Below are 57,671 nucleotides of genomic sequence, written 5' to 3'. Positions count from 1 at the left end.
CGCATTTTGCCAATACCGGTTAACTTGTTCGAAGGCTTCTGCGCTCATTAGCGAGCCATCTTGGAGAATATTGTCGATACGCCATGTCAGTACTTCACGACGATATGGAGATTGCTTGGGTACTTTGTCCTGTCCAAGTACGGTACGTGCGGTATTCCACATAAAGCGTACTGGTAAAGGGTAATCAATATTCATTGCCACGCCGTGTTCTGTGGCAAGCTGCATGCTGACCCAGTGCTGCATTCCCGGGCTTTCAACCAAGATGGTTTCTGGCGTAAATACGCCCATGGGCTGCTGACGTAAAAGCGTGGTGAGAAGAAAACTTAAGTGTTCTAATTTATTAGAGGGATATAGCGCAAGCAATCGAAAAATCCTTTGTAGAACGTGCTTTTAGATACTGTGCAAAGACTGTACAGGTATCGTCGACCTTATAATTTAGTGTATCGCATTGGGCTCAGTAGTTAAGTTATTTCTCCAAAATTTAGATAAGCAAATGTCTTATGATAATAAAACAAATACTGGGGGCATGGCGAAATCAATGCCCGGAGAGTTCTAAGCAAAGTGATAGAGGGATCTGGCGCAGTAAATGAGTACAAAGAAGCGTGTGTGGGCGATTTTCAGACAAAAAAAACCCACACAGACCTCAGGACACGAAAAATCTGTATGGGTAAGGTTTACGGTCTACTCAGTAACAACGTGAATAAGCGTTGCCTGGCACTCATTCACGTTAGCGCTACTGAGCAGCACTGTTAACGATTTATGTTTTGCAGGTTGAATGCCAACTTTTTAAACCTGAAATATCAATAACTTAAACAAAAATAGAAAACATGACCAACAAGTCATAGTTTTACCGTGGTGCAAGTGCACCACGAGCAAGCAGACATTAAAGAAAGCGCTTTACTCTCGCTGCCGTAAATTTAGCAGTTTCTCCCGAAGCGTCATTCAAGTACAATTTCGCCTTTACGAAACGCAACACAATTTCACGGTCAGGAGCAACAATGTTAACCGCGCAACAACTCGCCACTATGCTTTCTCTTCAGGATAAAATGAACGCCAAAGTAAACCCAGACTGGCTAAATGCTGGTTACGGATACTTGCGTGCAGCAATGGTAGAGTCAGTTGAAGCAATTGAACATCACGGCTGGAAATGGTGGAAAGCACAGCAAAAAGACTTGCCACAGCTTCAAATGGAATTGGTGGATATCTGGCACTTTGCACTAAGTGCCTGCATTATTGAATATAAAGGCGATATCGCTGAATCTGCAAAAAGTATTGCTTCTGAATTAGCAAGTGGCAAAACGCTAGTAACCTTCGATGGAAAGGACTACGACGCGTCAAATCTGTCGCTTCTTGATAATTTAGAGCTCATGACGGGCCTTTGCGCCGCCAAACGCTTTAGCGTGCCACTATTCATGTTCATCGTAAGCCAGTGTGAAATGTCAGCTGACGAACTTTATCGTCAGTACGTAGGTAAAAATGTGCTCAATTTTTTCCGCCAAGATAACGGCTATAAAGAAGGCACTTACATAAAGGTGTGGGAAGGTCGTGAAGACAACGAGCACCTGGTAGAAGTAATGGATGCCCTAGATTTAACGAAGCCAGAGTTTAGCGACTTAGTGTATGAAGGGTTACGCTCTCGCTACCCTTCTTAAAGCGACCAATGCGTTTCGTTTAACGCGATGTAGCGTCGCTGTAGTGCTTATAGCCCAACACAGTTTCAACGCTTATTGCGTCTCCTTCCGATAACAAAAAGCTCTGCCATGGACAGAGCTTTTTTAATTATTGCCAAAGCAAAAGACTCAACGACGATTTTACGCGTCAACCCAAACTAATTTGTCGCTATAGCTACCTTGGATAATATCAACAAAGCGGTCTTCTAAAACATGACGCTTTACTTTGAGCGTCGGAGTCAGCAAGTCGTTTTCGATGCTCCATTCGTTTTTCATAATGACAACGCGATCCATAACCTGATGGCTTTCCAGTTTTGCGTTGATGGCTTCGAATGTTTTCTTAAGGCTTGCTTCAATGCCCGCTTTGTCTTTTTTCTGCGCTTCTTCACTAAGCACTAGCAAAGCCACAGGTTGAGGCAAATTAGTCCCCGTTACACACACTTGCTCAACGATAGGGTTTTCCATGAATTTTGCTTCAATCGGCGCTGGCGTAACATACTTACCCTTCGCGGTTTTAAAGATGTCTTTTAAACGACCAGTAATTTTAACGTAGCCATCAGCATCAATGACCCCTTTATCGCCAGTGCGCAGATAACCATCCTCAGTAAAGACTTCAGCCGTTTTTTGTGGTTCCAAGTAGTATTCCAGCATATTGCACGGCGACTTAACTTGAATCTCACCTTCTTCTGACGTGCGGATGTCTACACCGTCGTATGGCTTGCCGATACAGCCGATTTTATCATGACGGAAAGGTACACTGCCGGTGCCATAAGCACTGTTCTCAGTCATTCCCCATCCCTCAGAAATGTAGATACCAATTTTCGCGAACCATTCAATGACTGCTGGAGCAAGTGGCGCCGAACCGCTTGCCCACAAACGTGCGTTATTAATGCCCAAGCCATCGCGAATTTTCTTCGCAACAATTTTGTTCAAAATTGGAATTTTAAGCAGCGTATCCAGTTTCTTCTGCGGCATTTTCGCTAACACGCCCATCTGGAACTTTGTCCATAAACGCGGTACCGAAATAAATAGCGTTGGCTGACAGTGACCTACATCCCGTTGGAAGGTAGTTAAATCTTCTACAAAGTGAATTTTGCCACCACTGTAGTAGCTTGAAAGCTCGACCAGTACACGCTCTGTAATATGCGCAAGTGGTAAGTAGCTCATTGTGCGATCGTTTTGGTTAATACCCAACTGATCGAGCGAGCGACGCGCTGCCCAACAAGCCGTATTGTAACTGTGCACCACCCCTTTAGGCTGACCGGTACTGCCAGACGTATAAATGATTGTCATCAAATCATCCATATCAGGTACAGGCGAGTCTGTTATGGGCGCGATATCCATAAACGCTTTCCACTGTTGCTTAGTAGCAATGTTTGGATAAGGAAAGGCAACCGTTAAATATTCTGAAGGAATAGAGGCAACTTGTTCCGCAGTATTATCTAGTTTTCCAACGAACAATAGCTGTACGTCAGCATGTTTCAATACATACTGGACTGTGTCTGGACCGGCTGTTGAGAAAATAGGTACCGACACGTGACCTGCCATCATAATGCCCAGATCAGCGATAAACCACTCAGCACAGTTTTTTGAAAAGATACCTATACGGCTGCCTTGCGGGAAATCGAATTCACGTAAACGTGCTGCCACTTTTCTGGCTTGTTCGGCGACTTGCTTCCATGTGTAGTCGTGGTATTCACCGTTAATAGGCTGCGTAAGAAATACGTCGTTCCCACGGCTCTGTTCCCAGTGGTACAACATACTTAATGGCGATGTTATTACTTCCGTGGTATTTGCGTTTGCTGTCATGTCTAGCGGCATAAGTCACTCATATGTTGTTATAATGTAGCTCATTTTTACAATGATTTCACAGACTTCTAATAAGCCCTATTTTTTATTGAAAAACAAGCTTTTTAAACAAGCGTTTACATTCTATGCGACGAATAACAAGGCTTTAGAGGCTAAATTTAGTTTTCTTATAGATTTGGCTTTTGAATCTTTATGGTCTTATCTGTTAGAAAAACGCGGTAAATATCGACGTTTTACCACGCTTTAAATAACAGCGGTGCAACTTCCTCGGCGGTACAAGGCTTGGCGTAGAAATAGCCCTGGTGGAAATAACACGCTTTTCCGATCAATTCTTCTGCTTGCGCTTTTGTTTCAACGCCTTCCGCAACACAACTCATATTCAAGTTATTCGCTAACGTAATGGTTGTTGTTACCAGCGCTTCGTTTGCATTACCCGGCGCCATTTCGTTAACGAAGCTCTTGTCGATTTTTAATACCGACAACGGATAACGCTTTAAATAGCTTAAAGACGAGTAACCTGTACCAAAATCGTCAAGGGCTAATACAAAACCTTCTTTCACAAACCGATTAATCTGTCTTAAGGCATTGTCACTGTCATCCATCAATACGCCTTCGGTAATCTCGAATCGAAACGCTTCTTTGGGTAGATTGAACTCATCAAGCAGGGTTAGCACACCGGTTAAGTCGAATTCGGTTTTGAAGTGAAGTGCAGATAGATTAATAGAGACAAACCCCGTGAAGCCTTGGCTGTACCAGGACGATAAGTCCTCTGCCGCTCTTCGCATTGCCTGTCGTGTAACTTCTATTATGTACTTCAATTCTTCAAGTACCGGAATGAACTGATCGGGGAAAAGAGGCTCGTTATCCAGTTTTCCTCGCAGCAGTAACTCAACCCCAATAGTGGTATTAGTTCTGGCATCTATAATTGGCTGGTAGTGATTGAAGAAGCAGTCATCTGAATAGGCACGTTTTACTTTATTTTCAAGCTGTAAACGCGTTTTGGCACGTTCATTCATGTCTGTCGTAAAGTAGGTAAAGCCGCTTAATGCGTCCTTCTTCGCCGTATACATGGCCACATCAGCCTGCTTGATAAGCTCAGCAGGCTCAGAGGCGTCTTCTGGATAAAACGCCACGCCAATACTGCAAGAAACACGAAGCACTTCCTCTGCTAACGATATAGGCGTTTCTACTGACTCAATGATTTGGGCCACGAATGAGCTCAAGTCGTCATTGGCATTAACTTCCTCAATAACAATAACGAATTCATCGCCACCTAATCGCGCAACGGTGCCCGACTCAGCCACAAGGTTTCGCATTCGGTTGGCTACAATGCGCAGCAGTTTGTCACCGTAGTCATGCCCAAGTGAGTCGTTAATACCTTTAAATCTATCCAAGTCAACAAACATCACCGCCACACGATGCTCATGATGACGGGCAAGCCCTATAGCATGCTCCAGTCTGTCTAGCAGCAATGTTCTGTTGACCAAGCCTGTTAAGCCATCGTAGGTCGCGATTTTCAGAAGTTTGCGCTCAGCATTTTTTTGTTCTGTGATGTCGGAAATAACAATCAGGTAATGCTCTGCAGTATTACTTTCGCCACTTACCGCTGTTATATCAATAAGCACGTCGTAGCGCTTGCCATCAGCACCATCGATCACGGCCTCGTCTTTCCAAAAATCCCCTCCCTGCATTTCCGGTAATTTGCCAGAAAGGTGTCTATTCAACGTTGGGTAACGCAAATAAAGTCGTGCCAACTGCTTGGGTAACGGCTCTTTATTATTAAAGCCGAACACGTGTTCAAAAGCTGGGTTCGCGGCAACTAAACGCTTTTCTTTATCAAAAATTAAAACCCAGTCTCGAGTTTGTCTAAAAGCGTCACTGAATAGCGTTACCTGCTGCTGAGCTTTTTGTAGTCTAAACAGTTGGCGTTGACGAGAGAGTAAATATGCTACGAATAAACTTACGATGAGCGCTGCGTAAATAGTATATGCAAGCGGTGAACGCAGAGGCGCATGTGGCATATAAAGCGTAATTTCAGCCGGTAGCACGTTATAGTCGAAACTACCTGGCGTGGGGGCAACAGAAAAAACGTAGTCACCCGGTTCTATGTTGGTAAAGGTTATTTTTGCATCGTCAGTCACGCCTTCTGTAACGACGCGATCACCGTTCAACAGCTTGTAGTAGTACTTTACTTTTCCTATGCCTGACATCGCTAACGACGAAAAATGGATTGTTAAGCCATAATCTTCGTAATCGAGATCGAAATGATGTCCACTTAGGTTTTTAAGCGGCTGATTAAGCACCCTATTATCTACGGCAACTTCCGTTATAGCAGTTTGCTTACTGAGCAAACTTCTTCCAACTTCCAAGCTTTCCAATTGCGATGCAGAGAAAACCACAGCGCCGCTCGTCGAACCGTAAGCCAGTCGACCGTCCTTAAGCTTAAGCGAAGCCCCCTGGTTAAACTCAGAAACACTTAGCTCTCGTCCGTAGATAAAGTTCTTGATTTGGCCGGTAGACGGATCGTAATTGTGTAACCCTTTGTGCGAACTAAACCAGATATTGCCTGCTTCGTCTTTTTGCAGCCCGTAAACAATGTTTGATAATAAAATATTCGATTCATTTAGGTTGTACAACGGCTCAAACGTGTCTGCGTCTATACCAACCAACCCTACGCCACTGTATGCAAGCCACAGCACACCCATATCGTCGATAACCCACGACGATATAGAGCGATCTCGGCCACGCTGTAGTTCTGAGAATCGATAGACCAATTCATGCTGAAACGTCTCTGGGTCGATTAACCACAAACCACCTTCGGTAGCAAAAAATAATCGATCATTGTGGTAATGAGACTGCCCCAAAAAACCCAATGAAAAATTTATGTCAAAAACACGAGGGTCCAGCTCTAAAGAGGAAATTTCTTTTTCGTCCACGTCATACTTTACAAAACCTTCGTTGCCAATAAAGTACAAATCCCCTTTATCTGAAAGCATCATTCCCGTGCCATACGCATCAAATATGGTGTCATCGCCACCTTTTAATACCTCTGGCCGGTTAGCCTCCCCTGTTTCCATATCAAACAACCGTATTCCGTTGTAAGTATTGAGAAACAATTCGCCACTTTGCGTTGGTACAATTTTGTCTACGGCTCCTTCACCGATAATCGCTCTTTCACTTTTTGAATACAGATACTTCTCAGACTTTTTTGTCGTGAAATCATAGTGATTAAGCCCATTTTCTGTACCTATCCAAATTTTATTAGGCTCAGTTTCGGCAAACGACCACACCACATGGCTAGTCAAAACGCTAGCCTCACCTGCTCGTTCATTCTGGATAGCAAAAATATCCGCATTTTTCACACCGAAATACAGTGCACCAGCATAGACTGAACTTAACCAGAGGTTGTCAGATTCATCTTTGGCAATGGCGATAATTTTTTTGTTTGAAATTTCGGTGAAACCGTTATGCGGTTCTAAGATGTGTTCGTATTCCCAACCACCTGCTTTTTTACTCAGCTGATATAGCCCTTTATTAGTGCCCATCCAAAAAGCGTCGTCTTTGTACTGAACCAACGTCCACACGTTTCTGTCAGATAGAACCTGTGTAAAGACATGTTCTTTTTCGCCCTGTACCTGCTTGAGAAAGTCTTGTTTCTGAGCAACAAATACGCCCGAAACCGTTGAAATCCACACCCTGTCCTTATCGTCTAAAAGTAGAAACTTTGCATTGGCGTTATCGAGGTTTTCAGGAATATCACCCAGGTAATCAAGTCGACGTAAAGACTGTTCTAAATTGTTGATATTTTTGACGTACACCCCCGATGTAGTGGCTACCAGTAAGGTGTCTTCAACGGTGATTGCCGCCCGGATGCTTTGGCTGTTACCCAACAGCGGCTCAGGGAGCTTTGCTATTCGCTCAAGGGTTTTAGTTTGCGTGTTAAATTTATGCACTTCTTCTGCCAGTGCAATGATAAGGTGCGTATCATCTTGCCAATGAAAGGTTTCCGCATGTTGCACAAAACCTTCAAAGTCGTGGTAGTACGTTGGCTCTAATTGCACCACATCTTGAGTGGCCAAATCGAGATAATAAACCCCTCTGCCGTACACACTAAACCACAACGCTTCAGTACCTTGAAGGGCAAGTCGATAAATGGATGAGTCGATAAGAGAATTGTCTGGACCTGCTATTCGTTTAGTTCTAACTCCATCCCAACGAACCAAACCACCTTCTGTGGCTATCCACACAAAGCCATCTTCGTTTATAACAATGTCGTTGACGATATCTTGCGGAAGGCCATTTTTGGTCGATAAAGACTGAAAGACGGGATTAGACAGTCGCGGCGAGGCCACCGCTTGCAGGCTTACAACTAAAAACAGCAGTAAAAAATAGTTGAAATATCTCATCAAAAATGGGGCGCACGTTTTAAATTTTTATTATAAGCCCAAGTGTAACAGAATGTTTTAAACTTGGGCAGCTTCTAAAATGAGGTTTTAAAAAACGTGAAGGACACATCTATCGCATTGATAATTAAAAATTAATTTTTCTAAAGCGTACAATATGAACAAAAGCAAAAGGCGCGTCCGACTAAATACACTTAGGGCTATTTCAATATTTTTATTTTACGCTTGCTGTACAGGAATGCGACCAACTCGAACAACCTGTCTGCGAATGCTTGGCTGTGGCGCTAGCCTGTACAAATCACCGTTCTGCCCTACATAGGTCTTTTTAATACCGCACGCTTTAGCAATATTTGCATGTGCTTGAAGGTGTTGATGCTCCCCGTGAACCGGAATAGCAATGTTCGGTTTAACCCAATGATACATGAGCTTTAATTCTTCTTCACAGGGGTGACCGCTGGCATGAATTGGCAGCGTGCTATCTTCACTGTGAATAACCGTTACTCCCTTTGCCTGCAGCGCTTTACTTAATCGGTCTACACTCTCTTCATTTCCGGGAATAACTATCGAAGAAAATAGCACAGTATCCCCTTTGTCTAAGCTAAGGTAAGGGTGAGTGTCTTTTGCAAAACGCGCCAGTGCGGTATTTTTCTCGCCCTGGCTGCCTGTCGCTACGGCTAAAACTTCATGGGGGGGAAGATAACCTAAATGTTGGGGATCGGTCACCGGTAAATCGTCTGGCCAAATGCCCTGTTGCTTGGCAATGCCGTACATGTTCATTAACGAACGACCGTACAGCGCCATGTAGCGCTTAGTTTTCTTCGCGACTTTAGCCAGCGAAATTAGCCGTGCTATATTGCTACCAAAGCATCCTACCACCGCTCTCCCCTTTAACGGCGCGATAGTGCTTAATAGGCCGTCGTAACAATTTCTCTCTGAAATTGAAAAGCCAGGTTTTGTTGCATTGGTAGAGTCTCCAACCATGGCAAGAATATTCTCACTGCCTAGTCGCTTGTAAAGGCTAACGTCAAAAGGTAAACCTGTTATGGGGTTGGCATCAATTTTCCAGTCTGCTGTATGCAATACTGTGCCTACTGGTGTATTGATTTTTAGTGCGAAGGGTTCTGGAAGCGAATGAGTAATGGCTAGCCAGTTAACGCTAAAAGGCCCAATTTGCTTGGTATCGCCTGCATCGACTTCAATAATGGCAATACGGTTAGCCAATTTGCTCCTTGCAAGCTTTCGCCTTAACACTTCGGCGGTAAAAGACGTAGTATAAATTGGCTTTTGGAAACGTTCCCAAAGGTAAGGAATTGCGCCTACATGATCTTCATGGGCGTGGGTAATGACAATGCCAGCCAGTGCTTCTTTTTGTTTAGCAATAAATGAAGGGTTCGGAGCCACAACGCGATGCGTAGTGGCTTTGAACGTATTCTGGTTAGACGCTTGGCTGACGCCTTTGTAGGCAGGTACGAGAGGCTCATCAAAAGAAACCCCACAGTCAACCATTAACCATTGACCATCATGACCATACAAATTGAGGTTCATCCCAATTTCGCCCGTTCCGCCTAACGGAAGAAACCACAAATCATCAGCAGATGGGTGCAACAAAACGGCTATTACCTTCTCTCAGAGCATTGAATATTAGTTTGACGTTTAAATCTAGGAGCGCAGAGCCATCATTCGTGCAATTCAGCATTAAGTTGGTCTATCACTTCGGCCCACGCAGCGTCTTCAACAATGGCATCTTTCAAAAATGCAGACTGACTTTCATTCCAATAAGGCGCTTCATGAAGATGTTGGCTCTTATTCAGCCCTCGATGTGTTTCAAAAAATTCAGCAATTTCTTCGTCTGAACTTCCTAAACCGAGTTGGCTAAATAGACTATTCATTGTGGGTTGCTCAGTAAACATAACGCCTCCTTGGGTTATTAATTAAGGGCACAATAAACGCCAGATACGTTGTATCCAACTAACGTTTTTATGCCCATTTGCTCACTGGATAATTACCCTTTGTCTTCCCCTTGAGATCACATTTTAAAGGTAGTCAGCGAACTCTTCTGGCGTAATCACCTCTCCTTCTTCAGCAGGTACAGGACATACAATGACCATTAATTCATCTTGCGTCATGCCCGGCACCCACTTAGTCAAAAACTCTTCGGTGCTTAATTCCATCGCTTCACAGTGTGCCCAGTCTTCGGTTGCCCACAAGAGTGCTAACTCAGCATCAGGCCAAACCGGAACACCATCTTCTTCATCAGTAGTTAGCATTACACAGCCGTGCTCATCTTTAAGAATGAAGAGTTTCTCTTCCGCTTTAATTGTTGCAAGGCTTGCTTCTAGTCGTTGAAATGCGTTTTTTTCCAATAAAGGATGTAATTGTGACATAAGTTTCTCTCTTTAATTCTGCGACTCACATGCCTTTAAATTAGGCACAGTGGGTAAATTTAATGGCAGCGGTTAACACGCTTTAGACACGCTTCTATTATCTCTGCTAGACCCACTCGTCTGACTTGCTTCATGCTGTGCATATACACCTTAAACGATACGTTTTCTAACATTTCAATTCTGGTCACTTTCACACTACCGGGTAACTGACTCTCAACGTTGGTCGGTAATACGGCAATACCACCTTCGCTCTGTAAATTGTTGAGCGCAAGATTCAACGAATTGGTTCTTAGCTTTGCATCGCGAAGTTGAGGGTAAGCAGTAAGCAACCAGTCTCTTGCCTTAGTTCCCCAATCAATAGCCACAAAATCTGCTGCATCAATAGTCTCAGACGCTTGTCCAATTCTATATAGCGCCAAATCCTGCTCTAGCAATACATCACTATTTACTTCTTCAGATTTCAACGGTTCCGTGGAGAATGATAAGTCCGTCACCCTTTCGTGCAATTGTCTCGAAAGGGTATCTAACGTAAGAACTTCAGCCTTTACTGACCAATCGGGAAACGAGTTGTGTAGGTGACTGAGCATCTGAGGCAATAACAGCTCGCTCGCAAGCTGTGTTGCGCCGCAAACAACATATTCAGAGGATTGAATTTGGAGCTCTTGTTTTGCTTCGTTTAGCGTTGCGCATAATTGCCTAGCGTAAGGCAGAAGTTTCTCACCAGATTGAGTGAGCTGTATACTGTTGCGTTGCCTAATAAAAAGCGTGGTATGAAAATACTCTTCAAGTAGCTTTATGCGTGCACTGACTGCAGATTGAGTAAGGTAAAGGTTTTCAGCCGCTTTACCAAAGTGACGAGTTTTTGCCACCTCTATAAAGGTGGTGAGAAAGCGTATATCCATGCTTATTGTACAACCGAATCAAAGTGGGTCTAAATTGACACAGATAGTACGGCAAGTAAACACAAAAGCACAGAAGCGCACCGCTATAAACGGTACGCTTTATTAAAATTTCACCAACTCGCTGAATTAATACTCTTCTTGGTGCAGGCGACGCTGTTTGTCACGGCGTTGCAGGTCACGCTTCTGCTTTTCCTTTACAGTACTTTGACGTTTGGAACTTGGCTTTTTAGCGTGAAAATCTTCCTCTTCTACCGAGTCCCATTCATCACGCTGGTAACGATAGTCTTTACTCATTGACTTCTCTGGGTTGTTAACACACTTCAATTATTATCTTAAGTGACAAAATAGAAAACGAATTTTAATCATCGTAGCGACAAGAATTTTTGATTATTCTCATCAGTGATTTTCATAGACTTTTAACGTCCAACTCATTTACGCTCGTGTAATAGCGATACCCGTTGCAGGGCCAATAAATAAATACTTACATTTCACTTTAATTTCAAAAACTTAGACACATCATACTTGAGGTTATCACCTCGTACTTTCTGTATACTTTTCTAACGTAATCTAAAATTTAGTGTTAGATTTTATACCGTTAAAAATTTTTTATTGATAAGAGAAAAATCTTTTGTTTTATCTTCGTTTTTAATTATCTTAAAAGTGCGCTGAACAAAACATTACGTTGGGTACAACATGAAAAGTTTAGCTATTCGACAATCTGCAAAACCTTATATTGACCGTCAGAAGTTTCCATACGGTTTTCGTAAATCAGGTGACTTCAGTATTACTGAAGCCGATCTTCTAACCCACTACGGCAAAACACTGCTAGGACTTGAAAATGGCGAGTTGTCGCCTGAAAGTGATGATGAGAGACATTTCGTCGAATTCGTTACAGGTAAAGTTGAAGCTAGCAATAACCTAGAAAAAGCCTGGGCGAAATACGTCAGATTAGCAAGGGGCAAAAAGCACTTCTACACCCTTCACAGCAGCGCGAGTAACCAGTCAGACTATGATGAAGATTACTCTGATGAAGAATTCGATGTAGCATAATGCTACAGCATTACTAAAAAGCTCGCTCCGGCGAGCTTTTTTGTTATTGAACAAATGATCTCAATCAACTTCAGACAAGAACAAAATGAAGAAACATTAAGGACTGTCTACACTTAGTAGTAATACAGAATGATGTGCAGTGAATTGTGCATTTCATTCTGAAAAACGAGCCCATGCAAAGGAGGCGCAACGATGATCATTAGTTCAAAACAGCTTACTCACTTTTCTATACATGCCCTTGATGACAAAGTGGGCGGCATCCGCGATATCCTTTTCGACGACGAAACCTTCACTGTTCGCTACTTGGTCGCAGATACCAATACTTGGCTACCGCTTAGCCGCAAAGTGGTAATATCACCTATATCTGTCAAACAGCTAGATGAAGATAGTGAGTCTGTTCATATCAATATGACAGTTGATACATTGAAAAACAGCCCCTCTATTGACGAACATAAGCCTGTGTCACGTGAATACGAAGAAAACCTCTTCAAATATTTTGGTTACGGATACTATTGGATTGGTCCAGGAGCATGGGGAGAGTTCGCACATCCAAATGAACTGGTCGAATTACAACGCGCTGAAGAGTCTGAAACTGAAACCCCGAAAAAAAGCACCAACCACCTAAGAGCAGTGGGCGAAGTTGGTGGATATGAAGTAGCTACAACCACAGATAACGTGGGCCACATCAGTAACTTCGTCATTGACACCGAGAGCTGGAAGATAATCATGCTAGTGGTAGATACCAACAACTGGCTTCCGGGTGGCAAACATCTCGCACTTCTACCTAGCGATATTGAAAGTATCGACTGGGCGGCGCACAGCGTAGTAGTGAATTTAAGTCACGACGAATTGGTTGATAGACCTGAAGTGGAAAGTGAAAAAATATCTGAAGAAGGCTATGTGCCTATGCTTTGCGAGCAATTGAACAAAAACGGAAATTAATAACCGAAGAGTGTCATTGATGGTAATTTTTAGTTAGGAATTTTACAATGTCCGTTGTTGAAGGCGGACATTGTAGCTTAGGATGCAAAAAGAAGATTATTCGCAGAAAAATTCGTACATCAAAGCAATTAAGCGCTTGACGCGCTCGTCTGCTAAGCGGTAGTAAATAGTTTGACCTTGCCTTCTTGTGGCCACCATCTTTGATTCTCGCAATAAAGCAAGGTGCTGAGAAATCACTGGCTGCGAGACGCTAACAACTTCGAGAAGTTCGGTTACCGATTTTTCCTCTTTCAGCAACGAACAAAGCACCATAAGGCGTGTTTTATTCGCGAATTGCTTAAGGAAGATCTCGGCTTCCGCAGCGTGTTCCATTATATCATCTGAACCTATTACCATATCCTCGGACATAAGCACTCTCTATCTGTAAAGTATTTCGGCACCAATTTAGCCATTTACTATACTAAAGTATAAGGCATTTTGCCGACCTGCCAATTTATGCGACGAATCGCCGTATTTTACATTGTTTTATTACGCTGACATCAATATATTAGATTTTACTTATTTCAACTAAGTTTAGGCAAAAAGGAAAAATATGCTTATAGACATGAAGACTCGAATAGAAAACATAGACGTGAACTTACGCACTGTATCTGCGGAGCAAGCGGCCAGTGAGTGCCGAATCAATAGCGGTATATTGATTGATGTACGAGAGAGTGCCGAAGTTGCCAATCAGCCCGTACCTTCTGCGCTTCACATACCACGCGGCGTGCTCGAAATGAAGGCACTGGAACAGTTTAAAGATGCTTCAGCGCCACTTTATATTCACTGTGCGTCGGGCGTTCGAGCAAAACTAGCTGCAGAGCAACTTATAAAGATGGGCTATGAGAACGTTTCGGTTGTGACATGCCCTGTACCCACGATAAATCAAGCAAACTAGAAATGACTTCTTAACCACGCGTATGCTATAAGTAGCGTTAATTAAGTGTTTTAAGGCGCTGTATGCTGAAATCTACGTTAGAACAATGGCGAATGTTCAAAGCCGTCGTCGATGCAGGCGGCTTTAATCAAGCTGCTACTGAAGTTCACAAAAGTCAATCGAGCGTTCACCACGCGGTTCAAAAGCTTGAAAACGCCATTGGAGTGTCATTGTTTGAGAATATTGGACGTAAAGTCCAGCTTTCGCCGCAAGGTGAACTTATGTATCGCCGTGCCTCTTTTTTGCTTAGCGAAGCGCACAAGCTCGAGGCCGTTGCCAATAGCCTTAAATCTGGCACAGAAACAACTTTACGCATAGCGGTGGATATTATTTTCCCGTCTGAATTGCTTTATAACGTGCTAGCGAAAGTTTCTGCTGAGTTCCCGCTCCTTCGTATCGAGATAGAAGAAACTGTGCTCAGTGGCGCAAATTCACTTTTGAGCAATGGTAAAGTTGATTTAGGCATCTCTCCTTTCGCGTTTTCTAATGGCTTTAGCGAAGACTTGTGCGAAATTGAATTTGCAGCTGTCGCTCACGCCGACCATCCATTGCACCAATTGGATAGAACGCTCACACTGGAAGACTTAAAGGCTTATCGTCAAATTGTGGTAAGGGATTCATCCGCGGAGCGTAAAGCTGATGTGGGCTGGTTAGGTGCAGAGCAGCGCTGGACCGTAAGCCACGTTAGAACGTCATTAGATATTATTACTCAGGGATTGGGTTTTGCGTGGCTGCCTATCGCAATAATTAAAGATGAGCTAGAAGACGGTACACTCGTTCCCCTTCCCCTCGATAATAATGCAGCGTTGCGTAAGGCGCTCCTTTATTTGTCTTTCGAAGACGGCGATACGTTGGGACCAGCTGCCCGTGCTTTTATTGGCGAGCTACGATATCAAACAATGAACCTTCCATCGTCAGATTTTATGCTCGATTCGTGTACTGAGTAGTTAGAGCATCAACTTAGCGCGACTGCAAGGCGTTCAAACCCAAGTATAAAGCCAAATAGCGATAACGAAACACCGACTAACGCCACAGCACCGTCGTCTGTGGCCATGCCTATTGCCATAATAAAAACAGCAAAAGCGGGAATAAGCCCCATAAAGGGAATAAGCTCCAGTGGAATCATTACAAATCCGCAACCTGCACAGCACAATGCGATGAGTGATCTGAACACAGGCTGGCGCATGAAAAAACACCGAGGAACTAAAAAACGGTCTACGCGTACTGCATACGGTTTAACCTTATCGACAATGAAGCGAAGCTGATCGGCGTCACAGTTTAACTGCATCACTTTTTGCGGTAACCAAGGATGCCTACGACCGAGTAAAATTTGCAACGCGATGAGTAAAATCGTCCCACCCGCTAAAGATGGGATCCCAGGGATGGCCCCAATCGGTGTGCAAGCGATAAAAGATGGCAGCGCCAGCATTGGTCCAAAGCCTCTTTTCTCCATCACATCCCAAAACTCAGCAAACTCGAACTTATCTTGTCTTGCTCGCGGCTGCATTTTCCCCAACAACTCGTATAAAGTCATTGATCTTACAGCTGTTTTTCCCCACATCTTCAATTCCTTTGATATCACATTACCTGCGAACGTCGCGCTAATCAGACGGGCTTCTCGCCTAATTAATATACATTTCTTGCACCTAGTCGATTTGCCATAGTGAAATTGCAAGTAACTTTAGACAGTTAAATCGTGCGAAAAATATGCCATCGATTGCATGTGACGGTGTGTTAAAGACAGGAATACTTTTTGCAGGTGTGTTAAAGACAGGAATACTTTTTGCAAATGCTCCTGATAAGTAAAATAAAATCACCTAATAAAACAAAAACAGATATAGACATTCTGTACTTTAGTGCGACGTGTACCGCTGATTGCAAAGAGTTGATAAGTTAGAAGAAGTTAGCGCAACCGACTATCCCTGGCATCTAAACAAATGTTCAAGATTTCCAGGTTGCTCGAGGCATTTAAATATTTTCCGATGCGCTTACGCCTTATCGATTTAAGCCAGCGTATAAACAAACTTTAAATATGCGCTTTAGCATTCAGTTGTTAATAGCGTATGATAAAACTATAACATTGATTCTATTTCATATTTTTTCTGAATAGGAAACGAAAGAAGAGAGGGACATCCACGTGCTTACCGTACTTTTAGTTGATGACGACGCCGAGTTCACAGAAGTAGCTTGTACTATCATCGAATTTCTTGGCCACGAAGTACTTACCGCTGCCACACTCAAAGAAGCCCGCGATTGGTTAGAAAAAGAAACCTTTGACCATGTACTGCTTGATTTCATGTTACCCGATGGAAGCGGCGCGCACTTATTCAATGAACTAGATGCACTTCCTAAGCGCCCTCGCGTTACTTTGATAACGGGTCACCCTTCTGTGAAAAGCGTGATAAAGGGTCTGTGTGGCCCCACGGTCGACTATCTCGTTAAGCCAATTCAACGGGAGGAAATAGAGGCTGTATTAAGTCAAAAGCCAAAAGAAAAAGCACCTGCACAAGACAAAATAGAGAAACATTTTGACTTGCTGATTGGTGAATCGCCAATTATGAAAGAGCTCTACAAGCTGATTTCTAGAGTGAGTAAAACCAGCGCAAATGTAATGCTGCTTGGTGAAAGCGGTGTAGGTAAAGAAGTGGTGGCTGCCGCAATTCATCGTGCTTCAGAAAGTGAAGGTCCCTATATTGCAACCAACTGTGGTGCATTCTCAAAAGAACTAATAGGTAGCGAACTTTTCGGTCACGAAAAAGGAGCATTTACCGGCGCTGTAGGACGTAAAGAAGGCGTTTTCGAACAAGCTGAGGGCGGCACGCTCTTTTTGGACGAAATCACAGAAATGCCCATTGATATGCAGCCCAACTTACTCCGCGTTTTAGAAAACAAGGTTGTTATTCGTGTGGGCGGAACGAAGACCATCCCGGTGAGCTGCCGCGTTGTATCTGCCACGAACCGAACAATGGAAGAGATTGCGCAAAGCAAAGTACTGCGCGAAGACATCTACTTCAGACTTGCGGTGTTCCCAATTACCATTCCTCCGCTACGCGAAAGAAAGGAAGATATTCCATTACTAGCAAAAACCTTTATTGCTGAATTCAATAAAGATAATGGCTCGCAATTTAAGTGGGAAGATAGTCAACTCGATACGTTACAAGCTTATGACTGGCCCGGTAACGTGCGTGAGCTAAGACACTTTGTGCATCGCGCTGCCATTATGAGCGACCCTGAAAAGAGTGAGATTGAATTACCAAAAACCATTGAGTCGCCTTTCGCTCAAAAACAGAGCACGACACCGGCACTTCAAGCCGGTAGAACCATTGAAGACGTGGAAAAAGAGCTAATTTATGCCACGTTGGAAAAAGTGAATGGCAATAAGACCACCGCAGCAGAAATGCTGGGAATTAGTACGAAAACGCTTTACAACCGTCTTCATGCATATGGTGACTTAAGTAAAGACGACTAAGTAAGAGGTATTCGGCATGACTAGCGAAGAATTTTCTCGACTAAGTGTTTATGTGCATGATGCACGCAAACCATTAAACAGAATATCAATGCAAGCTGAGCTAGTAAAAATGGCATTAAACGGTGACGTTCCACCTGAAAAGGCATTGGTGGCGTTGGATAAAATAATAAGCAGTGCTAAAGACTGCAGCCATACTCTTGCTGAAATGACATCAGAGTTAAGTGGCAATGTTTCGGATTAAGTAAATGATTACTAAAGTATTGTCTTCACTATACAGTTGGATAATTTTAGTTGTTCTGGTCATTATTGTAATAACTGCTAATTCATTTTACGTAGTTAGTACATTGAATGACCTTTCTGCTCTGGAAGCGCGGCTGTTCACTACGAACCGTGTTATCAATGCAGTTAACCGCCTTCACGTTGCTGTACTTCGCGTGGAGTCTGGTCAGCGCGGCTATATGCTAACTGGCGATGAAGAATATCTTACCGACTACACCGAAACGTTAAGCGTAATCGGCGAATTAATGGATGAGGTAGAAGTAAGCTCCTTCTCTTCAGATATTAACGACCAGTCCATCCGCATCGAAGAACTTTTGTCTTTAACCAAAGCAAAAATCAATGAAGTCATTGAAGTAGTTGAGCTGTATAAAGAAGGGAAAGAGCAACAAGCTGTCATTTTAGTGAATAGCGATAAGGGTATAAAACTCTACAAACAGTTTGAAACCTTATTTAGAGAAATCGACGGTTCAGAACGAGATATGCAAGGCACGCATTTAGCCAACTTAATGAGCCTAAGAAGGGACTCCGTTAATACGCTGATCATTTCCTCTGCAACGACTCTGCTACTGATTATTACGGTATTTTTATTGCTCAAAATAAATTCCCGTGAGCATGAGAAATACCAAGCTGACTTAGAGTCTGTTAACGAAGATCTAGAATCTCGGATAGCAGATAGAACGCAAGAGTTAAGTGTTTATTCAGACGAATTAGCACGAAGTAATAGAGAGTTGGAAGATTTTGCCTTTGTGGCGTCACACGATCTTCAAGAACCATTAAGAAAAATTCGGGCATTTGGTAACCGCTTAGAATCGGGTTACAACGATGTGATAGACGAACGAGGCAAAGATTACCTTGCGCGCATGCTCAATGCAGCAGAGCGGATGTCCATGCTTATTTCAGACCTTCTCGCCTTTTCTCGCGTTTCCACACGAGGTAAAGAGTTTGACGACGTTAATCTAGGCACCGTAGTGGATAGCATCATGGGCGATTTGGAAATCGCTATCGATGAAAAGTCTGCGCAAATAAATGTTAGCGATTTGCCGACTATTCGCGGTGACAAATCGCAATTAGAGCAGCTGTTTTTAAACTTAGTGTCTAACGCACTGAAATTTCAGAGCGAGGGCGTGAGACCAGAAGTAACGATATCTGCAAGGGACGCGACGGAAGAAGAAACGAAAGACATTCTGCTTGCTGAAGAATATGACTGGACAAAAATCACCGTATCAGACAACGGTATAGGGTTCGAGCAATCGTTTGCTGAAAAAATATTTGCCCCTTTCCAACGCCTTCACGGTAGAAGTGAATACAAAGGTACGGGGATTGGGCTTGCCGTTTGTCGTCGTATTGTAGAACGGCACAACGGTCAAATAACCGCAGTTAGTTCTCCCGGAAAAGGGGCAACGTTCTCGATAATAATACCCAAAAATAGTGAACCGTTTGGTTCTAGCAACAATAATGGAGAAGCACACAATGACGCGTAAACAAACTCAGCCTATCAATATACTTATGGCGGACGATGACGAAGACGACCGCCTACTTACGGTTGACGCGCTCAAAGAGAGCCGCGTTCTAAACAATCTGTTTTGTGTTGAAGATGGCGTTGAATTATTAGAGTTTCTTCGACATGAAGGTAAATATACAGATCCTGCATCGGCACCGCGACCTAGTCTTATTTTACTGGATTTAAATATGCCAAGAAAAGACGGTAGAGAGGCGCTGCAAGAACTGAAAAACGACCCCAAGCTTCGCAGTATCCCAGTGGTAATTCTCACCACCTCTAAAGAAGAGGAAGATATGCTTCGCGGTTATGATCTAGGTTGCGCATCTTACATTACAAAACCAGTGAACTTTGAAGGATTGGTTGAACTAATGCGCGCGCTCGGACGTTACTGGATAGAGTTCGTAGAATTACCACACGAGTAAACAAATAAGGGTTAGTTGAATTTTTGACAACCCAAACATGTTACTCAATAAAATTTCAAAAATACCGCATCGGTAAACGAGGTACTAGATGTCAGAGGTAATAAAAATTTTATTGGTAGAGGATGATGAAGATGATTACTTCTTAACCTCTGACTATCTAGCACAGTGCGAGTCACCTACGTTTGAGTTGACGTGGGTGACGAATAGCTTAGACGCAGTAGAGGTACTAAAGACACAAAGTTTCGACCTGTGTTTGTTAGATTACTTACTGGGTGCTGAGAACGCGATTGATGTACTGGGTGTTTTAAAATCTAACCAATTCAATTTACCCGTGGTGATACTTACCGGACAGTCGGATGCTACGGTGGATGAAATGGTCATGCGAGCAGGTGCCGCAGACTATTTACAAAAATCTGAAATTGAATCACCGCGGTTTATGCGCACGATTAGATACGCCATGGTTCGCCGTGACATCGAGAACGAGCGAATTGAGCGAAACAAAGTAGAGCAAAAGAACAAGGCCAAAGATAAGTTCCTTGCGCATTTAGGGCATGAGCTGCGCACCCCCCTCACCTCTATTCTTGGCTACACCGAACTGCTTTTAGACGATGCGAGAAACAGCCCTTTTCAACAAGAGTTATCTATTATTCACTCTAATGGCAAGCACCTGTTAAGCCTACTCAATGATTTGCTAGACATGTCGCGGATAATGGCAGAGAAACTTGAACTCAACATTAAAGAAGTGAACTTAAGCGCGTTTTTGACGGATATTCACTCATTAATGCGTTTAAATGCCAAAGACAAAGGACTAAGCCTTAACGTTGTTTCAAAAACAAAAATACCAGAGTTTATACACACAGATCCTACCCGCCTGCGTCAGGTATTATTGAACCTTATTTCGAATGCCGTGAAATTTACTGATAAGGGCAGTATCACGCTTACCATCTCTCTCGACGAGCCGTCTGAAAACGATTCGAGTCAAACACTGCTGCGGTTTTCTGTAGATGATACAGGTATCGGCATGCCGCCTGATAAGCTCATCAATATTTTTCAGCCTTTCGAACAAATAGAAGATGTGATGCGTGCCAATCATGGCGGAGCAGGACTGGGACTTGCCATTTGCAAAGAGCTTGTCACTAAATTGGGCGGCGACATTGATGTTAAGTCTCGTTTGGGAGAAGGCAGCACGTTTACATTTGATATAAACCCTGGCGATGTTTGCGAGCAGCCTCGTGTAGATCTTGAATTAGGCCAAATTCAACCTGTCGAGTCTAGTAGCATCAATTTAAACGTAACTGGACGCGTATTAATTGTTGATGACTTGCGAGAAATTCGACGCCTAACTGGCCACCTTGTGAGTCAATCTCAAGCTGACATTAGCTACGCTGAAAATGGCGTAAAAGCACTAGAAGCCGTTTTGCAGGCGGATGAACACAACCAGCCCTTCGATCTCGTTTTAATGGATATTCATATGCCAGTGATGAATGGCATAGAAGCCCTACATGCGATTAGACGACATGGGCAGGATATCCCAGTGATTGCCGTGACAGCAGCAAGCCGCAAAGGCTTAAGAGAATCGTTAATTCGCGAAGGGTTTAACGACGTAATTGGAAAGCCCATTGACCGGTTTGCACTGGCTAACTTGCTTTCGCAATACCTTCCGCCAGGTAATCACGTAACATTTACCAACGTGGAAGCCCAAGTTGCAGACATGCCAATGAACAAGCCGTATGCTCCAGAGGAAGAGACCGCTTATCGAGGGCTTGCAAACCCTGGGCAAGCAGAGCAGAAAATCCAGTCTACTGATTCAAATGGTAATTCAGATCAGCCTGCCAATAAGCACATACTTGTGATTGAAGACGATGAGGATGCGGCGGAGTTACTGCAATTGTTTCTTTCCCACTTAGGTCATACGGTCACTACTCAGTACAGCGGTGCTGAAGCATTACAGGCTGCAGAAAATCAAAGTTTCGATCACATTCTTATGGACCTTACCCTTCCCGATTATAACGGTTACGACTTAGCGAGTGAGCTCAAGCAAAAGCTACCAGATGCCATTCTTACTATTGTAAGCGGTCACGAAGCGGACTCCGAAGCGATGACAACCATAGGGATCAACAGTGCATTGCTCAAACCTGTCACCAAAGACGATTTAGCCTCGGTAGTGGGCTGAAAAGTTAATTTTATCGCTGCCAACCTGTACCGAATGTCGGAGGTTGAGCAGCGCATCATCAAGACCAAGAAAATATTACAGACGTAAGACACAACAGTGTGTGAGACTTGCACATAAGTACCTCACGCAACAATAGAAAAATAAAAATAAGCTATATAAAACAGTAAGATAATAGTTTGGTATACCAGTTGCAGCTATCTATGTGAACCCAAAATATTAAGGAGAGTATTATGGCTACACAAGCTTCAGCTAAATCGCAAACAGTTAAACGTAACGGTACAAACGGCGTGGCTGAGCCGAGTCACCCAGTAACGGATCAACTGAAAGATTCTCTTCATGCGTCAGTAGACAAGTTAGCAGACAGTGCAGGCATTGCAGAGGAAAACATTCGTCGCACTGCGACATCGTCTGCAGAGAACATGTCAGCGAGAAAGCGTCTGGCACAGCAAAAATGGCAGGCGTCGAAAGTACGTAGATATGCCATTGAGAACCCAGTAGCGACAGCGGGTATCGCTTTCGCAGCAGGAATGTTAGTGACGTCACTTTTACGTAAGAAGTAATACGATGACTGTACCAGATTTTCGAAGAGCAAATTTCAATTTGTGCACAGAAAATCCTTTTCGCCTGACGCCGCCCGCGGCGCAGGCGAATCCTAATGTTACGAGCAACGGTGACAATGCTAACGCTGCATCAGCAACCTCTGAACACTCTGCACAATACAAGTCAACACAACAGAACAAGTCAACGCAACAGAATTACCCCGACCCATCGTTTTCGGATATCTTCTCGGCATTCTCCGAAGCATTGACCCAGCGAAAAGCGCAGGGTTTGGCATTTCTAGAGCTCACTAACAGTGAATTGATGCTCATTAAAAAGAGTTTCTTTGTTACAGTCTTTGCATGTCTAGCGGCATTTGCAGTGGGCACTGTATGTTGGCTCATTTTAAACATCGCCATTGGCGCTATACTTCATAGTGTGGGCGTTAGCTATGTGGTAGTTCCACTCCTGTTGTTGGTGTTCAACAGCATTGCGGCCTTTTGTTTATTTAAGCTTGCACAAAATGCATTCAATTACCTGAGCTTTAGCAGACTCATACAAACGTGGCGACGGGTTTTCGGAGAGTGAAAATGCTTACCATTGCGTAAAAAGCCACCGCCAATAGTGAGGAAAAGCGATGAACATTTTTTTAAAATCGAATATGAAAGATATAGCACAGAAAGAGCATGCTTATTTTTCGCAAAAACATCATGCAGATGTTGCACTTACACAAGCAAAGAGGCAATGTAAACTGATGATGGGAAAGCCTGAAACGTTGCTTGGCATCGCAACCCTTGGCGCATACAAGGGTGCGGTAGATGCAAAACCCAAAGCAAAACGCAATCAAGCCCTAATGGCAATAAGTAGGACTGCGCTATTGTCGTTATTTCAATGATCACAGTATTAAGGAATATGTGAGATGAACAACAAAAAAAATATGAAGAAAAGTCGTTTGACGCTTGCCTGTGTTGGTGTGGCGTTTAGCCTTGCAATAGTAGGTTGTTCATCGACCCCTGTAGCAGCCCCTACCCCTTATAAGTCAGCGAGTTCCAAAGCTGCCTATGGCTATTCGAGCGAAAAAATTTCTGAGAACGAATACAAGGTTCTTTTTAAGGCAACAGACAAAACTCCTGCTGATAAAGTACAGCAATATGCCCTTTACAGAGCAGCGGAAATTGCTCAAAAGCAAGGCTTTACCTATTTAGCTATTGTTAAAACCAACGTCGATAAAAAGCCAGTTGTTGCGCGAGAAGTTATGGCGAACAAGGAAGAGCCCGTGGCATTTCAAACCGACAGGCAGTGCACTATGTCAGGCTGCGATGAAGTGGCACAGCCTATGGCCGTCCCAAGCTCAAACGACGTTGTGAAAACTCAAATTAACGACATCTACTTTACTATTGATGTAATGATGGCGAATGATAAAACCCGTCTAGGTAAAAATGCTTTTACTGTCTTAGAGGTACTATCAGAGCCTCTTGAGCCAAAAAATGGCAACTAGCTGAGCGTTTTGCCGCTCACTTATGCTCTAAAACATCAGTTTTAATAGAAATGCTTTTCAGGCCCTAGTTGCAATTATTGAAAAGCATCGCTCAAACACATGAGCAAAACCGTAATGTGTATTAAAGCCAACAACCTGTGCACTAGTCTTTATTACTTTTCTGTTGTGGCTAACAGACCACTGGCTAACTGCATTCTTCACTTTTCTACAAACTTGGCCAGTGTCATATTCGTTTCTTCTTGAAAAAGTCGATGACACTGCTGCTATCACAGCTCTTTTTTCTAATTTATAGCTGTTATCCATTCTCCTGAAGTGCTTCCTGGATTTTTAATGGCCCGTTAATCTTCTATTAATGTTGTACAAAAGTCTCCGTCATCATAGCTAGCTATCATTAAACCCATGAACTGCAGAGCAGATTTATAAACCTCTAGCAACAACGTTGTAGCGGTACTGCTCTAAGCAATTGAATCAGGTAATAGCACATATTTATTTTGCAAATGACTAAGGAGTCAGGCGATGAGAAAGCTAAGCACGTTAATGACAAAAACTACTCTTGTAGCAGCTACAGTAATGTTGGTGACTGGTTGCAGTGCAGTGGCAAAACCGCAGATGGAGCACTCAGCTAGTTCGAATGTTCCGGCGTTAAAAGCTAAAGCACTCGACAACGCATTACTTTATTCCGACGAATGTATTACTGAGCGAGAAGTGGTAACGGCACAAAAGATGTGGGGCGACGGCATAGTGCGAATTGGTGCAGTATTTAGCAATGATGGTGATTACTCTGGCGAAGCCGCAGATTTCATCCAAGCTATGTATGGTTACGATTTAAGCAGCGTACTGTTTAAACCAACGCTTGCAGCTAACGACCAGTTCCGTTCAAGCTTCGATGCTGCGCTTTCATACTTTGTTGGCGGTAATGACGCTTACGAAGAGGACAAAGGCTTTGCTATAAAGCCATACACAAATGTGAAATTCGATAATGTGGGTATTATCAACAACAGCTGTCGCATGGCCGTGGCGATGGGCAACTACTTCTTTACCGATACAAAAGGTGGCGAAACGAAGGTGGAATACACGTTTGCCTATGTCAAAGATAGTGACGGCGACCTGCGTATTGTTGCTCACCAATCTTCGTTACCTTACAACCCAAACGGTAACTAAATAGGCCATTGCCCCTCCATTCTTAGGAAGTGTGAGGGGCGAAACACTCTCCCTTTGCAGGCAAGGCGTCCCTTCCCTTTCGCTTTGCCTCTTTTTTATTTTCAACGAGAAAAACTATGTGCGCAAAACGAATTATGACGCGTTGCGTCTTACTACTTGTGATGGCGATGACAGCCGGCATTAAGTCACACGCCGAGTCAGATTTTCAATCTTGGAACGCTCTCGCACTCACTGGAGATGCCGATGATAAAGGTAAATGGCAATTTTGGTTTGACGGTCATTTACGCTTTAAAGACGACGCATCTCGCCTAGGCGTTTCTATCGTTCGTCCCGGTGTCGGCTACAAACTATCAAGCGATACGACCTTGTGGCAGGGTGTTGCAAGAGTAACGATAGACTCAGACAACGGTTCAATTGAAGAAGACAGGGTGTGGCAGCAAGCTACGTATTCATTAAGCAAATTTATGGGCGGTACCATTTCAGGTAGAAGTCGTTTGGAGCAGCGATTCAGGAGCGATGAAGGCGGTGATACAGGCTATAGGTTCAGACAATTTATACGGTGGTCGAAACCTTTAAATGAGCAATGGTCAATGGTCGTTTGGGACGAGGTATTTTGGGCTTTGAACGACACAGACTGGGGCCAAAATAGCGGGTTTGATCAAAATAGACTTTATGTGGGACCGGCCTATCACCTCAACAAGAAATGGCGCGTTGAGATGGGATACTTACATAATCATATTGCGTCGCCAGGCGCCAATTCAGACGCCATAACAAACCGCAACCTTGCACTCACGTTCTTCGGAAGCTGGTAAGAATCAAAGAATAACTCCAGCCAAAGGCCCTTAACACACAAAGAGTAAAGTTGGGTGACTAGGGCCTTACTCGATCATGTAAAAAATGCATTCGTACGTGTAATCGTGACGTTAATTGCCTGCAGATACGGCCTGAAAACCAGAGAAAAATTAAATTATATCAATATATTTCAACAACTTAAAAAACAGGCACAAAGATAGCATTAGTTAAAGTGAAAGTAACGGAAGCAATACGAGGATTTAGTTATGTTAGGTTGGGCAATCACATTTTTTATCATCGCCATTATTGCAGCAGTTTTTGGTTTTGGAGGCATCGCAGGTGCAGCAACAGGTATCGCACAGTTTCTTTTCTTTGTGTTTATCGCGTTGCTCGTAATCTCACTTATCGCAAATGCGTTACGTGGTAGAGCACCAAGAGCCTAAGAGTTAGAAGTATTTTAATAGGAAAAAGGAGTAAGGATATGTTTTCATTTAAAAACTTATCAAAGGTACTAGTAGCATCAGCATTTGCACTATCACTAGCAGCTTGCGGTGACGGTGAAGCGGAAGACGCAGGCGAAGAGCTAGACGAAATTGTTACCGATGCAGGTAATGCCGTTGAAGACGCTTGTGAAGATGTGAAAGAAGGCGTAGACGCTGAAGATAAAGACTGTTAATCACGTTTTTATCAAAAAAGGGCCAGACAATTGTCTGGCCCTTTTTGTGTTTACAGTCGACGTGGTTTGACCTAACTGGTTAGTTAAGACACTTCTTCACCACCTAACTCACGAGCAAGATCGTCTAGTGTAGATAGCGTCGAATCAAATTCACCTACGCCGTAACGGTATTTTACACTCACGTGATGATCCGTACGCCCGAACTTCACTCTTAACCCTTCTGCGTCAATATGCTTCACGGTATTCAAAAAGCGATAGGCAGACATTTCTGTTTCAAATTGAAACTCAACACTGTTTTCCATTTAGGCTTTCCGTTTAAGCAACAATTTCAGGATGAGTATCAATAACTGAAACAACTCGTTGCAGCAAATGGTTATCTTCTTCGCTTATCGAGTCGTATGATAACCAGTCAGCAAGAATGTCGGGAGCTGTTGCCGCTTCGCCTTGTTCCAACTTAGATGTCATCATTTGTAGCTGTACGCTAGAGCGTATAGATGCGTCTGCATCTGGGCTTGGCATACCAGTTGCGACTTCTAATGCTACCGTCAACCATTGTCTATCGTGCTGAGTTGTTTTATTTCCAGTTGACTGACCCAATACGCTTGACCAACGCTTCCCTAACGTTTCCGCTAGAGATTGCTCATCACCACTTCCCTCACCTACACTTAGCTGTAGTAAAGAAATCAGAGCCTGAGCTCGCGCCAATCGGGCTTGAGATTGTGCATTTTTCGCTTGCGCCGCGCGCTTACTTTCAAGTGAATCAATCTTTTTATCTACTTTCGTACGTTGCGCTTTAGGCAAGTCGGTTAACTGAGCGCGAACGTCGCTTATTGATTGACTGAACGTTACATCATCGCTGTTGATGTCAACAGCTTCCACTTGCTTGAGTAGCGAATCTACTAACGCGTTAAATGCATTATTCTGTACTTTCCGCTCGGCTTTTAAACGTTCAAATACGGTGTCATTGGCAGCTTTAAATTCTGCCCACAACTTACTCTCTTCACGTTTACCTGCATGGCCTATTTGCTTCCACTGGCTTTGCAATTGCTGAGCTTTGTCGGCAGCGCCAGCAACATCTTCTTCCGTAGCAAGTTGGCAAGCTTGGGTGACTAACGCACGCTTTTGGGCTTGGTTGTCGCTTTGCCATTTATTTACTTTAGCCTGAATGGGCGATGATACCGCCTTCCATTCTTGCTTCAGCTGTTCATAAATTTCACGTTCAACCTGACCTGCAGCGTGCCACTGTTTAGACACTCTATCGAAAACTTTCACTAACTCGGCTTCCGGCATGTTAATGTCCATTGCCTTAACGGTAGCGATAATCGACATACGCTGTTCACGCGCAGCAGCCCGCTGTGCATCTAACTTCGCGTAATGCGCTCTACAAGGCTCGAAGGCCTTTTCAAGTGCATCATCAAATTGCTGCTGTAACAACGCGTCATCACTACTTTCTTCACTCGTTGACGATGACGGTGTTAGTGATAACCATTGCTTACGCAGATACTTAATGGCCTCACTTCTTTGCTTAATATTTTCTGCATCAGCGCTGGCTAACGCTTTTGCTTCTTCTACAAGAGCGGGTTTGCGCGGCGCAGCAAGGTAATCCTGCCATCCTTCTAAGCGCGACACATCACCAGCGGTCTTTTCAAAACGCTTCTCTACATACTTTTTCGCTGAACCAGGAAGCGCAGCATAACTTTCCTGAAGCTTTGCAAATTTTGAAATAGCAACGCGGAATTTACCCTGAGCAATTAAGTTATCGATAACGCTAATGTGCTTTCTAATGTGTTTTACTTGCTCATTTTCTTTGGATTTTTGAGCACGCTCTTTGGCATTTACACTGCTTGTCGCTGCGTTGAAACGTTTAGACAACGCCTTAGGAATGGCATCGATTTCGCGACTAAGCGCTTTATACGCTTGACGTGCTTCGTCAAACTCCGCTTTAAGAGCCACTACACTACTGCTTTGTAATGCGTCGCCACCATTTACCTGACTCAAATTCTCAGTCGATGCGCTAGCTTCTTCAACGCTCACATCACGGGTATCTTTACCCGACTCGCTATCGCTTGCCGAAACGATCTTAGCGGCAATGTCTTCGAGCGACTGAAGTTTTATCAGTAGCTTTTGGCCGTATTGCTGCTGCATAGAGAAGCGATCAAGCTGCTCGTTTAGTTCGTCGACAGAGTGCTTAATCTGTGTAATTCGCTTATCAGTTGCAGATTCATCATCGAGACGCGCTAGCTGTTCGAGCGTTGCTTCAACACCGCGCACGCTTTCATTAACCGTAGCAACATCAGCAAGCGTCGCTTCACAAAGCCTGTTATTGTACAACCAAGCTACCTGCTCCTTGGCATGAGTAAGCTGCTGTTCGCACAATGCTTTGGTATTGGCACGTTGCGACGCTTGTTGCTTCTCTTCCCATGCCGGGCGTATACGGCTTAAATATCGCTCGAGCTGCTCACCAATACGCGCGCGCTTTTCTTCATAATCAGCGCGTTCTTCTGAAGTGAGTAAATCAATTTGAGCAAATAGCCCTGTCAATTCGCTCTCAAGTTCGTTGCGCTTTTCATCAATGGTTTCTACATCTGATTTGTCGAGTAAAGCCTGATATTTTGAAAGTCCCAGAGTGAGCTGCTTTTTAAGCTCCACTGGGCGCTTTGCAGCCTCTTTGATAGCATCTATCCGCGCATTAATTTTCGTAACAAGGGCATCATCTGACACTTTCTTAGCAAGCTTTTGCAGATCTGATACGTCTGAATGTGCGTTGACTAGTTGAGTCTGCAGTTGGGGACTTGCGCCTTCTAAAAAAACAAACTGGGTGAAAGATGGCTTCGCTACTTTTTCGATTAGCGCGCTAGCTAGCGCATCATCTTGTAAGAGCATAGGCTCTTTCTTCAACATTTGTGGTACTAACTGCACTACCAAATCGGCGTTGGCTGTTTCAGTTAAAAAAGAGAATATCTCTTGGCGGGAGAGTGTGACATCCCCCTCGCCTAACAAAGCGGCGTTTACCTTTTTCTCCGCCGCTTTTTTAACGCGAGACTGCTTGGCAATTTGTGACATTTTAAGCCACAGCACAAAGCTATTAAGCTTTTCGAGTGCTGCTAAACTGACATTTGCATCTTCGTCATTAAATGCCAGTTCGTGAAGAATTGTTTTTTCCTGTGCCTTTTCGGGAGAGAGACTCTCGATTGCCTGCATCCGTTTTTCAGGCTTTGGGCTTTGGTGTGAAGGCGCAAATATACGACTAAATATCATCCTGTTTAAACCGCGCTATTGTATTATTATCATCCTGCTCATCGCGTAACGAGCGCTTAAAGTCGGCTTTACTTTTATGTACGATTTCGCCGCTTTCACCTACTGTCATATGCTCAGAGGACTTTTCTATTTTTGCTTGATACAGCATAACAGCCTGCATGCTGCTTGCTTTTTGCTCTTCGTTTAAAGGCGTGCCATCTGGCCACTTACCTGTTTCAACAGCCTGACGCAGACGCTCGTAAATCTCCGGCGTCATGCTGGCTAAAAGTGCTTCTATATTCATTTAGGAAAAACGCTTTATGTAAACAATACGCGCGCGGTTTACTAAGTACCAAACAAAGCCAACCACTGCGCCCAAAATAGCTAAATTATGTTGCAAATCACCTGGGCGTGTTCCGCCCCAATACATGAAGCCAAAACTCGCAACGAATATCAGCATAGCAAGAAGGGATTGGTTCTGGATACTGGCTAACTTTTTAAATCTTTGTAAGCTTTGTTTGCGCTCTATATCTTCAGAGGTCGCATCACCGATTTTAAAGTCACAGTGAGGACACGTCTTCGCTTTGTCAGACGTTTTTTTATTACACGAAGGACAGTCAACTAATGCCATATGTTGCTCCTGTTTATTGGGTGCGAAATGGAAATGCGCAACTCGCTATTGAGCGAAGACGCATTTATACGCGGATGGGTATCATACTTAAGTTCATCACAACAATGAAGTCGATTCTGTGGATTAACCTTATCGCTATAAAACAAAAATGCGCAGGGTGTTAACTTTTATACAAAGTTCACCGCTACGCATTTTTACCTGATAGCCAAGTTGCATTTCCCTTCAGTGAAACTCAAGAGGGGGCGATGCTTTAGGCAATACTCACCTTATTTTTTATGTCGAGACCAGTAGTCGTTAACCGTTTCTTTCATCTCTTTACAAAGCAACATGATGCCGAACAAGTTTGGCAAGGTCATTACCACGATAGCCACAGCTGAAAGTGCCCAAACTAATGTAGTGTCAGAGAATGCAGCCCAAACGAAACCGGCGACGTAGATGACGCGATACGGCATTACGGAGCGAGGACCGAACAAATATGTCATAGCGCGATCACCATAATATGACCAAGCGATGGCGGTTGAGAACGCAAACAGCATAAGCCCAATTGACACGATATATTGACCGAAATCGCCAAAGAAACCGCGTGTAAAGGCAATGGTGGTGAGCGCTGCCGAGTGAACCAGTGACTTACCGCTTACTTCAAGGTTCTCTTTAACCGGCTTTCCGTCAACAATCTTAAGCGTGCCAGTAAACAAGTCTTCACTACCTACTGCATACTTCACGTCTTCTGCTACAGACCTAGCGTTAAGCAGTGTAAAACCATCGCTTACCGCCGTGCCGTTAACAACGGTAATTGAGCCAGTATAAGGCTGTACATTGTTACCTTCAATTTCATTCAAGTAACCATATAGTTTGTTTACGTCATCCTGATTCGAGTCGTCGTATTGACCTGCAACAAAGTACATGTCTGAACGATCGAAGACGTTTTCGTGTTTTTCTTTCCACACGCCAGACGACAAAATAACCAAACCCGTTACGGTACAAATTAGAATAGTGTCGATAAAGGGTTCAAGCAGTGACACCATACCTTCTGAAGCAGGCTCTTTCGTTTTTGCCGCTGCGTGAGCGATAGGTGCAGAGCCTTGACCCGCTTCGTTTGAAAACAAGCCTCGGTTAACCCCACGGTTAAACGCATAAGCTAACGAAGCTCCCAAGAAACCACCTGCGGCAGCTGAACCAGTAAACGCATCACCGATAACTGCGGCAAACGAAGGCCCAATGTTGTCTAGATTAGCGAAAATAACCGCTAGCGCACCGATAAGGTAGATAACAGCCATAACTGGAACAACACGCGCTGTAAACGCGGCAATGCGTTGGATACCACCAAGAATGACCAAGGCTAGAAGAATACCCAGTACACTACCTACCATCCAAGGCTCGAAGCCAAATGTTGCTTCGATACTTTGCGCGATACCATTACTTTGAGGAAGGTTTCCGGTACCAAATGAGCTGACTACCGTTGCAACAGCAAATGCAACCGCTAACCACTTCATGTTTAGGCGACGGTCCATGTAATACATAGGGCCACCGGCCATGGTGCCGTCTTCTGTCTTTACGCGATATTTGTGCGACAGAGTAACTTCAACGAATTTTGTAGTCATACCTAAAAAGGCGGTTACCCACATCCAAAATAGTGCAGCGGGGCCACCAAGGAAAATAGCGAATGCAACACCTGAGATGTTACCTGTACCTACGGTACCAGACAGTGCGGTAGTTAGCGCGCGAAAATGGGTGGTGTCGCCTGGATCGCTTTCTTTATCAAACTTACCGGTAACAACCTGCCAAGCATGTTTAAAGAAACGAATTTGCGGAAATTTAAGATAAACCGTAAAGAAAAGACCTACGCCTAACAGTACATAAGGAAACCAGAACGCGCCTCCTAAGAATCCATCGAGCATAGTTAGAAAACCATATAACCCTTCCAACGTTATTCCCCTTTTTTATTATGTTTAATTGTTGTTTTATTTTAATAATTAAAAGGCCTCTTTTTGTCGAGGCCTTTTTGCGGAAACTTTCGCTTCCTTATTTTTATTTTATTGCTCTGATGCTTTTAGCTTTTTAACAACTGCATTCACACCAATAAGTAAATCTTCACCTAATTGACGGCTGCGTTGTACCGACCAACCGTAGATATCGTCCGGTACATCTGCATTGTCTTTAAATGGCATTTCCACCGTATATGCCATACATTTGAATTTCTCGCCCACCGCATTTGACGCTACGGTTAAATTAGCCTTGCCTGGCTCATCTTTATCATAACCAAATTCATCTTGAAACTCTGGCGTAGCGTTCAACAGCGCATCTTTAAACGTATTTTCAAGCATTTTGATGGTGTCATTGTAGCTAGGGTTACCTTCACTTCCTGCGACAAAGTTGTACGGCAATGCCTCATCACCGTGCAAATCAAGATACATGTCTACACCAATTTCGCTCATTGCATTCAGTACGTAAAGTACTTCTGGGCTTTTTTCTTTCGATGGTGTCGCCCACTCACGGTTTAGATTGGTTCCTACAGCGTTGGTACGCAGATGACCGCGTGCGCTGCCGTCTGGGTTCATGTTTGGCACAATGTAGAAAACAGCATTATCAAGCAACTGTCGCGCCAAACCATCTTGCTCGTCGAGCAGACGATAAATAATACCTTCGGCACACCACTCGGCCATGGTTTCGCCAGGGTGTTGACGTGCCGTGATCCAGACTTTTTTCTTTTCTGGTGTTTCTTCACCGATAACCAGCATAGACATATCACGGCCATCAAGGGTAAGGCCTAGGAATTTGTGCTCGCACAGTAGTGACATCTGCGCGTCGTGCACAAGATCGAGGTGACGTTCGTAGCTAAAAGGAATGAAATACGCGAAGTATACGCTTGGCTGTTCTAGCGTTAGTGAGAACGTAAGATTGTCACCGTCAAATTCGCTAGGAATTCTAAACCAAGTTTGACGGTCGTAAGACGCTAGAACGTTATATCCCTTCCAACCTTCTGGATACGCTGACTTAGCCAGATTACCAATCGTCATTGTGTGAGTTACAAAAGTTTCGCCCACTAAACGAAAATGGAACCACTGAGCAAATTCAGATTGGTTGTCGTTGGGAATGGTTAGACGGATATCGTCTGGTGATTGTGCGCTAACAACTTCAATGTTACCGCTGTCGAATTGACTGGAAATATGCATAGACTGTCGTTTTCCTCATTATTTGAGCGCTAATTTAGCATAGACGTAAACACAAATTCCACGCACACAGCGGGTTTTGTACTATCGAAAGTATACAAAATGTTTACACCATCAAAAAACCGACCACTTAGGTCGGTTTTTTATACAGTTAACTAAACTGCGTGTTGCTTAAAGCGGCAACGTAGGGAAACTAAGCCCTGCCATATCACGAACTACACGTAGTACCTGACAGCTGTAACCAAACTCGTTGTCATACCACACGTATAGTGTCAGGCGGTTATCTGCGGCGATGGTCGCCTGAGAGTCAACCACAGACGCAGCGCGAGAGCCGACTAAGTCTGTTGATACAATCTCTTTACTTGCCGTGTAGTCAATTTGGTGTTGAAGCTTTGAGAACAACGCGGTATCGCGCAAGAACTCGTTAACTGCAATGCGATCCACCGGCGTTTTAAGATTTAGGTTCAAAATCGCTAGCGACACATTAGGTGTAGGTACGCGGATAGCATTACCGGTAAGTTTACCTGCCAGTTTCGGGTACGCTTTGGCAACGGCTTTCGCAGCGCCCGTTTCGGTAATGACCATATTAAGTGGCGCACTACGTCCACGACGATCACCTTTGTGGTAGTTATCGATAAGGTTTTGGTCGTTGGTGTAAGAGTGAACGGTTTCAACGTGACCGTTTTCAATGCCATATTCTTCGTCTAGCGCTTTAAGTACCGGCGTTATTGCGTTAGTTGTACAGCTTGCAGCAGATACAATTGTGTCTTCTGGTGTTACTTCTTCGTCATTTACACCGTGTACGATGTTCTTGATGTCACCTTTACCCGGGGCAGTAAGAATAGCTTTCGCTGCACCCTTAGCTTTAAGGTGTAGGCCAAGGCCATCGCGGTCACGCCAAATACCCGTGTTGTCTATGATGATAGCGTTATCGATACCATATTGCGTGTAATCCACTTCATCTGGGCTGTTGGCATAAATGACTTGAATGTATGAACCGTTTGCTTTTAGCGCGTTACGCTCGTGGTCAACTGTGATGCTGCCGTTGAATGGCCCATGCACTGAATCGCGGCGCAGTAAGCTTGCGCGTTTTTCTAGGTCGCCATCGCGCCCGCCACGAACCACAATGGCACGTAAGCGAAGCTTATTGTTTTTACCTTGGCGTTCAATAAGCAAGCGAGCAAGTAAACGACCTATACGGCCAAAACCATATAGTACAACGTCCTGAGGTTTCTGATCGTCCTCTTTATCGGCAACGTCGTTTAGTTTTTCGTTAAGGTAGGCCGTAAGGTCGTTGTTGTCGACCGCAGAACCGTAGTGAAAATCAAAAGCCAATTTACCAATATCAATTTGTGCAGGAGCAAGCTTCATGTTGCTCAAGGCTTCTAAGATTGGATAGCTTTCGCGTAGGCGTAGCTTAATACCTTCGTGCAGACGCACTTTGCGGTGCGCTTTGATAACATCAATAGCACTGGCGTTCAGTAGCGAGCGTCCATAAACCGAAATTTCAACTGCCTTATTGCGATACAATTTACCAATAAGGGGCAACATCATTTCTGCGTATTCCTGACGCTCTTGCCAGCTGCTTTGTAATTCCTGCTCAAACTGTTGATTCATGCTTCTGCCTTCATCGATATTAATTTAACGGTGTTGTCATTGTTGTATGCGCAGCCAATTTTTTTGTGGCACAAACACGTACAACTAATCCTAATTACGCGTCAGCTTTTTATTATTTTTGGGGTACACTAGGTGAGTTTTCGCCTGACGGTGACGAGCAGTATCTTAAATAAACAAGCAAGGAAGACCAAATTGTTGATAAGTTTCAAAACCTCTATGAAAACTCGTATAACAGAGAGTTTATTTAGTAAGTTTCCAACAAAAGGTTATGTAACGACGGTGTGGCTGGCAGCAGCGACAACACTGACGGGTTGTGGCGATCTTTTTGAACCTACTATCAGTGAAATTTGTGAATCTCACAGCGAGATTTGCCTAGATTTGAGTTTGGATGCCCGTTGTCGCGCCGAGCGTGCTGAGATTATTCGCTTACGTTACTACAATCAAGATTCGAAAGACGACGCGTACAAGTACCCTCTTCTTTTAAACTTCGAAGAGTATCTAACCTGCGTTGAAGAAGTGCAGCATATAGAACATATAAAACGCAAAGGTAAAGAAGCAACGAGACTAAAAGGCGTTATTACCGCTCAGCGTGAAATTAAACGTCTAAGCCGCGAGACGAAAGACTCACTTGACCCCTATCTCTCTTATTATCACTGGACACGGTATAACGATAAAGACGCTTTTCATCGCTTTGAGCGCTACGCTGCCAGCAACCGTGTAAGCGATCCAAAGCTTCTGGTTGCATTGGCCTCTGTTCAAATAAAAACAGATCAGAAGCGCACTATTGAAACCTTGTATCGAGCGCTGAGTTTATACACGGATAGTGACAATATCGATGTCAGTATCTTCTACTCGCTTGCGTCTATGGGAATGGATATGGATAACTATCGACTCGCCTACGTTTGGTATGGTGTTGCTGAGGCTTTCGACGAAAGGCTTAACGACACTCAGCGCATACAGTTAGGTCAGCAACATGCCCTTCCAGTAGACATTCTAGATAATATTGTTGATGAAATAGTCAGTAATTTAAATAGCGCGACCTTTGATGCAAGTTCATTAAAGCTAGACAAACTCTGATTTTTTGAAACTCAATTACACAATTTCATTGGGAAATAATTAAAAAAACCGCCGTTTATGGGCGGTTTTTTTTAATTGGGCTCCGTAGCCTTACACACAAGGTTAAAATTTAATCAGATGTTTACCTTAATCAAACGCTCACCTAGGGCTTTTTAACCTTTAATTTGTGTATCATCTTCGCCTTTAAAGGTCATAGATAGCGAATTTACGCAGTAGCGTTGACCCGTTGGCGCAGGACCATCTGGAAATACATGGCCTAAGTGCGAGCCACACTGCTTACAAAAAATCTCAACCCTACGCATACCGTGACTCAAGTCTTCTCTGTAATCTACATTACCGTCATCAAGCTGCTTATAGAAAGAAGGCCATCCACAACCAGCATCAAATTTAGTATCTGAGGGGAAAAGTGGCGCTTCGCAGCACTTACACACGTACAATCCATCTCGCTGCTCGTCTAGCAATACTCCAGTGAAAGGTCGCTCAGTACCCGCTTCGCGGCATACATAATATTCCTCGTCAGTGAGCTCAGTTTTCCAGTCTTTTTTAGCTACTGATGCGTTTGCTTTTTCATCTGTCGACATAACTTACCTCTTTAAACAAAAAAGGTGTATTTGAAAACAAATACACCTCTTAATAGTTTACGCTCAGTTATGAGCGCGTGTAACACTATTTAGTTCATACTATTTTTTGATAGCCGTTTGCGGACGTGCGGGATCACTCCACTCGATGTGATACTTTTTACCTGCTGGCTTATCTACTCGCTGATAAGTATGTGCGCCAAAATAATCGCGCTGGCCTTGCAGCAAATTAGCAGGTAACACAGCTGTGCGATATGAATCGTAATAGCTTAGCGCCGACATCATGGCAGGGCAAGGAACGCCAGCCAGTGTCGCTTGGGCAATAGACTCGCGCCAATCAGATTGGTACTGTGTAATTTGTTCTGCAAAGAATGGGTCCATAAGCAAGTTGGCTAAGTCTTCGTTATTCTCGTAGGCCTGAGAAATAGACTGAAGAAATACGGCGCGAATAATACAGCCCGCACGCCATATTTTAGCAATTTCACCAAACTCCAGTGTCCAGCCGTGTTCTTTACCTGCCATTGCCATTAACTGGAAGCCCTGTGCGTATGCACAGATTTTAGAGCAATAAAGCGCTTGCTCTAGCTTGTTGATGATCGACATTTTCTCATCATCGCTGAATGATGGCGCATCTGGGCCTGCAAGAACCTTGCTCGCAGCTACACGCTCGTCTTTCAAACTAGAAATACTGCGCGCGAATACCGCAGAAGTGATGGTCTGTGCCGGACTACCTACTTGTAATGCGCTTACTGCAGTCCAAAGGCCTGTACCTTTTTGACCTGCTCTATCTAAGATCACATCAACCAACGGCTGCTGTGTTTCTGGATCCATTTGCTCAAGAACTTCAGCACTAATTTCCATCAGGTAGCTATTCAGCTTGCCTTCGTTCCAGCGACGAAACACCTCTGCTATTTCAGCTGGCGCCATATGTAGCGCTTCGCGCATAACATGGTAAGTTTCGCAGATAAGCTGCATGTCGGCGTATTCGATACCGTTGTGCACCATTTTTACATAGTGCCCTGCTCCAACCGGACCGATGTAGGTCGCACATGGTTCGCCTTCTAACACTGGTTGACCTGGCGTATGGCTTTCTAATGGTTTACCTGTTTCTGGGTCAACCTTTGCAGCAATAGCTTTAAGAACAGGCTCAATGCGTGTCCATGCATAAGGGTTGCCTGAAGGCATAAGAGATGGCCCGAAACGAGCGCCTACTTCACCACCTGACACGGCGGTAGAGAAGAAGATAAATTTACCTTTGTACTGCTCTTCACGTGCAACAGAGTCTGTCCACAAACTGTTGCCAGTATCAACCACGATATCGTCAGCGTGAATTCCGGCGTCAATAAGATGATTGCAAACGTGGTCAACAGGATCGCCAGCAGGCACAGAGATAATAATAAGATGCGGGGCTTTTAACTTGCTTAAAAGCTCGGTGTAAGAACTGCAGCCTTCAACACGAGGCTCAGTATTTTCAGCTCTTTCGCTCGCGTCTTTGGCAAGAATAGACTCAACTTTGTTTTGGTCTAAATCGAAACACGCTACACGATAGCCATGGTCCACTAGGTTCATGGTTAGGTTACTACCCATCACCCCTAAACCGATAAAACCAATATCACACGACTTGTCTTCGTGCGAATTACCACCTTTCTTTTGCATAGGAACACCCTCACATTTCAGATGGCTGCGCATGATACCACCTGAAAGAATAAAGAACAGTCTAAGCTAACAATTTAGTGCGCAGTGGTGTAATTGTCACCAGCGGTAAACATTAACGGGTTTTGTAAGCTAGTTTAGCCGAGATTTTGGCACGCATTCAGCACCTGCGTTACGCGCTTTCGCCCATGCTGTATGAAATTCACACAAAGGTAAAGACTCTGTTTCTTATTCAGCTAACGTGCACTGAGTTTAGAGCCGTTTAGCGGTACTCTTAAATTCTTTAAAGGCATCCTTAACCAAGTATAAGGTCGTATTGTAAGCCATTATTCTATCCAGAGAACTGAGAAAAACTGAACAACGTTAGCGATTTGCTGGCCTGTAAAAACACCTTCTGAATGCAAATTGAAGGCTGTTCTTCAAGAGAGCTGTAGCGCGTATCCAAGTGCATGGTCCACCCTCCCCTGGGTATGACAGAAGGTAGGTGAAAACGCACGTCGCTTTCACTTGCATTAACACACAAGAACCAGTGCTCTGGCTTCTGGTCGCCCGTTACACAACCTTTTATTTCCACACCAAACGCTTTGTTATGATGCGCATTCCAGTCTTCAGACGCTTTGTCAGAACCATCGGGCTTATACCAATTTATTTCTTTTACATTTCGTGAGAGCGTAAAAGTATCATCGTGCAGCTTTAGTTCGCTTAACAGTGAAGAGGACTGACGCAAACGGATCACATATTGGCAGAAGCTAAGAAAATCTTGCTTGCGCTTGTTTAATTCCCAATTCATCCAGCTAATAGGATTATCCTGACAATAGGCATTATTATTGCCATTTTGGGTGCGGCTTAATTCATCGCCACCAAGAATATGCGGTGTACCTTGCGAGAAGATCAGAGTTGCAAAGAGATTGCGCTTTTGACGCTCACGCATAGCGAGTATCTGCTCGTCATTCGTTTCCCCTTCAATACCATAATTGGCAGACAGGTTGTGTCCATGGCCATCTCGATTTTCTTCTAAGTTATCGAGATTGTGACGTTCGGCGTAGGTCACCATATCGTGCAGCGTGAACCCATCGTGATATGTCACGTTATTTACCGACGTACTGATATGTCGATGGCCTTTGTGAAATATATCTCGTGAGCCCATTAAACGGGTCGCAAAGTCCGCGGTAACGCCATCGTCTCCACGCCAGAAGGCGCGCACCGTATCGCGGTATTTATCATTCACCTCTAACCACGGGGACGGAAAGTTACCCACTTGGTAGCCGCCAGGCCCAATATCCCAGGGTTCGGCAAGCAATACCCTCTCTTTTAGAACAGGGTCGCTACTAATGGCTCTCAGCAGCCCAGATTTTTTACTATATTCTTGTGGCTCTCTTCCCAAGCATACTGCTAAATCGAAACGAAAGCCGTCAACGCCAATTACGGATACCCAGTGGCGCATGGCATCTAAAATAAGTCCCATCATAAATGGCTGCGCGGTATTTACCGTGTTACCACAGCCAGAGTGGTTGGAATAAACCAATTCTCCGTTTTTCGTTTGCTCTAATAAGTACGCTTGGTAAGGACAAAACCCCTTATAAGAAAGAATAGGACCGCCATTGCCTGCCTCTGCTGTATGGTTAAATACCACATCAACAATAACCTCAAGTCCGGCAGTATGATAAGCATCTACCATAGACTTCAGTTCAGCAAGCGCATCTGACACACCGTAGCGTGGTTCAGGTGCAAAGAAGTTAACCGGGTTATATCCCCAATAATTGGTTAAGCCTTTCTCTGTAATAAATGGTTCAGGCATGAATGAACACAACGGCATAAATTGCACCGTGGTTATGCCTAATGCTTTGAGATGCTTGATGACACTCGGATGGGCAGCACCGATAAATTTGCCACGGTGTTCTTTAGGTACATCGGGATGGAGTTTTGTTAGCCCCTTAATATGTGCTTCGTAAACTACTCGCTTGTGTTTCGGAATAACAGGCGCGCTAACATGACTCGGCGCATAGTCATTTTGATCAATTACTATGCACTTGGGGATCATAAACTGAGAGTCGTGTTTGTATTGCCTAGCGTCCCATTTTATTGCGCGACTAATTTTCTTGGCGTAAGGGTCGATTAGCAGTTTGTCGGTGGGTACCGCATGTAACCCTCCCTCACCGCGTTCTACGCGATAACCATAGTATTGTCCTGCGCTAACGCCGCTGTAACGACCGTGCCAAACATCACCAGTTTTCTCAGGCAAAGGATGCTCACTCACCGCCTCTTCTGTGTCACTATTGAAAAAACACAACACGACCGCCTTCGCATCGGGCGCGTATACGGCAAAATTACAACCATCTTGTGTAACTGTTGCGCCAAGTGGATATGCCTTTCCCATTCCACTTTCTACAATTAGTGCGGTGTCTCGAATTTCGTTCACTTGGTTCTCAATTTATCTCTTCACTAGGGCGTGTCGCTCTAGTCGGATTAATCCACATTGGCAACATAAAATACCGTGGCTAGCGGCGGTAACGTGATTTCTGCAGAGTGAGTACGCTCATTCCAAGGTATGGGTTGCGTATTTACAGTAGAAGCAACGTCGTAGTCACTACCCCAATATGCACCATCATCAGTGTTTAGTGCTAGCGTTAGCGTGCATGCATCATCTACGCCTATTCTGAAGTTCTGACGTGGCACAGGCGTAAAATTAGATACCGCATATACTTTTTGCTTCGCATCTTTTGACATACGAACAAATGAAACCACGCTTTGGTCTGCATTATTGTGGTCGAGCCAAGCAAAGCCCCCTGGTTCGTGGTCTCGCTCGTAAAGCGCTGGCGTAGACGTATAGAGGTTGTTGAGCGCCTTATAAAGCGCTTGAATGCCTTTGTGTTTTTCGTAATCGAGCAAGTGCCAGTCTAAACTACTGTCATGGTTCCATTCTCGTGCCTGCGCAAGCTCGTTCCCCATAAAGTTAAGCTTCTTGCCGGGGTGACCGTACATAAAGCCCGCGTAACAACGCAGGTTAGCAGCTTGCTGCCATTCATCGCCAGGCATTTTATGCAGCATACTGCCTTTGCCGTGTACCACTTCATCGTGCGAGATAGGCAGCACAAAGTTTTCGTCAAACGCGTAAACCATGCTGAAGGTAATATCGCCATGGTGATAGTTGCGATAGGCGGGGTCTTTAGCGATGTAGTGTAATGAGTCGTGCATCCATCCCATGTTCCACTTAAAGCCAAAGCCCAAACCACCATCAAATACTGGGCGAGAAACCTTGGGAAACGACGTTGATTCTTCGGCAATTGTCATGGCGTCTGGGAAGTGCTTGTACACTTCTTCATTCATCCATTTCAGTAAGCTGATGGCTTCGTAGTTTTCGTTGCCACCATCCACATTCGGGATCCACTCTCCGTCATTGCGTGAATAGTCGAGATAAAGCATGGATGCCACTGCATCAACCCTGAGTCCATCAACGTGAAATTTGTCTAGCCAAAACAGTGCGTTTGCAACTAAAAACTGACGAACTGTGTCTTTGCCGAAATCGTAAATGCAAGAATTCCAATCCGGATGCCAACCTTTCCTCGGATCTTCATATTCATAAACACAAGAACCATCAAATCGCGCCAAGCCATGGCCGTCTTCCGGGAAATGTGCAGGTACCCAGTCGATAATTACGCCTATACCTGCTTGGTGAGCCTTATCAACAAAGTATTTAAATTCATCTGGGTTTCCAAATCTACTCGTTGGTGCGAACATTCCCACGGGCTGATAGCCCCACGAACCGTCGAAAGGAAACTCGGAAATAGGCAGCAATTCAACGTGAGTGTAACCCATATCGCTGACGTAGCTTATTAAGTCATCGGCCAGCGCTTTATAAGTAAGATAGCGCGCATCAGTTTCAATACCCGGGCGCTTCCAAGAGCCAAGGTGCACTTCATAAATGCTCATTGGGCTGTTGTATTTGTTCCCCTTTCGCTTTTCCATCCATGCACTATCATTCCACTCATAGTTATTGTGGTTGTAAACTTTCGAAGCATGAGAAGGATACTGCTCTGCACTGAAGCCAAGTGGGTCAGCCTTGTGCGGTAGGTCGTGGCCGTGTGCATCTTTAATGTGGTACTTGTAGCGCTCTCCCTCTGCGAGTTCTGGCACAAACAGTACCCAGTATCCCATAGAGGTCTTTTCCATAGGATGCGTGCGGCCATCCCACTGATTGAAATCGCCAATGAGCGACACCGTGCTTGCATTGGGCGCGAAAACGCAGAACCTGACACCTTTTATCGCATCGCCTTTTGAAGAAGCGAGTGTTAAAAGTTGCGCGCCCGCTTGCTCATACAAGTTTGAAGGCTTGCTATCGATGTAGTGTACCGCATGATACGCCTGCTCGGAGAATTGATAAGGATCGATATAGCCCTTATCGTCATTCAAGCCTTCGGCGATAACGCGATAAACCTCACCCTGATATTCTTTAGGCAGTGGTGTTTCAAAAAGACCATTTTTGGAGGTAACGGTTACATTTGCTAGCGCTGCATTCTCCCATTCAATCGTTATCTTGCTGACATTAGGACGCCAAACGCGAAGTACCGACTTCTGCTGATTTTTAACTACACCTAAATGGGAAAACGGCTGAGAACATAATACCTGTTCAAACTGCTGCGCTAATTGCATTCGCTACTCCTAGTAAAAACCCGCATGGCAGCGGGTTGAATTGTGAGCTTAAATGCGTTGTATACATTTAAGCTCTTTCAAGTACCGTCTTGGTACTTTATCTTACTCGTTTAAGTTACCTAGGCAACCGCCTATTATCATTTCTTTGATAATGGCAATTAACCCTGACTTGCTTGCTTTCTGGCATGAGTAAGTTTAGACGCCAACTCATTTATATCATGTCTATCGAACATCGACTCGATATTCTCTGTGAGTTTTCGTCGCCAGTTTGGATACTCGTCAAAAGTACCAGGAATATTGACCGGCTTATCCATTTCTAACCAGTCTTCCAATTGCAGGCTCAATAAAGCGCTCGAGCCACCTGCCATATGCACCTGCATACCGTTATTCAGTTCGCGATTCATACCCGTATGATTAACATCGCGGCCTACATTGTCGCCAATTGAACCGTGGCCGTGCAACGTATCAAGTATTGCCTGTTTATTTTCATGACGATCCGCATAAAGCGTTTGAAGGATTTCTTCTGTTGGATAAAGCCCTATTTCTTTACCTAGCTCTAAATCTAAACAGTGCCAGTAACCAATCAGCGTTGGCATATCGTGAGTAGTCAACGTTGACATAGACTGAACAGGGTAATGGCTAGGTGAGAAGAAACCACCGTCTTCCGCTTGTTCGAAGAAAAATACGCGGTATGAGTACACGCCATTATCAGCAAGCTTGCTGCGAATTTCTTCGGGTACAGTACCCAAGTCTTCACCGATAACCAGGCTCTGATTGCGGTGACTTTCTAACGCTAAAATACCGAGTAAATCGTCTACAGGATAATAAACATAGCCGCCATCTTTAGCGTTATCGCCTTTCACAACCCACCATAAACGCAGCAACGCCATGACGTGATCGATACGCAATGAGCCTGACGACGCCATGTTAGACGCAAATAAGTCAATAATAGGTTGGTAACCCTGTTCATACAGCTTACGAGGGTCCATAGGCGGCAGCCCCCAGTTCTGGCCTAGTGGGCCCAAGATATCCGGTGGAGCACCTACACTTGCGCCTGTGCAGTATAGGTCTTTGTTACCCCAAATTTCCGCACTGCCTTCACTAACGCCTACCGCCAAGTCGCGATAAAGACCAATGGTCATGCCTGCATCAGTAGCTTTGTTGCTTGCAAGCTCAAGCTGTTGGGCGGCAATCCACTGTAGGAACAAGTAAAATTTGACGTCTTGTTCGTTTGCACTCTTAAACTTAGCCACGGCTGGGTTGTAATAGTCTTTGTATTCTTGTGGGAATACCGGCCATCCCCAGCTGTCTTTACCTTCAGCTTTTAGGTGCGATTGCAGGGCGTCGTACACCGCTAACATATCTAAGCTTTCACCGCCCGCTTCTACGAAGGCTTTAAACGCCTTATTTTGCTTTGTGCTTTTACGAAGGTATTTGGCATCGTAAACATCAAATACTGCTTTAAGCGCAGCCAGTTTCACATGGGCGACTGCCTCGTAGTCTACATGTTCTACGTTACGTGCATGTTCAAGCGTGGCTTTAAACTCATCACTGCTCACTACCGCTTGTACTGATGCATCGTCATACCCGTCAATGGCAGTCACATCGATATACAAATAATTAAGCCAGCGACGTGAGCTTGGCCCATAAGGCGAGCACGCGTTGGGGTTTGCAGGGTAGAGCGCATGAATAGGATTAAGTCCGATAAAGTCTGCGCCCACACCAGCGGCTTTTTCAATAAGCAGTGCTAAATCAGAAAAATCACCAATCCCCCAGTTCTTTTCACTGCGAACGCAGTAAAGTTGAACGCTTAAGCCCCATATTTTTTTGCCTTCTTTAATCTCGTTTGGTGTGTAGCAGGCTTCAGGTGCCACAATTAAACGAGAACGCGCAAACTCATCGTCATCAGCGCTTAAGGCTACATCGTGATAACCAAGGGGCAAATCTAAAGGCAGTGTTACTACGTATTCATGAAACTCTACATCGTCGATATGCGCCATCGTCGTCATTTCTTGGTCAACTGGCGTAAATTGATGAGTGAGCACGTCACCATTTTCACAGGTGACCGTGAGCGTGTGATCATCGTTCACTAACTCGATAGGCAAACGAACAGCTAGATTAATTTCTTGGGTATTGCGAACCACTTGAACAGGATTTAACGGCGACAACCATACCGACTTTATATCTTGTGTAATTTGTGACTGAATTTTTTCATCACTGCTGGTGTCATAGCCAAGTGTGTTAAGCAGTTTTGCTTTACTTGATTCTGCGATGGTTGCTGGCTTTCCCCATGCGTCGACGTATTGGGTTTCAATTCCCCGCATTTCAACCAGTTGTTGCAGAAGTTGTTGTGTCATGGTGTGTCATTCCTGTTATTCGGTAAAAGACGCAAAGCAAATTAAGCATAGTGCGTCTACAAACAAATTTTTAACATTATTCTAGAAACAAGGGCTTGGCGATATCTGAATACGATTGCAATAGCACTTATTCGTAATTTTGCAACACTTTGGCTTTTTATTTTGCTAATTATGACATTTTGATCCATACTTTACGTAATTTATTTTCATTTTATTTAAATAATCGGGGTACGTTATGACAATTCGCATCGGTATCAATGGTTTTGGCCGTATTGGACGCCTAGTAATGCGCGCAGCAGCAGAGCGCAACGACATCGAAGTTGTTGCAATAAACGACTTACTAGACACGGACTACATTGCTTATCTATTGAAATACGACTCGACTCACGGTTTATTCGACGGTGAAGTTACAGTAGATAACAATAGCCTAGTTGTAAACGGCAAAACTATCCGCATTACATCTGAAAGAGATCCAGCTGCACTTAAGTGGGATGAAGTAGACGTTGACGTGGTTGTTGAATCAACAGGTCTGTTCCTGACTAAAGAAACTGCCGCGAAGCACATCGAAGCTGGCGCGAAGAAAGTTGTTATGTCTGCACCTTCTAAAGATGACACGCCTATGTTCGTTATGGGTGTAAACCAAGAAAGCTACGCTGGCGAAACTATTGTTTCAAACGCGTCTTGCACAACTAACTGTCTTGCTCCTCTTGCCAAAGTGCTTAACGATAAATTTGGTATTGTAGACGGTTTGATGACAACGGTTCACGCAACAACTGCAACACAGAAAACGGTAGACGGTCCTTCAATGAAAGACTGGCGTGGTGGTCGTGGTGCTGGTCAGAACATCATTCCATCATCAACCGGTGCAGCAAAAGCAGTAGGTAAAGTTATCCCTGAGCTTAACGGCAAGTTAACAGGTATGGCTTTCCGTGTGCCTACACCAAACGTTTCAGTAGTAGACCTTACTGTAAACCTTGCGAAGCCTGCTAGCTACGATGAAATTTGTGCAGCAATGAAAGAAGCTTCAGAAGGCGAGCTTAAAGGTATCATGGGTTACACAGAAGATGCGGTTGTGTCTAACGACTTCCTTGGCGACGCTCGCACATCGGTATTTGACGCCACAGCAGGTATCGCACTTACTGATACATTCGTTAAACTCGTTTCTTGGTACGACAACGAATGGGGCTACTCAAACAAGGTTCTAGACCTTGTGGCTCATATTTCTAAGTAATTAACGGTATTAAGCGAAAATAGTTAAACTATTCACGCTAAAGTTGAGTTAATCTAAAGGTGTAAACACGGCGTTTGCACCTTTTTTGTTTTTCGTGGTCGTAAACACGCAAAATAACGATATTCCAGCGACATACGCTTTCCCGTCGCTTACCCTTTGTTGTTTTCTTATTAGTCCAAGGAGGGCTTATGCCACCTGTGAGTTCAGTTACCGTTAGTGAGTCTAATGGACTTACCTTTTTAGACGTAGATAATGCGTTTTCCTCTGCGCGTATTAGCCTATTTGGCGGTCATATCTTGTCATATGTGCCTAAAAGCGATGGTAGAGAGCGTCTTTGGGTAAGCCCCCATGCTTACTTGAACGGAGAGCGACCTATTCGCGGTGGTATTCCGGTGTGCTGGCCTTGGTTTAGCGATGATCACGGTCGAGAAAAAGGTGCCCTCCCCGCTCACGGCTTTTTGAGAACACAAGTGTGGAAGCTGATTCATTCAGAAGATACAGAAAGCGGAACAACGATTACGCTTTCGCCAAGCTTTACCCGAGCTGAAGGGTTTGAGAACGATTGTAACGTGACCATGGTAATTACAGTTGGTGAGACGATGGACGTCGCGCTAACTACAGAAAATACGGGTGTTGTACCATTCGAATTTAACTGTGCGCTACATACATATTTCCACGTTGATCACATTCAACATACCCAAATAACTGGAATTGAAGGTCAATATAAAGACAAACTTGACGACTGGGGACTTAAGACGACACCGAGTCCTTACACCATCACAGGCGAAACGGATCGCATTCATGTTGCGCCGATTAAAACAGCAGAAATTGAAGTCGAAGGCAACACGTTTACGGAAGTGGTATCCGACGGCAATGACTCTTTGGTAGTGTGGAACCCGTGGTTAGGCGCAGCGTCTATTTCAGACATGGACCCATTTGGCTATAAGCATATGTTGTGCGTAGAAACATCGCTAACTCAGGGAAAGACACTGTCCCCCGGTGCTAGCCACACACTGAAACAAACTATTGTTCCGAAGTAAATTATTTGAAGTGCAAGCGCAATTTCGCTGACACTTTAGAAGGTAGACAGTCGCAGTTCACGATCAAGAGATAAAAAAAAACCTGCCAATGAGCAGGTTTTTTCATTTAAAGGTTCAGCAAATTACTGTTTAGCACCCGCAACAGCTTCTTTTGCTAGCTGCGTAATACGCGCCCAGTCACCTGATTCAATTGCGTCGTCAGGGGCAAGCCACGAACCACCTACACATTTAACGTTGTTAAGCGCTAAATAGTCATTGTAGTTGTTTGGACCAATGCCACCCGTTGGGCAAAACGTCACATCAGGGAAAGGACCACTGATTGACTTAATGGCTTTAACGCCACCTGAAGCCTCTGCTGGGAAGAATTTCATGTGGGTATAACCCGCATCTTTACCCTTCATCAAATCAGAAGTTGAAGAGATACCAGGGATAAGTGGAATTTCTGAGTCCATACCCGCTTTTAGCAAATCAGCCGTCATACCTGGGCTAATTGCGAACTTAGCGCCAGCTTCAACTACCGCTTTAAGCTGCTGGGCGTTAGTCACGGTTCCAGCACCAATTAGCGAGTCAGGTACTTCTTGTGCAATTCGCTTAATCACGTCAATAGCAGCAGGGGTACGTAGCGTAACTTCTAGTACTTTAATACCACCTTCCATCAGCGCTTTTGCCAGAGGAACCGCTTTTTCTACGTCATTGATTACCAAAACAGGTACAACTGGACCGGCCGCAAAAATTTCCTCTGGAGAGTATTTCCATTTCGTTGTCATAATTTAGCTCGCTGTATTTTGATTCAGATATGCAGCCGCACCCAATAAACCGTGATCAGGTTCTGCAATTAAATAGGTGGGAATGTCTTTCACGTAGTGCTTCATTTGCCCTTTCGCTTCAAAACGCGCTCTAAAATCGCTATTTTGAATAAATTCAGGGAAACGGTTAGCAATGCCACCACCAATGAAGATGCCGCCCGTGGTCGCCATGTTAAGCGCTAAATTACCCGCAAAGCTTCCCATAATTCGGCAGAATTGGGTAAGCGTCGCTTCAGCAATTTTACAGGTACCGTTCAGCGCAGCGTCAGTGATTTGAGCCGGCTCGGTAAATACAACTGGTGCTGATGCGTGGTTTGCTAGCGCGGTGTAAATATTATGCAGGCCGCGTCCAGACATTACTTCTTCAGCAGAAGCACGTCCTAAGGTCGATTGAAGGTGACGCCATACGACAACATCGGTTTCATCTACCGGTGCAAAGTCTACATGACCACCTTCACCGTCCAGCGTCTGCCAGCCCGTTGAGGTCATTGTAATATGCTCAACACCCAATCCTGTACCAGGTCCAAAAACAGCGATATTGCCATTTTCTTTCGCAGTGCCTTCGCCAATTTGTACCACTTGCTCTTCGCCCAATACAGGCAAAGAGTGCGCTACGGCAGTGAAGTCATTGATAACGAACAACGCGTCTAGTTTAAGCTGAGAGCGAAGTGCATTTTGAGAAAATGCCCAGCTGTGATTCGTCATCTCGACTTGATCGCCCAATACTGGACATGCAATTGCAATACAACCTTGCGAAAAGCTGTATTCCGGCATGTCGCTAAAGTATTGTGCAATAGCAAGGTCTATGCTGGCGAAATCATTACACATGTATTTTTTGATGTCGGCTACACCTGACTCGGTTACCCTTGCAACACGAATATTCGTACCGCCAACATCAGCCACAAACTTCTGGCTCATTATGCTTGCTCCTGCGTGTAAAACAGTGAACATGCACCCTCTTCTGCACCCGTCAGAATAGCGCGCATACCCGCAAACATTTCACGTCCCATTCCAACGTGATGCTTAGCTAAGTTCGCTGGCGCTGCTTCACGTGCAGCCAGTGTTTCATCGTCCACATGCAGTGTTAATGCACCAGTTTGTGTGTTTAGCTCAATAATGTCGCCCTCTTGCACTTTAGCAAGTAAACCGCCTTTATAAGCTTCTGGAGTCACGTGGATAGCTGCAGGAACTTTACCTGATGCACCAGACATACGACCGTCAGTAACTAGCGCCACTTTAAAGCCGCGATCTTGAAGCACCCCAAGAGGTGGCGTTAAGCGGTGAAGTTCTGGCATACCAATTGCTGAAGGACCTTGGAAGCGAACAACTACAATGCAGTCTTTGTCTAACTTGCCAGACTTAAACGCGTCATCGAGTTCAAACTGGTCTTCAAACACAACCGCTGGTGCTTTGATATTACAGTGAGGCGTGCGAAGTGCTGAGGTTTTAATAACACCACGACCAAGATTGCCGTCAAGTACACTCAAACCACCATCTGGCTTAAACGGTGCGTCAACAGTTGCTAGCACTTCTTTATCAAGGGATTCAGTCGGGCCGTCTCGCCATTCTAATTCGCCGTCTTTAAGCACAGGCTCTTTAGTGTAGAAGTCTAAGCCTTCACCACAAATGGTCTTAACATCGTTATGTAGTAGACCCGCATCAAGCAACTGTCTAATTAGCAATGACATACCACCTGCTGCAACAAAGTGGTTAATGTCAGCTGAGCCATTCGGGTAAATGCGAGTAAGAAGAGGCACAGCATTAGAGATATCTGAGAAGTCGTCCCAATTTACGATGTAACCTGCAGCGCGAGCTACCGCAATAAGGTGCATGGTGTGGTTAGTAGAACCACCCGTAGCAAGAAGACCTACAAGGCCGTTCACAATGGCTTTTGCATCTACAATGTGACCAATTGGCGTATAGTTGTCGCCAAGGTCAGTTAAGCGTGTTGCTTGAACCGCAGCCGCTTTTGTTAGCGCATCGCGCAAAGGTGTGCCCGGATTAACAAACGACGAACCCGGAAGGTGCAAGCCCATCATTTCAACCACTAGCTGATTCGAGTTTGCCGTTCCATAGAACGTACAGGTACCCGCAGAGTGGTAAGATTGAGATTCAGCTTCAAGCAACGCGTCACGCCCTACTTTACCTTCGGCAAATTCTTGACGAACACGGGCTTTTTCTTTGTTTGGAAGACCCGATGGCATTGGACCAGCTGGCACAAAAACGGTTGGCAAATGACCGAACGTTAGTGCGCCCATTAATAGCCCAGGAACGATTTTGTCGCAGATACCTAGCATCAGTGCGCTATCGAACATGTTGTGAGAAAGCGCAATGGCAGCCCCCTGAGCAATGTTATCACGGCTCATTAGGCTTAAGTCCATGCCAGACTGGCCTTGTGTAACACCATCACACATAGCAGGTACGCCACCTGCGAACTGGGCTACGCTGCCTACTTCTTTCACTGCATCCTTAATGAGCGCAGGATACGTCTCGTAAGGCTGGTGCGCTGAAAGCATATCGTTATACGCAGACACAATTGCCACGTTGGCTTTGGTCATTGAACGAAGATCTGATTTTTCGCTTGTTCCACATGCTGCAAAGCCGTGAGCAAGGTTACCGCATGACAACACACCACGGTGTGGTCCTTGACGTCGTGCACTCTCAATTTTTTCTAGATACGCCTTACGCGTTTCTTTACTACGCTCGATAATTCGTTGCGTAACTTCAGCAATTTTTGGATTCATGTTTGTCTCCTATGGCGCCCACATCAAAGTAACCGGCGCGCGGTTAACTACGGCGGTGATGGGCTTTTGCGCTTCGGTGGCATTTTCAATAGCATCAAGTAAGACTTGTTTTTTCTTCTCGCCTGTTAAATGCAAAAAGATATTACGGCTATTGAGTAACGCTGGTAGCGTTAATGAAATACGTTGATGAGGTGCTGTTGTAGGTTGAACAGCGATGCAGGTTCTGCCGCTGCTCATATCTAAGCCGTCAAGTACTTGTTCAGAGCAAGGGAAAAGCGATGCAGTGTGACCATCTTCCCCCATGCCAAGAATCAATGCATCAAAAGGTTGTGACATGCTAGCCAGATTTGACTCTGCGGCATTTACGCCTTCGTTTGCATCATCAGCATCGCTTTTCAATTCGATAAAACGAGCTGCTGCGGCTTTATTTTGAATTAGATTATTTTTGACTAGGCTGGTGTTGCTGGCCTCGTGGTCCTCTTCAACCCAGCGCTCGTCGGCAAGGGTGATATCAACCTTATCCCACTCAAGTTCGGTTTCACTTAGTTGTTTAAAAAGCGCCAGCGGTGTACGACCACCACTAACGACAAGCGAAGCTCGACCGCGAGTTTTAATACCTGTTTTTAAAATGCTGACTAAGTCTTGCGCAAATGCATCAGTCAGCGCATCAGGTGTTTCAAATGATAGAGTTGTTAACGCCATATTACTTTTTCTTCCCTGTTTTGCTCTCGTACCAGCTGCGATTTTCGCGAGCAAGAAGACCTATAGAGTCTACCGGCCCCCACGTACCTGCTTGATACGGTTCTGGCGGCTCGCTCGATTGCTTCCACGCTTCAAGAATTGAGTCTACCCACGTCCAAGCTTGCTCAATTTCGTCACGACGAACGAATAGCGCCTGATTACCCAACATAACTTCAAGAAGGAGTTTTTCGTATGCGTCAGGAATACGCTCATCGGCAAACGCTTCAGAGAAACTTAGGTTTAACTTGGATTTTTGTAGATCCATAGAGCCTGAGCTGGTTAAGCCAGGTACTTTATTCATTACGGTGATTTCTACACCTTCGTCTGGCTGTAGACGAATAACGAGCTTATTGGGTGGGAGATTCTTGAAGCTGTCACCGAACAAGTTGTGTGGCTGACGCTTGAAGTAAATAACAACTTCACTCACCTTAGTTGGCATGCGCTTACCTGTGCGTAGGTAGAACGGCACACCAGCCCAACGCCAGTTATCAATTTCCGCTTTAATAGCTACAAAGGTTTCGGTTTTACTTTGCGTATTAGCACCTTCTTCTTCAAGGTACCCAGGCACTTCTTCGCCCTTCACGAAACCAGAGGTATACTGACCGCGTACTGTGCTGTCATTAATATTAAACGAGTTAATCGGACGAAGCGCTTTAAGCACTTTCAATTTTTCGTCACGAATGCTGTCAGCGTCGAGCGTTGTCGGAGGCTCCATCGCTACCAAGCTTAGAATTTGTAGCAAGTGGTTTTGCACCATATCTCGCATTTGACCCGCGTCGTCAAAGTAACCCCAACGCCCTTCTATACCCACTGACTCCGCAACTGAGATTTGAACATGGTCAATGCAGTTGTGGTCCCAGTTAGTAGCAAAAATAGAATTGGCAAAACGCAGTGATACTAGGTTTAGTACTGTCTCTTTACCAAGGTAATGGTCAATGCGGTAAATTTGCTTTTCGTCGAAGTATTCTGCAACTTGCTCATTGATCACTTTTGACGATGCCAAATCGTGACCAATTGGCTTTTCTAGCACAACGCGAACGCTTGAGTCGATAATTTTGCAGCTATGCAGGCCACGACAGATATCACCGTATATCGCCGGTGGCGTCGCTAGATAACACACCATGGTGCGGCTTGGGTCAACGTGGTCGTCTAATACGCAATAGCTTTCAACGTCCTTCATGTCTACGCATGCATAGTGCAAACGTGCTTTCATTTTTTCCCAAGTGGCTTCACACAAGTTCTTCTCGCCAAACTTGATTAGGTTGGCATGAACTTCTTCAATATAGGCATCCAGCTCCATTTCTTGACGCGCAACACCCACAATAGTGGTGTCTGGGTGCATCAAGTTTGCTTTTTCAAGCTGATATAAAGAAGGCAACAACTTGCGTCGTGAAAGATCTCCCAGTGTACCAAAAAGTACAAAATCACAGGGTTCGTAGGAATTATCCAATACCATATTCGTCGACCTTTTAAATGTATGTGTCCGCGGCGTATTGTACAGTTATTTACAACACTAACGACTATTTTTACCGTATAGTTAACACCAAATGTAGTAAAATTACAACTTGTACCAACTATAGGATCTGAATCTTTACTGTTTCCCTCAGTTTACCCTCATTTAACCCGATTGAAATAACAAAAATTGTCAAAAAATTACATTTTTCTTGTCACAGACGTCACATTGGGTACTATTACGGGTGTACCTTACAATAAATTGTGCTAACTAATTGCTATATCTGTATGAACATTTTAGAAAAAATCACACAAAACCAAGCGGCATTCAGTAAATCTGAGAAAAAGGTAGCTGAAGTAATTCTAGCTAACCCACAAACGGCCATTCATTCGAGTATAGCAACCCTCGCTAAGATGTCGGATGTTAGTGAGCCTACCGTAAACCGTTTCTGCCGAAGACTTGATACTAAAGGCTTCCCAGACTTTAAACTGCATTTAGCGCAGAGCCTGGCTAACGGCACGCCTTATGTAAACCGCCATGTTGATGAAAACGACAGCCCAGACGAATATACCAATAAGATATTCGAATCGACCATGGCGTCCCTGGAAGTGGCGCGCCAATCTGTGGATGTGAACGTGGTAAATCGCGTTGTTGATTTACTTACACAGGCACAGAAAATTTCATTTTTCGGCTTAGGCGCTTCAGCTTCAGTGGCACACGATGCACTAAATAAGTTTTTCCGCTTCAATGTTCCAGTGGTCTACTTTGAAGATATTCTGATGCAGCGCATGAGCTGCATGAACTGTTCAGATGGCGATGTTGTTGTATTGATTAGCCATACGGGCCGAACTAAAAGCTTAGTAGAAATAGCGCAAATTGCCCGCATGAACGACGCTACTGTAGTAGGAATTACCTCAGCAGATAGCCCGCTGGCACAAGAGTGCAGTTACGTGTTATCGCTGGAAGTGCCGGAAGATACTGATATGTATATGCCTATGGCCTCTCGCATCGCACAGCTCACGCTAATTGATGTACTGGCAACCGGCTTTACACTGCGCCGCGGCAACAAGTTCAGAGAGAATCTGAAGCGAGTAAAGGATACGCTGCGTGGTTCACGTTATGAAAAGCGTGGTGAGTAATTTTCTTCCCACGTGATCAAATAAGAACCACCTACCGTAGCAATATTGGTTCAATAAATCAGCGAAAACGCCTAACTGGTCGAGCCAGTTAGGCGTTTTTGTTTATTTCATTCACATTTTTGTCAAATTCAACTATTATTCTGTAATAAAATTACGTAAAGCGATTACAGGCATACCGTATAAACGCGTAGCCTATCACTCTTTGTCTTTTCTAACTTAGAAACAGCGACGGAATCACATGACCAGAAGAACGAAAATTCTTGCCACCCTAGGACCTGCAACCGACTCACTTGAAAAGATTCAGGCACTTATTGCCGCAGGCGCAAACACTGTGCGCATGAACTTTTCACACGGACAAGCCGAAGACCACATTGAACGTGCAAAGCGCGTTCGTCAGGCAGCAAAGAACCTAGGTAAATACGTAGCGATTTTAGGTGATCTTCAGGGCCCTAAAATCCGTGTTGCTCGTTTTGCCGAAGGTGCAGTTCGTTTAGAGGTTGGCGCAAAATTCATTCTAGACGCTGAATTAGGCCGCGACGAAGGTGATATTAATCAAGTAGGTATTGATTACAAAGCGCTTCCTGATGATGTATCAGCAGGCGATATTCTGCTTCTTGATGACGGTCGTATTCAGCTTCGAGTAACTGGCGTTGAAGGCCGCAAAGTGATTACTGAAGTAACAGTAGGCGGCAAGCTTTCAAACAATAAAGGCATTAACCGTCAAGGCGGTGGTCTTTCTGCAGATGCACTTACCGAAAAAGACAAAGAAGACATTAAAACCGCCGCGAAAATTGGTGTTGATTACCTTGCAGTGTCATTTCCTCGCAGCGGCGCAGACTTGAACTACGCGCGAGAACTTGCCGAAGCAGCTGGCTGCTACGCAAAAATTTGTGCAAAGGTCGAGCGTGCTGAAACGGTGGCGTCTGACGAAGCCATGACGGATATCATCAGCGCTTCAGATGCGGTAATGGTTGCTCGTGGTGACTTGGGTGTAGAAATTGGCGATGCGGAACTTGTTGGTGTTCAAAAGAAACTGATTGCCCGTTCTCGCCAGCTCAACAAGGTTGTGATCACCGCGACGCAAATGATGGAGTCGATGATTGACAGCCCTATGCCTACACGTGCAGAAGTAATGGACGTTGCGAACGCTGTACTAGACGGCACTGACGCGGTAATGCTTTCAGCTGAAACAGCGGCGGGTAATTTCCCTATTGAAACAGTTGCAGCTATGGCTCGTGTTTGTGAAGGCGCGGAAACACATCCTAGCGTTAAAATTTCCAAGCACCGCATGGATCAGCAGTTTTCTTCTACTAGCGAGTCAATTGCTCTGTCTGCGGTTTACGCCGCGAACCACTTGCCAAGTGTTAAAGCGATTGTAGGTTTAACTGAAAGTGGAACTACACCAACGTTAATGTCTCGCATTACTACATCTCTGCCAATTATTGCGATGTCTCGTCACGAATCAACGCTTAACACGATGGCGCTTTGCCGCGGCGTTAAGCCGGTTTTCTTTGACTCTTCAAACAGTGAACCTGGCAAATTGAAGTACGATGTCATTGCATCACTTAAAGAGAAAGGGTTAGTGAAAAGCGGCGACAGTATCATCCTGACTTACGGCGATGAAATGGAAAAAGTGGGCGCGACCAATACCCTTAAAATCGTAGAAGTCGAATAGCAACGTATACACTATTAAAGCGAAGCAAATGCTTCGCTTTTTTTTGCCTGTAATTTACTAAAGCAGTGGTAAGCTGACGCTTATAATAAGAACACTCAACTAAGTCAGTATCAAAATTACAAAAAACATATCCAACAAAACAACGAGAATTCGTTAACACTCCTCGGGACAACAACGACAAAAATAAGGATAGACATGCAGCTCGTTTTCAATCACTACACACGTTTTTCAGCAATTATAACGCTCTTGGCACTTTTCACTCATAGCGTATGGGCAAATACACAGCACGTACACACCATGAAGCGTGTAGAAGTAGCTTCACAGAACGCTCCGTTACAGCCAATAATGATTCAAGGCCCCATGCCCATTGAAGCCGAATACTTTGCTGCGCTTTTGGATAACACTACAACAGAGTATTCAGGTAATGCGGTATTCTATAAAGGGACACTAAACGGGTACCCCATTGTGGTAGCTAAAACCGGTAAGGGTTTAGAAAATACTGCGGCCGCCACCGCTATTGGCATAGAGAGATACCACCCTCGCCTTATCATCAATCAGGGAACATCAGGTGGCCACGATCCTTCCTTAAAAGTTGGTGATATTGTTCTTGGCGAACGCAGTATTAATGCATCCAATTTTAAAACGCCCAAGCTGGCTCAAGGAGAAGGTTCTCAACCGTTTAATTGGCTGCCGATGGATCTTATGGCGTCAGAAGGCAGCGCGGGAGAAGGGAGTAGCGCCAAGGACGCAGAAAAGTTGCGTTTTTATTTAGGAGACAAACAGCTCATCAACCTAGCTCTATCGCTATCCAAGCAGTACAAACGCGGGAACGTCGTTAAAGGAACGATTGGCAGCGGTAACTTTTGGAATAACGAGTTAGATCGAATAGCATGGCTCCATAAGAATATGGGAACGAGTGTGGAAGAAATGGAAACCGCTTCTGCAGCGCAGATTGCACATGCCTACCACGTTCCCTTTTTAGGTATTCGCGTATTGTCGAACAACATTACCAACCATGGTGAATATGACCCAACCACGGCCAAAGATTGTCAGGCCTTTGTTGAAAAAGTGGTAAGAGCTTATATTTCTGCGCTATCGGAATAAATTTGGAAAACACTCAAACGAAAAACGCGCCCTACATTGTAAGAATGTAGGGCGTGTATATGGTCTCCCCCGTTATTGCAAGAGTAAACATGCTGTTTTGACTAAAATGGTTTGCGTCCGTATA

Annotated in this window: 51 protein-coding genes (1 of these 51 running past the window's edge); 24 read left to right on the top strand and 27 right to left on the bottom strand. The window is 44.5% G+C overall.

Translation table 11 applies throughout. The annotated features are described in order from the left end of the window. Window positions 1-363, bottom strand: the start of a protein-coding gene (gene recC, locus WA381_RS15880; RefSeq protein ID WP_061486028.1) for an exodeoxyribonuclease V subunit gamma. 3,261 nt of this gene lie to the left of the window's left edge; 363 of the gene's 3,624 nt are visible here — the first part of the coding sequence; its start codon is at window positions 361-363; the stop codon falls past the left edge of the window. 635 nt (window positions 364-998) lie between these two features. Here recC and WA381_RS15875 point away from each other — a divergent pair. After that, window positions 999-1,652, top strand: coding sequence for a dUTP diphosphatase (locus WA381_RS15875; protein ID WP_014949805.1), 654 nt, complete (start codon window positions 999-1,001; stop codon window positions 1,650-1,652). Window positions 1,653-1,811: 159 nt separating this feature from the next. Here WA381_RS15875 and WA381_RS15870 read toward each other — a convergent pair whose 3' ends face one another. From WA381_RS15870 to WA381_RS15840, 7 genes are all read right to left on the bottom strand, one after another. Further along, the gene (locus WA381_RS15870) at window positions 1,812-3,491 is read right to left on the bottom strand and encodes an AMP-binding protein (protein ID WP_014949806.1); all 1,680 of its coding nucleotides are present in this window, start codon (window positions 3,489-3,491) and stop codon (window positions 1,812-1,814) included. 221 nt (window positions 3,492-3,712) lie between these two features. Beyond that, on the bottom strand, window positions 3,713-7,885 hold the full coding sequence (locus tag WA381_RS15865) for an EAL domain-containing protein (protein WP_156087345.1): 4,173 nt from the start codon (window positions 7,883-7,885) through the stop codon (window positions 3,713-3,715). A 216-nt stretch (window positions 7,886-8,101) separates the two neighbouring features. Next, on the bottom strand, window positions 8,102-9,490 hold the full coding sequence (locus tag WA381_RS15860; protein WP_156086530.1) for a ribonuclease J: 1,389 nt from the start codon (window positions 9,488-9,490) through the stop codon (window positions 8,102-8,104). 68 nt (window positions 9,491-9,558) lie between these two features. Continuing rightward, on the bottom strand, window positions 9,559-9,792 hold the full coding sequence (locus WA381_RS15855; RefSeq protein WP_014949810.1) for a DUF2789 domain-containing protein: 234 nt from the start codon (window positions 9,790-9,792) through the stop codon (window positions 9,559-9,561). Between the two features lie 123 nt (window positions 9,793-9,915). Then, complete coding sequence (locus WA381_RS15850) at window positions 9,916-10,266, bottom strand: DUF2750 domain-containing protein (RefSeq protein ID WP_014949811.1); 351 nt, start codon at window positions 10,264-10,266, stop codon at window positions 9,916-9,918. Window positions 10,267-10,325: 59 nt separating this feature from the next. Then, window positions 10,326-11,168 carry a LysR family transcriptional regulator gene (locus WA381_RS15845; RefSeq protein ID WP_156086531.1) on the bottom strand — a complete coding sequence of 281 codons (843 nt, stop codon included), beginning with the start codon at window positions 11,166-11,168 and terminating at the stop codon, window positions 10,326-10,328. A gap of 126 nt (window positions 11,169-11,294) precedes the next feature. Then, window positions 11,295-11,462, bottom strand: a complete 168-nt coding sequence (locus WA381_RS15840; protein WP_168463489.1) for a hypothetical protein — start codon at window positions 11,460-11,462, stop codon at window positions 11,295-11,297. 399 nt (window positions 11,463-11,861) lie between these two features. Between WA381_RS15840 and maoP the strand changes: the two genes are divergently transcribed. Beyond that, complete coding sequence (maoP, locus tag WA381_RS15835) at window positions 11,862-12,218, top strand: DUF413 domain-containing protein (protein WP_049587633.1); 357 nt, start codon at window positions 11,862-11,864, stop codon at window positions 12,216-12,218. Between the two features lie 192 nt (window positions 12,219-12,410). Then, complete coding sequence (locus tag WA381_RS15830) at window positions 12,411-13,160, top strand: PRC-barrel domain-containing protein (RefSeq protein ID WP_049587631.1); 750 nt, start codon at window positions 12,411-12,413, stop codon at window positions 13,158-13,160. A gap of 96 nt (window positions 13,161-13,256) precedes the next feature. Here WA381_RS15830 and WA381_RS15825 read toward each other — a convergent pair whose 3' ends face one another. Continuing rightward, complete coding sequence (locus WA381_RS15825) at window positions 13,257-13,568, bottom strand: ArsR/SmtB family transcription factor (RefSeq protein ID WP_053103822.1); 312 nt, start codon at window positions 13,566-13,568, stop codon at window positions 13,257-13,259. 184 nt (window positions 13,569-13,752) lie between these two features. Here WA381_RS15825 and WA381_RS15820 point away from each other — a divergent pair, with 184 nt between their 5' ends. Both WA381_RS15820 and WA381_RS15815 read left to right on the top strand, forming a co-directional pair. Further along, a complete protein-coding gene (locus WA381_RS15820) occupies window positions 13,753-14,097 on the top strand; it encodes a rhodanese-like domain-containing protein (RefSeq protein ID WP_049587629.1) in 345 nt (114 codons plus the stop codon). A 62-nt stretch (window positions 14,098-14,159) separates the two neighbouring features. Further along, window positions 14,160-15,083: a LysR family transcriptional regulator gene (locus WA381_RS15815; RefSeq protein WP_049587627.1), complete on the top strand. Its 924-nt coding sequence runs from the start codon at window positions 14,160-14,162 to the stop codon at window positions 15,081-15,083. 8 nt (window positions 15,084-15,091) lie between these two features. Here the strand turns inward: WA381_RS15815 and WA381_RS15810 are convergent, their stop codons facing one another. Beyond that, window positions 15,092-15,697, bottom strand: a complete 606-nt coding sequence (locus WA381_RS15810) for an exopolysaccharide biosynthesis protein (RefSeq protein ID WP_156086532.1) — start codon at window positions 15,695-15,697, stop codon at window positions 15,092-15,094. A gap of 576 nt (window positions 15,698-16,273) precedes the next feature. On the opposite strand from WA381_RS15810, the gene WA381_RS15805 reads away from it, so the two are divergent. The 13 genes from WA381_RS15805 to WA381_RS15745 all read left to right on the top strand — a co-directional run bounded on the left by WA381_RS15805 (window position 16,274) and on the right by WA381_RS15745 (window position 26,644). Further along, complete coding sequence (locus tag WA381_RS15805; protein ID WP_156086533.1) at window positions 16,274-17,605, top strand: sigma-54-dependent transcriptional regulator; 1,332 nt, start codon at window positions 16,274-16,276, stop codon at window positions 17,603-17,605. Window positions 17,606-17,621: 16 nt separating this feature from the next. After that, the gene (locus WA381_RS15800) at window positions 17,622-17,846 is read left to right on the top strand and encodes a hypothetical protein (RefSeq protein WP_014949821.1); all 225 of its coding nucleotides are present in this window, start codon (window positions 17,622-17,624) and stop codon (window positions 17,844-17,846) included. A 4-nt stretch (window positions 17,847-17,850) separates the two neighbouring features. Further along, entirely contained in the window at window positions 17,851-19,365 is a 1,515-nt protein-coding gene (locus WA381_RS15795) for a sensor histidine kinase (RefSeq protein WP_061486032.1), read from the top strand. Then, window positions 19,355-19,807: a response regulator gene (locus WA381_RS15790; protein WP_014949823.1), complete on the top strand. Its 453-nt coding sequence runs from the start codon at window positions 19,355-19,357 to the stop codon at window positions 19,805-19,807. The genes WA381_RS15795 and WA381_RS15790 overlap by 11 nt, the downstream gene beginning before the upstream one ends. 88 nt (window positions 19,808-19,895) lie before the next feature. Further along, entirely contained in the window at window positions 19,896-21,980 is a 2,085-nt protein-coding gene (locus WA381_RS15785) for a response regulator (protein WP_014949824.1), read from the top strand. A gap of 230 nt (window positions 21,981-22,210) precedes the next feature. Next, window positions 22,211-22,540, top strand: coding sequence for a hypothetical protein (locus WA381_RS15780; protein WP_014949825.1), 330 nt, complete (start codon window positions 22,211-22,213; stop codon window positions 22,538-22,540). A 4-nt stretch (window positions 22,541-22,544) separates the two neighbouring features. Next, the gene (locus tag WA381_RS15775) at window positions 22,545-23,105 is read left to right on the top strand and encodes a hypothetical protein (RefSeq protein ID WP_156086534.1); all 561 of its coding nucleotides are present in this window, start codon (window positions 22,545-22,547) and stop codon (window positions 23,103-23,105) included. A gap of 49 nt (window positions 23,106-23,154) precedes the next feature. Continuing rightward, window positions 23,155-23,412 (top strand): hypothetical protein, encoded by a 258-nt coding sequence (locus WA381_RS15770; RefSeq protein WP_014949827.1) that lies wholly within the window; start codon window positions 23,155-23,157, stop codon window positions 23,410-23,412. Window positions 23,413-23,436: 24 nt separating this feature from the next. Further along, entirely contained in the window at window positions 23,437-24,015 is a 579-nt protein-coding gene (locus WA381_RS15765) for a CC0125/CC1285 family lipoprotein (protein ID WP_014976806.1), read from the top strand. Between the two features lie 516 nt (window positions 24,016-24,531). Further along, window positions 24,532-25,176: a hypothetical protein gene (locus WA381_RS15760; RefSeq protein WP_014949830.1), complete on the top strand. Its 645-nt coding sequence runs from the start codon at window positions 24,532-24,534 to the stop codon at window positions 25,174-25,176. A 116-nt stretch (window positions 25,177-25,292) separates the two neighbouring features. Beyond that, the gene (locus WA381_RS15755; protein ID WP_156086535.1) at window positions 25,293-25,988 is read left to right on the top strand and encodes a DUF2490 domain-containing protein; all 696 of its coding nucleotides are present in this window, start codon (window positions 25,293-25,295) and stop codon (window positions 25,986-25,988) included. 246 nt (window positions 25,989-26,234) lie between these two features. Continuing rightward, complete coding sequence (locus WA381_RS15750; RefSeq protein ID WP_014949832.1) at window positions 26,235-26,411, top strand: DUF1328 domain-containing protein; 177 nt, start codon at window positions 26,235-26,237, stop codon at window positions 26,409-26,411. 38 nt (window positions 26,412-26,449) lie between these two features. Beyond that, window positions 26,450-26,644 (top strand): hypothetical protein, encoded by a 195-nt coding sequence (locus WA381_RS15745; protein WP_014949833.1) that lies wholly within the window; start codon window positions 26,450-26,452, stop codon window positions 26,642-26,644. Between the two features lie 83 nt (window positions 26,645-26,727). On the opposite strand, the gene WA381_RS15740 is transcribed toward WA381_RS15745, so the two are convergent. From WA381_RS15740 to WA381_RS15710, 7 genes are all read right to left on the bottom strand, one after another. Beyond that, the gene (locus tag WA381_RS15740; protein ID WP_014949834.1) at window positions 26,728-26,946 is read right to left on the bottom strand and encodes a hypothetical protein; all 219 of its coding nucleotides are present in this window, start codon (window positions 26,944-26,946) and stop codon (window positions 26,728-26,730) included. Between the two features lie 13 nt (window positions 26,947-26,959). Further along, on the bottom strand, window positions 26,960-29,902 hold the full coding sequence (locus WA381_RS15735) for a DUF349 domain-containing protein (protein WP_156086536.1): 2,943 nt from the start codon (window positions 29,900-29,902) through the stop codon (window positions 26,960-26,962). Beyond that, window positions 29,892-30,185, bottom strand: a complete 294-nt coding sequence (locus WA381_RS15730; protein WP_014949836.1) for a YeaC family protein — start codon at window positions 30,183-30,185, stop codon at window positions 29,892-29,894. Before WA381_RS15730 ends, WA381_RS15735 begins: the two co-directional genes overlap by 11 nt. After that, window positions 30,186-30,512, bottom strand: coding sequence for a zinc ribbon domain-containing protein (locus WA381_RS15725; RefSeq protein ID WP_014949837.1), 327 nt, complete (start codon window positions 30,510-30,512; stop codon window positions 30,186-30,188). A 266-nt stretch (window positions 30,513-30,778) separates the two neighbouring features. Continuing rightward, window positions 30,779-32,437 (bottom strand): alanine/glycine:cation symporter family protein, encoded by a 1,659-nt coding sequence (locus WA381_RS15720; protein WP_014949838.1) that lies wholly within the window; start codon window positions 32,435-32,437, stop codon window positions 30,779-30,781. Window positions 32,438-32,545: 108 nt separating this feature from the next. Next, a complete protein-coding gene (locus tag WA381_RS15715; RefSeq protein WP_039225346.1) occupies window positions 32,546-33,685 on the bottom strand; it encodes a M14 family metallopeptidase in 1,140 nt (379 codons plus the stop codon). A gap of 168 nt (window positions 33,686-33,853) precedes the next feature. Then, window positions 33,854-35,299, bottom strand: a complete 1,446-nt coding sequence (locus WA381_RS15710; protein ID WP_014949840.1) for a glyceraldehyde-3-phosphate dehydrogenase — start codon at window positions 35,297-35,299, stop codon at window positions 33,854-33,856. A 192-nt stretch (window positions 35,300-35,491) separates the two neighbouring features. On the opposite strand from WA381_RS15710, the gene WA381_RS15705 reads away from it, so the two are divergent. Further along, complete coding sequence (locus tag WA381_RS15705; protein WP_061486036.1) at window positions 35,492-36,376, top strand: DUF2989 domain-containing protein; 885 nt, start codon at window positions 35,492-35,494, stop codon at window positions 36,374-36,376. 152 nt (window positions 36,377-36,528) lie between these two features. Here the strand turns inward: WA381_RS15705 and msrB are convergent, their stop codons facing one another. The 5 genes from msrB to malQ all read right to left on the bottom strand — a co-directional run bounded on the left by msrB (window position 36,529) and on the right by malQ (window position 45,614). Further along, window positions 36,529-36,957, bottom strand: coding sequence for a peptide-methionine (R)-S-oxide reductase MsrB (msrB, locus tag WA381_RS15700; protein WP_014949842.1), 429 nt, complete (start codon window positions 36,955-36,957; stop codon window positions 36,529-36,531). Window positions 36,958-37,056: 99 nt separating this feature from the next. Then, window positions 37,057-38,610, bottom strand: a complete 1,554-nt coding sequence (gene gndA / locus WA381_RS15695) for an NADP-dependent phosphogluconate dehydrogenase (protein WP_014976813.1) — start codon at window positions 38,608-38,610, stop codon at window positions 37,057-37,059. A 328-nt stretch (window positions 38,611-38,938) separates the two neighbouring features. After that, entirely contained in the window at window positions 38,939-41,026 is a 2,088-nt protein-coding gene (glgX, locus tag WA381_RS15690; protein WP_156078501.1) for a glycogen debranching protein GlgX, read from the bottom strand. A 47-nt stretch (window positions 41,027-41,073) separates the two neighbouring features. After that, window positions 41,074-43,257, bottom strand: a complete 2,184-nt coding sequence (gene glgB / locus WA381_RS15685; RefSeq protein WP_061486037.1) for a 1,4-alpha-glucan branching protein GlgB — start codon at window positions 43,255-43,257, stop codon at window positions 41,074-41,076. Between the two features lie 158 nt (window positions 43,258-43,415). Further along, window positions 43,416-45,614 carry a 4-alpha-glucanotransferase gene (gene malQ, locus WA381_RS15680; RefSeq protein ID WP_039234854.1) on the bottom strand — a complete coding sequence of 733 codons (2,199 nt, stop codon included), beginning with the start codon at window positions 45,612-45,614 and terminating at the stop codon, window positions 43,416-43,418. A 235-nt stretch (window positions 45,615-45,849) separates the two neighbouring features. On the opposite strand from malQ, the gene gap reads away from it, so the two are divergent. Then, on the top strand, window positions 45,850-46,845 hold the full coding sequence (gap, locus tag WA381_RS15675; protein WP_014976817.1) for a type I glyceraldehyde-3-phosphate dehydrogenase: 996 nt from the start codon (window positions 45,850-45,852) through the stop codon (window positions 46,843-46,845). 188 nt (window positions 46,846-47,033) lie between these two features. Then, window positions 47,034-47,885, top strand: a complete 852-nt coding sequence (locus WA381_RS15670; protein WP_061486038.1) for a D-hexose-6-phosphate mutarotase — start codon at window positions 47,034-47,036, stop codon at window positions 47,883-47,885. A gap of 122 nt (window positions 47,886-48,007) precedes the next feature. On the opposite strand, the gene WA381_RS15665 is transcribed toward WA381_RS15670, so the two are convergent. Genes WA381_RS15665 through zwf form a run of 5 tightly spaced genes read right to left on the bottom strand, consistent with a single transcriptional unit; the run spans window position 48,008 to window position 53,632 of the window. Continuing rightward, complete coding sequence (locus tag WA381_RS15665; protein ID WP_014949849.1) at window positions 48,008-48,652, bottom strand: bifunctional 4-hydroxy-2-oxoglutarate aldolase/2-dehydro-3-deoxy-phosphogluconate aldolase; 645 nt, start codon at window positions 48,650-48,652, stop codon at window positions 48,008-48,010. Window positions 48,653-48,655: 3 nt separating this feature from the next. Beyond that, the gene (locus WA381_RS15660) at window positions 48,656-49,609 is read right to left on the bottom strand and encodes a glucokinase (protein WP_014949850.1); all 954 of its coding nucleotides are present in this window, start codon (window positions 49,607-49,609) and stop codon (window positions 48,656-48,658) included. Beyond that, complete coding sequence (edd, locus tag WA381_RS15655; protein WP_014949851.1) at window positions 49,609-51,435, bottom strand: phosphogluconate dehydratase; 1,827 nt, start codon at window positions 51,433-51,435, stop codon at window positions 49,609-49,611. The genes WA381_RS15660 and edd overlap by 1 nt, the downstream gene beginning before the upstream one ends. Window positions 51,436-51,444: 9 nt before the next feature. Further along, a complete protein-coding gene (pgl, locus tag WA381_RS15650) occupies window positions 51,445-52,137 on the bottom strand; it encodes a 6-phosphogluconolactonase (protein WP_061486039.1) in 693 nt (230 codons plus the stop codon). Window position 52,138: 1 nt separating this feature from the next. Beyond that, entirely contained in the window at window positions 52,139-53,632 is a 1,494-nt protein-coding gene (gene zwf, locus WA381_RS15645) for a glucose-6-phosphate dehydrogenase (protein ID WP_014949853.1), read from the bottom strand. A gap of 284 nt (window positions 53,633-53,916) precedes the next feature. On the opposite strand from zwf, the gene WA381_RS15640 reads away from it, so the two are divergent. The 3 genes from WA381_RS15640 (at window position 53,917) to WA381_RS15630 (ending at window position 57,547) form a co-directional block, all read left to right on the top strand. Beyond that, complete coding sequence (locus tag WA381_RS15640; protein ID WP_014949854.1) at window positions 53,917-54,768, top strand: MurR/RpiR family transcriptional regulator; 852 nt, start codon at window positions 53,917-53,919, stop codon at window positions 54,766-54,768. Window positions 54,769-55,006: 238 nt separating this feature from the next. Further along, the gene (gene pyk / locus WA381_RS15635) at window positions 55,007-56,443 is read left to right on the top strand and encodes a pyruvate kinase (RefSeq protein ID WP_014949855.1); all 1,437 of its coding nucleotides are present in this window, start codon (window positions 55,007-55,009) and stop codon (window positions 56,441-56,443) included. A gap of 195 nt (window positions 56,444-56,638) precedes the next feature. Next, window positions 56,639-57,547, top strand: coding sequence for a 5'-methylthioadenosine/S-adenosylhomocysteine nucleosidase (locus WA381_RS15630; protein WP_061486040.1), 909 nt, complete (start codon window positions 56,639-56,641; stop codon window positions 57,545-57,547). Window positions 57,548-57,671 lie beyond the last annotated feature (124 nt).

It is taken from the genome of Alteromonas sp. CH_MED4-4, from assembly GCF_037029575.1.
In the GTDB taxonomy this organism is placed as follows: domain Bacteria; phylum Pseudomonadota; class Gammaproteobacteria; order Enterobacterales; family Alteromonadaceae; genus Alteromonas; species Alteromonas macleodii.
This window is presented reverse-complemented; position numbering and strand designations above follow the sequence as displayed.

Bases quoted from the DNA above. Each gene is read 5' to 3' on its own strand.
- WA381_RS15875 (WP_014949805.1), top strand. From the start codon at position 999: ATGTTAACCGCGCAACAACTCGCCACTATGCTTTCTCTTCAGGATAAA.
- WA381_RS15870 (WP_014949806.1), bottom strand. From the start codon at position 3,491: ATGCCGCTAGACATGACAGCAAACGCAAATACCACGGAAGTAATAACA.
- WA381_RS15865 (WP_156087345.1), bottom strand. From the start codon at position 7,885: ATGAGATATTTCAACTATTTTTTACTGCTGTTTTTAGTTGTAAGCCTG.
- WA381_RS15855 (WP_014949810.1), bottom strand. From the start codon at position 9,792: ATGTTTACTGAGCAACCCACAATGAATAGTCTATTTAGCCAACTCGGT.
- WA381_RS15850 (WP_014949811.1), bottom strand. From the start codon at position 10,266: ATGTCACAATTACATCCTTTATTGGAAAAAAACGCATTTCAACGACTA.
- WA381_RS15845 (WP_156086531.1), bottom strand. From the start codon at position 11,168: ATGGATATACGCTTTCTCACCACCTTTATAGAGGTGGCAAAAACTCGT.
- WA381_RS15840 (WP_168463489.1), bottom strand. From the start codon at position 11,462: ATGAGTAAAGACTATCGTTACCAGCGTGATGAATGGGACTCGGTAGAA.
- maoP (WP_049587633.1), top strand. From the start codon at position 11,862: ATGAAAAGTTTAGCTATTCGACAATCTGCAAAACCTTATATTGACCGT.
- WA381_RS15830 (WP_049587631.1), top strand. From the start codon at position 12,411: ATGATCATTAGTTCAAAACAGCTTACTCACTTTTCTATACATGCCCTT.
- WA381_RS15825 (WP_053103822.1), bottom strand. From the start codon at position 13,568: ATGTCCGAGGATATGGTAATAGGTTCAGATGATATAATGGAACACGCT.
- WA381_RS15820 (WP_049587629.1), top strand. From the start codon at position 13,753: ATGCTTATAGACATGAAGACTCGAATAGAAAACATAGACGTGAACTTA.
- WA381_RS15815 (WP_049587627.1), top strand. From the start codon at position 14,160: ATGCTGAAATCTACGTTAGAACAATGGCGAATGTTCAAAGCCGTCGTC.
- WA381_RS15810 (WP_156086532.1), bottom strand. From the start codon at position 15,697: ATGTGGGGAAAAACAGCTGTAAGATCAATGACTTTATACGAGTTGTTG.
- WA381_RS15800 (WP_014949821.1), top strand. From the start codon at position 17,622: ATGACTAGCGAAGAATTTTCTCGACTAAGTGTTTATGTGCATGATGCA.
- WA381_RS15795 (WP_061486032.1), top strand. From the start codon at position 17,851: ATGATTACTAAAGTATTGTCTTCACTATACAGTTGGATAATTTTAGTT.
- WA381_RS15790 (WP_014949823.1), top strand. From the start codon at position 19,355: ATGACGCGTAAACAAACTCAGCCTATCAATATACTTATGGCGGACGAT.
- WA381_RS15785 (WP_014949824.1), top strand. From the start codon at position 19,896: ATGTCAGAGGTAATAAAAATTTTATTGGTAGAGGATGATGAAGATGAT.
- WA381_RS15780 (WP_014949825.1), top strand. From the start codon at position 22,211: ATGGCTACACAAGCTTCAGCTAAATCGCAAACAGTTAAACGTAACGGT.
- WA381_RS15775 (WP_156086534.1), top strand. From the start codon at position 22,545: ATGACTGTACCAGATTTTCGAAGAGCAAATTTCAATTTGTGCACAGAA.
- WA381_RS15770 (WP_014949827.1), top strand. From the start codon at position 23,155: ATGAACATTTTTTTAAAATCGAATATGAAAGATATAGCACAGAAAGAG.
- WA381_RS15765 (WP_014976806.1), top strand. From the start codon at position 23,437: ATGAACAACAAAAAAAATATGAAGAAAAGTCGTTTGACGCTTGCCTGT.
- WA381_RS15760 (WP_014949830.1), top strand. From the start codon at position 24,532: ATGAGAAAGCTAAGCACGTTAATGACAAAAACTACTCTTGTAGCAGCT.
- WA381_RS15755 (WP_156086535.1), top strand. From the start codon at position 25,293: ATGTGCGCAAAACGAATTATGACGCGTTGCGTCTTACTACTTGTGATG.
- WA381_RS15750 (WP_014949832.1), top strand. From the start codon at position 26,235: ATGTTAGGTTGGGCAATCACATTTTTTATCATCGCCATTATTGCAGCA.
- WA381_RS15745 (WP_014949833.1), top strand. From the start codon at position 26,450: ATGTTTTCATTTAAAAACTTATCAAAGGTACTAGTAGCATCAGCATTT.
- WA381_RS15740 (WP_014949834.1), bottom strand. From the start codon at position 26,946: ATGGAAAACAGTGTTGAGTTTCAATTTGAAACAGAAATGTCTGCCTAT.
- WA381_RS15735 (WP_156086536.1), bottom strand. From the start codon at position 29,902: ATGATATTTAGTCGTATATTTGCGCCTTCACACCAAAGCCCAAAGCCT.
- WA381_RS15730 (WP_014949836.1), bottom strand. From the start codon at position 30,185: ATGAATATAGAAGCACTTTTAGCCAGCATGACGCCGGAGATTTACGAG.
- WA381_RS15725 (WP_014949837.1), bottom strand. From the start codon at position 30,512: ATGGCATTAGTTGACTGTCCTTCGTGTAATAAAAAAACGTCTGACAAA.
- WA381_RS15715 (WP_039225346.1), bottom strand. From the start codon at position 33,685: ATGCATATTTCCAGTCAATTCGACAGCGGTAACATTGAAGTTGTTAGC.
- WA381_RS15710 (WP_014949840.1), bottom strand. From the start codon at position 35,299: ATGAATCAACAGTTTGAGCAGGAATTACAAAGCAGCTGGCAAGAGCGT.
- msrB (WP_014949842.1), bottom strand. From the start codon at position 36,957: ATGTCGACAGATGAAAAAGCAAACGCATCAGTAGCTAAAAAAGACTGG.
- gndA (WP_014976813.1), bottom strand. From the start codon at position 38,610: ATGCAAAAGAAAGGTGGTAATTCGCACGAAGACAAGTCGTGTGATATT.
- glgB (WP_061486037.1), bottom strand. From the start codon at position 43,257: ATGCAATTAGCGCAGCAGTTTGAACAGGTATTATGTTCTCAGCCGTTT.
- malQ (WP_039234854.1), bottom strand. From the start codon at position 45,614: ATGACACAACAACTTCTGCAACAACTGGTTGAAATGCGGGGAATTGAA.
- gap (WP_014976817.1), top strand. From the start codon at position 45,850: ATGACAATTCGCATCGGTATCAATGGTTTTGGCCGTATTGGACGCCTA.
- WA381_RS15670 (WP_061486038.1), top strand. From the start codon at position 47,034: ATGCCACCTGTGAGTTCAGTTACCGTTAGTGAGTCTAATGGACTTACC.
- WA381_RS15665 (WP_014949849.1), bottom strand. From the start codon at position 48,652: ATGACAACGAAATGGAAATACTCTCCAGAGGAAATTTTTGCGGCCGGT.
- WA381_RS15660 (WP_014949850.1), bottom strand. From the start codon at position 49,609: ATGAGCCAGAAGTTTGTGGCTGATGTTGGCGGTACGAATATTCGTGTT.
- edd (WP_014949851.1), bottom strand. From the start codon at position 51,435: ATGAATCCAAAAATTGCTGAAGTTACGCAACGAATTATCGAGCGTAGT.
- pgl (WP_061486039.1), bottom strand. From the start codon at position 52,137: ATGGCGTTAACAACTCTATCATTTGAAACACCTGATGCGCTGACTGAT.
- zwf (WP_014949853.1), bottom strand. From the start codon at position 53,632: ATGGTATTGGATAATTCCTACGAACCCTGTGATTTTGTACTTTTTGGT.
- WA381_RS15640 (WP_014949854.1), top strand. From the start codon at position 53,917: ATGAACATTTTAGAAAAAATCACACAAAACCAAGCGGCATTCAGTAAA.
- pyk (WP_014949855.1), top strand. From the start codon at position 55,007: ATGACCAGAAGAACGAAAATTCTTGCCACCCTAGGACCTGCAACCGAC.
- WA381_RS15630 (WP_061486040.1), top strand. From the start codon at position 56,639: ATGCAGCTCGTTTTCAATCACTACACACGTTTTTCAGCAATTATAACG.